Annotated in this window: 54 protein-coding genes, 1 other RNA gene and 2 pseudogenes (2 of these 57 cut by a window edge); 37 read left to right on the top strand and 20 right to left on the bottom strand. The window is 60.6% G+C overall.

Annotated features, from left to right (window positions below; translation table 11 throughout):
• The 3 genes from AC1Q6Y_RS01550 to AC1Q6Y_RS01540 all read right to left on the bottom strand — a co-directional run.
• A protein-coding gene (locus AC1Q6Y_RS01550) for a class I adenylate cyclase (protein WP_492623945.1) crosses the window boundary here: on the bottom strand, positions 1-1,085 show its 5' portion. The gene continues 1,759 nt to the left of window position 1, outside the view; 1,085 of the gene's 2,844 nt are visible here — the first part of the coding sequence; the start codon lies at positions 1,083-1,085; its stop codon lies off the left edge, out of view.
• 195 nt (positions 1,086-1,280) lie between these two features.
• On the bottom strand, positions 1,281-1,526 hold the full coding sequence (locus AC1Q6Y_RS01545; protein ID WP_090452110.1) for a TIGR02647 family protein: 246 nt from the start codon (positions 1,524-1,526) through the stop codon (positions 1,281-1,283).
• Between the two features lie 209 nt (positions 1,527-1,735).
• Positions 1,736-2,020 carry a hypothetical protein gene (locus AC1Q6Y_RS01540; RefSeq protein WP_057712786.1) on the bottom strand — a complete coding sequence of 95 codons (285 nt, stop codon included), beginning with the start codon at positions 2,018-2,020 and terminating at the stop codon, positions 1,736-1,738.
• A 124-nt stretch (positions 2,021-2,144) separates the two neighbouring features.
• Here AC1Q6Y_RS01540 and AC1Q6Y_RS01535 point away from each other — a divergent pair, with 124 nt between their 5' ends.
• Positions 2,145-2,804 carry a glutathione S-transferase family protein gene (locus tag AC1Q6Y_RS01535; RefSeq protein WP_150814549.1) on the top strand — a complete coding sequence of 220 codons (660 nt, stop codon included), beginning with the start codon at positions 2,145-2,147 and terminating at the stop codon, positions 2,802-2,804.
• 119 nt (positions 2,805-2,923) lie between these two features.
• On the opposite strand, the gene argH is transcribed toward AC1Q6Y_RS01535, so the two are convergent.
• Positions 2,924-4,318: an argininosuccinate lyase gene (gene argH / locus AC1Q6Y_RS01530; RefSeq protein ID WP_008001478.1), complete on the bottom strand. Its 1,395-nt coding sequence runs from the start codon at positions 4,316-4,318 to the stop codon at positions 2,924-2,926.
• Between the two features lie 343 nt (positions 4,319-4,661).
• On the opposite strand from argH, the pseudogene AC1Q6Y_RS01525 reads away from it, so the two are divergent.
• The 8 genes and pseudogenes from AC1Q6Y_RS01525 to AC1Q6Y_RS01490 form a co-directional block, all read left to right on the top strand.
• Positions 4,662-4,784: pseudogene (locus AC1Q6Y_RS01525) on the top strand (sensor histidine kinase); the annotation flags it as partial.
• The gene (locus tag AC1Q6Y_RS01520; RefSeq protein ID WP_057712788.1) at positions 4,781-5,527 is read left to right on the top strand and encodes a LytR/AlgR family response regulator transcription factor; all 747 of its coding nucleotides are present in this window, start codon (positions 4,781-4,783) and stop codon (positions 5,525-5,527) included. The pseudogene AC1Q6Y_RS01525 and the gene AC1Q6Y_RS01520, both read left to right, overlap by 4 nt.
• 138 nt (positions 5,528-5,665) lie before the next feature.
• Entirely contained in the window at positions 5,666-6,607 is a 942-nt protein-coding gene (gene hemC, locus AC1Q6Y_RS01515; RefSeq protein ID WP_090452109.1) for a hydroxymethylbilane synthase, read from the top strand.
• The gene (locus AC1Q6Y_RS01510; protein WP_218494643.1) at positions 6,604-7,371 is read left to right on the top strand and encodes a uroporphyrinogen-III synthase; all 768 of its coding nucleotides are present in this window, start codon (positions 6,604-6,606) and stop codon (positions 7,369-7,371) included. The genes hemC and AC1Q6Y_RS01510 overlap by 4 nt, the downstream gene beginning before the upstream one ends.
• A gap of 16 nt (positions 7,372-7,387) precedes the next feature.
• Positions 7,388-8,551 (top strand): uroporphyrinogen-III C-methyltransferase, encoded by a 1,164-nt coding sequence (locus tag AC1Q6Y_RS01505; RefSeq protein WP_492623944.1) that lies wholly within the window; start codon positions 7,388-7,390, stop codon positions 8,549-8,551.
• Positions 8,548-9,786 (top strand): heme biosynthesis protein HemY, encoded by a 1,239-nt coding sequence (locus AC1Q6Y_RS01500; RefSeq protein ID WP_057712792.1) that lies wholly within the window; start codon positions 8,548-8,550, stop codon positions 9,784-9,786. The genes AC1Q6Y_RS01505 and AC1Q6Y_RS01500 overlap by 4 nt, the downstream gene beginning before the upstream one ends.
• Before the next feature lie 263 nt (positions 9,787-10,049).
• A complete protein-coding gene (locus AC1Q6Y_RS01495) occupies positions 10,050-10,601 on the top strand; it encodes a disulfide bond formation protein B (protein WP_057712793.1) in 552 nt (183 codons plus the stop codon).
• Positions 10,602-10,778: 177 nt separating this feature from the next.
• Positions 10,779-11,237 carry an Rsd/AlgQ family anti-sigma factor gene (locus AC1Q6Y_RS01490; RefSeq protein ID WP_057712794.1) on the top strand — a complete coding sequence of 153 codons (459 nt, stop codon included), beginning with the start codon at positions 10,779-10,781 and terminating at the stop codon, positions 11,235-11,237.
• Between the two features lie 61 nt (positions 11,238-11,298).
• On the opposite strand, the gene AC1Q6Y_RS01485 is transcribed toward AC1Q6Y_RS01490, so the two are convergent.
• Positions 11,299-11,964: an FKBP-type peptidyl-prolyl cis-trans isomerase gene (locus tag AC1Q6Y_RS01485; protein WP_102669349.1), complete on the bottom strand. Its 666-nt coding sequence runs from the start codon at positions 11,962-11,964 to the stop codon at positions 11,299-11,301.
• 192 nt (positions 11,965-12,156) lie between these two features.
• Here AC1Q6Y_RS01485 and AC1Q6Y_RS01480 point away from each other — a divergent pair, with 192 nt between their 5' ends.
• Positions 12,157-13,305 carry an AlgP family protein gene (locus AC1Q6Y_RS01480; protein WP_218494647.1) on the top strand — a complete coding sequence of 383 codons (1,149 nt, stop codon included), beginning with the start codon at positions 12,157-12,159 and terminating at the stop codon, positions 13,303-13,305.
• On the opposite strand, the gene AC1Q6Y_RS01475 is transcribed toward AC1Q6Y_RS01480, so the two are convergent.
• Complete coding sequence (locus AC1Q6Y_RS01475; RefSeq protein ID WP_150814553.1) at positions 13,302-13,766, bottom strand: TIGR02444 family protein; 465 nt, start codon at positions 13,764-13,766, stop codon at positions 13,302-13,304. The two genes, AC1Q6Y_RS01480 and AC1Q6Y_RS01475, sit on opposite strands and share 4 nt — an antisense overlap.
• A 50-nt stretch (positions 13,767-13,816) precedes the next feature.
• Between AC1Q6Y_RS01475 and AC1Q6Y_RS01470 the strand changes: the two genes are divergently transcribed.
• From AC1Q6Y_RS01470 to AC1Q6Y_RS01450, 5 genes are all read left to right on the top strand, one after another.
• Positions 13,817-15,727, top strand: a complete 1,911-nt coding sequence (locus AC1Q6Y_RS01470; RefSeq protein WP_057712799.1) for an ATP-binding cassette domain-containing protein — start codon at positions 13,817-13,819, stop codon at positions 15,725-15,727.
• Complete coding sequence (locus AC1Q6Y_RS01465; protein ID WP_057712800.1) at positions 15,727-16,308, top strand: mechanosensitive ion channel family protein; 582 nt, start codon at positions 15,727-15,729, stop codon at positions 16,306-16,308. The genes AC1Q6Y_RS01470 and AC1Q6Y_RS01465 overlap by 1 nt, the downstream gene beginning before the upstream one ends.
• A gap of 225 nt (positions 16,309-16,533) precedes the next feature.
• Complete coding sequence (gene rhtB, locus AC1Q6Y_RS01460; RefSeq protein ID WP_492623943.1) at positions 16,534-17,166, top strand: homoserine/homoserine lactone efflux protein; 633 nt, start codon at positions 16,534-16,536, stop codon at positions 17,164-17,166.
• Between the two features lie 161 nt (positions 17,167-17,327).
• The gene (locus tag AC1Q6Y_RS01455; protein WP_492623942.1) at positions 17,328-19,226 is read left to right on the top strand and encodes an FTR1 family protein; all 1,899 of its coding nucleotides are present in this window, start codon (positions 17,328-17,330) and stop codon (positions 19,224-19,226) included.
• 109 nt (positions 19,227-19,335) lie between these two features.
• A complete protein-coding gene (locus AC1Q6Y_RS01450; RefSeq protein ID WP_223500611.1) occupies positions 19,336-19,791 on the top strand; it encodes a YaiI/YqxD family protein in 456 nt (151 codons plus the stop codon).
• Positions 19,792-19,891: 100 nt separating this feature from the next.
• Here the strand turns inward: AC1Q6Y_RS01450 and elbB are convergent, their stop codons facing one another.
• Entirely contained in the window at positions 19,892-20,560 is a 669-nt protein-coding gene (elbB, locus tag AC1Q6Y_RS01445) for an isoprenoid biosynthesis glyoxalase ElbB (RefSeq protein WP_057712804.1), read from the bottom strand.
• 115 nt (positions 20,561-20,675) lie between these two features.
• Here elbB and AC1Q6Y_RS01440 point away from each other — a divergent pair, with 115 nt between their 5' ends.
• Positions 20,676-21,911: a sterol desaturase family protein gene (locus AC1Q6Y_RS01440; protein WP_492623941.1), complete on the top strand. Its 1,236-nt coding sequence runs from the start codon at positions 20,676-20,678 to the stop codon at positions 21,909-21,911.
• On the opposite strand, the gene AC1Q6Y_RS01435 is transcribed toward AC1Q6Y_RS01440, so the two are convergent.
• On the bottom strand, positions 21,892-22,524 hold the full coding sequence (locus AC1Q6Y_RS01435) for a DedA family protein (RefSeq protein ID WP_057712806.1): 633 nt from the start codon (positions 22,522-22,524) through the stop codon (positions 21,892-21,894). The two genes, AC1Q6Y_RS01440 and AC1Q6Y_RS01435, sit on opposite strands and share 20 nt — an antisense overlap.
• Before the next feature lie 206 nt (positions 22,525-22,730).
• On the opposite strand from AC1Q6Y_RS01435, the gene hemB reads away from it, so the two are divergent.
• Both hemB and ppk1 read left to right on the top strand, forming a co-directional pair.
• A complete protein-coding gene (hemB, locus tag AC1Q6Y_RS01430) occupies positions 22,731-23,744 on the top strand; it encodes a porphobilinogen synthase (protein WP_160390859.1) in 1,014 nt (337 codons plus the stop codon).
• An 18-nt stretch (positions 23,745-23,762) separates the two neighbouring features.
• Positions 23,763-25,991, top strand: coding sequence for a polyphosphate kinase 1 (ppk1, locus tag AC1Q6Y_RS01425; RefSeq protein ID WP_057712808.1), 2,229 nt, complete (start codon positions 23,763-23,765; stop codon positions 25,989-25,991).
• A 178-nt stretch (positions 25,992-26,169) separates the two neighbouring features.
• Here ppk1 and ppx read toward each other — a convergent pair whose 3' ends face one another.
• The 5 genes from ppx to AC1Q6Y_RS01400 all read right to left on the bottom strand — a co-directional run bounded on the left by ppx (position 26,170) and on the right by AC1Q6Y_RS01400 (position 30,754).
• Positions 26,170-27,672, bottom strand: coding sequence for an exopolyphosphatase (gene ppx / locus AC1Q6Y_RS01420; RefSeq protein ID WP_492623940.1), 1,503 nt, complete (start codon positions 27,670-27,672; stop codon positions 26,170-26,172).
• Positions 27,673-27,906: 234 nt separating this feature from the next.
• Positions 27,907-28,644, bottom strand: a complete 738-nt coding sequence (locus tag AC1Q6Y_RS01415; RefSeq protein ID WP_090452085.1) for an amino acid ABC transporter ATP-binding protein — start codon at positions 28,642-28,644, stop codon at positions 27,907-27,909.
• A complete protein-coding gene (locus AC1Q6Y_RS01410) occupies positions 28,631-29,281 on the bottom strand; it encodes an amino acid ABC transporter permease (RefSeq protein WP_150701863.1) in 651 nt (216 codons plus the stop codon). Before AC1Q6Y_RS01410 ends, AC1Q6Y_RS01415 begins: the two co-directional genes overlap by 14 nt.
• Positions 29,278-29,946 (bottom strand): amino acid ABC transporter permease, encoded by a 669-nt coding sequence (locus AC1Q6Y_RS01405; RefSeq protein WP_150813731.1) that lies wholly within the window; start codon positions 29,944-29,946, stop codon positions 29,278-29,280. The genes AC1Q6Y_RS01410 and AC1Q6Y_RS01405 overlap by 4 nt, the downstream gene beginning before the upstream one ends.
• A gap of 22 nt (positions 29,947-29,968) precedes the next feature.
• Positions 29,969-30,754, bottom strand: a complete 786-nt coding sequence (locus tag AC1Q6Y_RS01400; protein WP_057712813.1) for a transporter substrate-binding domain-containing protein — start codon at positions 30,752-30,754, stop codon at positions 29,969-29,971.
• A 256-nt stretch (positions 30,755-31,010) separates the two neighbouring features.
• On the opposite strand from AC1Q6Y_RS01400, the gene AC1Q6Y_RS01395 reads away from it, so the two are divergent.
• From AC1Q6Y_RS01395 to AC1Q6Y_RS01365, 7 genes are all read left to right on the top strand, one after another.
• The gene (locus tag AC1Q6Y_RS01395; protein WP_492623939.1) at positions 31,011-31,718 is read left to right on the top strand and encodes a FadR/GntR family transcriptional regulator; all 708 of its coding nucleotides are present in this window, start codon (positions 31,011-31,013) and stop codon (positions 31,716-31,718) included.
• Between the two features lie 120 nt (positions 31,719-31,838).
• On the top strand, positions 31,839-32,168 hold the full coding sequence (gene trxA, locus AC1Q6Y_RS01390; RefSeq protein WP_003206727.1) for a thioredoxin TrxA: 330 nt from the start codon (positions 31,839-31,841) through the stop codon (positions 32,166-32,168).
• 247 nt (positions 32,169-32,415) lie between these two features.
• Positions 32,416-33,675, top strand: coding sequence for a transcription termination factor Rho (gene rho, locus AC1Q6Y_RS01385; protein WP_057712815.1), 1,260 nt, complete (start codon positions 32,416-32,418; stop codon positions 33,673-33,675).
• A gap of 182 nt (positions 33,676-33,857) precedes the next feature.
• A complete protein-coding gene (locus AC1Q6Y_RS01380) occupies positions 33,858-35,855 on the top strand; it encodes an acyltransferase family protein (RefSeq protein WP_492623938.1) in 1,998 nt (665 codons plus the stop codon).
• 69 nt (positions 35,856-35,924) lie between these two features.
• Positions 35,925-37,391, top strand: coding sequence for a 4-hydroxy-3-polyprenylbenzoate decarboxylase (gene ubiD, locus AC1Q6Y_RS01375; RefSeq protein ID WP_008048693.1), 1,467 nt, complete (start codon positions 35,925-35,927; stop codon positions 37,389-37,391).
• Entirely contained in the window at positions 37,391-38,359 is a 969-nt protein-coding gene (locus tag AC1Q6Y_RS01370) for a CDP-6-deoxy-delta-3,4-glucoseen reductase (RefSeq protein ID WP_057712817.1), read from the top strand. Before ubiD ends, AC1Q6Y_RS01370 begins: the two co-directional genes overlap by 1 nt.
• A 307-nt stretch (positions 38,360-38,666) precedes the next feature.
• Entirely contained in the window at positions 38,667-39,335 is a 669-nt protein-coding gene (locus AC1Q6Y_RS01365) for a gamma-glutamylcyclotransferase (RefSeq protein WP_090452075.1), read from the top strand.
• On the opposite strand, the gene glpT is transcribed toward AC1Q6Y_RS01365, so the two are convergent.
• The gene (gene glpT, locus AC1Q6Y_RS01360; RefSeq protein WP_008048696.1) at positions 39,311-40,660 is read right to left on the bottom strand and encodes a glycerol-3-phosphate transporter; all 1,350 of its coding nucleotides are present in this window, start codon (positions 40,658-40,660) and stop codon (positions 39,311-39,313) included. The two genes, AC1Q6Y_RS01365 and glpT, sit on opposite strands and share 25 nt — an antisense overlap.
• 326 nt (positions 40,661-40,986) lie before the next feature.
• Between glpT and AC1Q6Y_RS01355 the strand changes: the two genes are divergently transcribed.
• On the top strand, positions 40,987-41,601 hold the full coding sequence (locus AC1Q6Y_RS01355; RefSeq protein WP_090452074.1) for an energy transducer TonB: 615 nt from the start codon (positions 40,987-40,989) through the stop codon (positions 41,599-41,601).
• Between the two features lie 47 nt (positions 41,602-41,648).
• On the opposite strand, the gene AC1Q6Y_RS01350 is transcribed toward AC1Q6Y_RS01355, so the two are convergent.
• Positions 41,649-42,626 (bottom strand): NADPH:quinone oxidoreductase family protein, encoded by a 978-nt coding sequence (locus AC1Q6Y_RS01350; protein WP_056726390.1) that lies wholly within the window; start codon positions 42,624-42,626, stop codon positions 41,649-41,651.
• Positions 42,627-42,776: 150 nt separating this feature from the next.
• On the opposite strand from AC1Q6Y_RS01350, the gene AC1Q6Y_RS01345 reads away from it, so the two are divergent.
• Positions 42,777-43,184: a flagellar basal body-associated protein FliL gene (locus AC1Q6Y_RS01345; protein ID WP_032829534.1), complete on the top strand. Its 408-nt coding sequence runs from the start codon at positions 42,777-42,779 to the stop codon at positions 43,182-43,184.
• Between the two features lie 142 nt (positions 43,185-43,326).
• Here the strand turns inward: AC1Q6Y_RS01345 and AC1Q6Y_RS01340 are convergent, their stop codons facing one another.
• Positions 43,327-43,779 carry an EVE domain-containing protein gene (locus AC1Q6Y_RS01340; RefSeq protein WP_429521746.1) on the bottom strand — a complete coding sequence of 151 codons (453 nt, stop codon included), beginning with the start codon at positions 43,777-43,779 and terminating at the stop codon, positions 43,327-43,329.
• Between the two features lie 195 nt (positions 43,780-43,974).
• On the opposite strand from AC1Q6Y_RS01340, the gene AC1Q6Y_RS01335 reads away from it, so the two are divergent.
• Complete coding sequence (locus tag AC1Q6Y_RS01335; RefSeq protein WP_007982896.1) at positions 43,975-44,130, top strand: hypothetical protein; 156 nt, start codon at positions 43,975-43,977, stop codon at positions 44,128-44,130.
• A 35-nt stretch (positions 44,131-44,165) separates the two neighbouring features.
• On the opposite strand, the gene AC1Q6Y_RS01330 is transcribed toward AC1Q6Y_RS01335, so the two are convergent.
• From AC1Q6Y_RS01330 to AC1Q6Y_RS01315, 4 genes are all read right to left on the bottom strand, one after another.
• Positions 44,166-44,771: a 5-formyltetrahydrofolate cyclo-ligase gene (locus AC1Q6Y_RS01330; protein ID WP_008048703.1), complete on the bottom strand. Its 606-nt coding sequence runs from the start codon at positions 44,769-44,771 to the stop codon at positions 44,166-44,168.
• A gap of 86 nt (positions 44,772-44,857) precedes the next feature.
• Positions 44,858-45,036, bottom strand: a non-coding RNA gene (ssrS, locus tag AC1Q6Y_RS01325) — 6S RNA.
• 30 nt (positions 45,037-45,066) lie between these two features.
• Complete coding sequence (locus AC1Q6Y_RS01320; protein WP_057712821.1) at positions 45,067-45,384, bottom strand: cell division protein ZapA; 318 nt, start codon at positions 45,382-45,384, stop codon at positions 45,067-45,069.
• Positions 45,381-45,590: a TIGR02449 family protein gene (locus tag AC1Q6Y_RS01315; RefSeq protein WP_007982902.1), complete on the bottom strand. Its 210-nt coding sequence runs from the start codon at positions 45,588-45,590 to the stop codon at positions 45,381-45,383. The genes AC1Q6Y_RS01320 and AC1Q6Y_RS01315 overlap by 4 nt, the downstream gene beginning before the upstream one ends.
• Before the next feature lie 194 nt (positions 45,591-45,784).
• Here AC1Q6Y_RS01315 and AC1Q6Y_RS01310 point away from each other — a divergent pair, with 194 nt between their 5' ends.
• From AC1Q6Y_RS01310 to gcvH, 9 genes and pseudogenes are all read left to right on the top strand, one after another.
• The gene (locus tag AC1Q6Y_RS01310) at positions 45,785-46,342 is read left to right on the top strand and encodes a YecA/YgfB family protein (RefSeq protein ID WP_492623937.1); all 558 of its coding nucleotides are present in this window, start codon (positions 45,785-45,787) and stop codon (positions 46,340-46,342) included.
• A 27-nt stretch (positions 46,343-46,369) separates the two neighbouring features.
• Complete coding sequence (pepP, locus tag AC1Q6Y_RS01305) at positions 46,370-47,704, top strand: Xaa-Pro aminopeptidase (RefSeq protein ID WP_150813739.1); 1,335 nt, start codon at positions 46,370-46,372, stop codon at positions 47,702-47,704.
• Positions 47,701-48,888, top strand: a complete 1,188-nt coding sequence (gene ubiH / locus AC1Q6Y_RS01300) for a 2-octaprenyl-6-methoxyphenyl hydroxylase (RefSeq protein ID WP_150813740.1) — start codon at positions 47,701-47,703, stop codon at positions 48,886-48,888. The genes pepP and ubiH overlap by 4 nt, the downstream gene beginning before the upstream one ends.
• A gap of 37 nt (positions 48,889-48,925) precedes the next feature.
• Positions 48,926-49,033 (top strand): annotated as a pseudogene (locus tag AC1Q6Y_RS01295) (tetrameric acyl-CoA thioesterase); the annotation flags it as partial.
• Between the two features lie 9 nt (positions 49,034-49,042).
• Positions 49,043-50,260, top strand: coding sequence for a 2-octaprenyl-3-methyl-6-methoxy-1,4-benzoquinol hydroxylase (locus tag AC1Q6Y_RS01290; protein WP_492624018.1), 1,218 nt, complete (start codon positions 49,043-49,045; stop codon positions 50,258-50,260).
• Between the two features lie 248 nt (positions 50,261-50,508).
• Positions 50,509-51,513: an extracellular solute-binding protein gene (locus AC1Q6Y_RS01285; protein ID WP_057712826.1), complete on the top strand. Its 1,005-nt coding sequence runs from the start codon at positions 50,509-50,511 to the stop codon at positions 51,511-51,513.
• A gap of 205 nt (positions 51,514-51,718) precedes the next feature.
• On the top strand, positions 51,719-53,335 hold the full coding sequence (locus AC1Q6Y_RS01280; protein WP_492623936.1) for an ABC transporter permease: 1,617 nt from the start codon (positions 51,719-51,721) through the stop codon (positions 53,333-53,335).
• 156 nt (positions 53,336-53,491) lie between these two features.
• A complete protein-coding gene (gene gcvT, locus AC1Q6Y_RS01275; RefSeq protein WP_492623935.1) occupies positions 53,492-54,574 on the top strand; it encodes a glycine cleavage system aminomethyltransferase GcvT in 1,083 nt (360 codons plus the stop codon).
• A gap of 48 nt (positions 54,575-54,622) precedes the next feature.
• A protein-coding gene (gene gcvH / locus AC1Q6Y_RS01270; RefSeq protein WP_223500658.1) for a glycine cleavage system protein GcvH crosses the window boundary here: on the top strand, positions 54,623-54,849 show its 5' portion. The gene runs 157 nt beyond the window's last position; the window shows 227 of its 384 coding nt (coding positions 1-227); the start codon lies at positions 54,623-54,625; the stop codon falls past the right edge of the window.

The following is a 54,849-nucleotide window of genomic DNA, read 5'->3' as shown; positions in this document are numbered from 1 at the left end:
CAGCTCTGGGTGCGGCTGTTGCCGGTGAGTTTGCGATTGACCTTCAGGTACAGCGCGCGCCGCACCAGTTCCAGCCGTTCCGGTTCGTTGCGGGCGATCAGGTATTCCTCGATGCGCCGATACACCACGACATACGGATCCAGTTCGTCGAGGTCGAGACGGTTGGCGAACACCGCTTGCTTGAAGCGCAGGCTCAGGCAATGGACCCTGGGGTGTTCGCTGGCGTAAACCTCGGTCAGCAACAGCTTGAGCACCGACTTGTAGGGCGACTCGATGCCCTTGAACAACTGCCAGAGCCCGGCACCGATGAATTCGCCGGGCGGGATGTAGGCCAGGTTGCCGAGGTCGAGGGTTTCATCGGCACGGATGAAGCGTTTGGAGATCAAGGCATGGGTGTAGCGGTCGTAGCTCGACTCTTCGTAGACCGGCACCAGCCACCAGATCGGTGTGCGCCCGGCGAGCCAGATCGCGGTGCGGTAAAACTCGTCCAGCAACAGGTAGTGCTGGGTGGTGCCGCAATCTTCCGAGCTCAGCTGGGTATCGCGCTCACCGCGGACGAAACGGCTCGGGTCGATCAGGAAAAAATGCGCTTCGGCGCCCTGGCTGGCGGCCCAGGCTTCCAGCAACTGGCATTTCTTGCGCAGCTCGGCGAGTTCGTTTTCGGTCAGGTCCGGCCCATGGCAGACCCACACATCCATGTCGCTCTGGTCGGCCTGGGCCAGGGTGCCGAGGCTGCCCATCAGGAACAGTCCGTGAATCGGCCTCGGCGGGTTGCTGCCGTGGCGCGGCTTGTAGGAAAACGAGCGGGTCAGGCGCTGGGCTTCAGCGAGGACATTGGCATCCGGCTCGAAATTCGACAGCCCGGCCGGCGTACTGCCGGAAACGTAACCGGGCAACAGCGGATGGTTAACGTGGAAAAACAGCGGCAGCAAGGTCAGGACCCCTTGCTGGCGGGTCGACAACCCTTCCATGGCGCGAGCCATGCGTCCTTCGTTGAGTTTCAGAAAACGTGCGCGCAGCTGGCTGAGAACCTTGCGGTCGATTCCCTCGTCCAGATCGGGGCGGATTTCGTGGGTGCGCGTCATGTCAGCTCAAACCGGCTCGCAGGGCTCGGACGTGGGGCTCTTCGGATGAGGGGCAGTTTAGCGCCTTGAGGCGAGGACTTTTAAGCTGATTTTGTTTTTCTGGCGTCAGATTTCTATCGGCTGCAGACAGGAATCAGGGGGAATGTGCCCGCGGAAATCCCTGGATCGGGGTCTCCGTGGGCGATGCGGCAGAATTCAGGCTGTTACTTCGGCGTTAAGAATGGTCAGCACGGTTTGCACATTTTGCGCGGCGTCACGACCCAGGCTGGTCAGGTAACCGCCATCAGGCTGGTCGGTCAGTTCTTTTTCAAAGAGGCGTTTGGCGGCGGCAACGTGTTTCGGGGCAGCGGTCTGATGAATTTTCAGACCTTCCTGGGAACTGTCCAGGTTGAAGAGTGCGAGGACTTCCAGTTCGGCAACCAACTCAGGGGTAAGCGACATAAGGACTCCAGACTTTCTAGGAATTGGACGACAGCGCCCCTAAGGTGAACCCGCTTGTCCGGCATGTCCAGTGCTCGCGACAGGGTTTTTTTACTCTGTAGGAGCGAGCTTGCTCGCGAAGGTCGTCAACGATGACGCGTAAAACCAGATGCCCCGTGGCGCTCTCGGGTTTTTCGCGAGCGGGCTCGCTCCTACAGGGATGTGTGGGCTTACTGCTTTTCCGGCGGCAACTCGGGCAAGGCGCGCAGGGCAGCTTCGTACCATTCGGTGTTGAACGCGCGGTCTTCTTCGAGGATCGCGTCGATTTCTACCGCCAAAACGTGGGCCATCAAGTTGAGGATTTCTTCCCGCTCGTAACCCACCAGCGTCAGCTTGTTGAACGTCGCCTTGGCAGCCGGCGGGTTGTCGCTTTCGATCTGGTTTTCGATGGCCTGGATCAGGGTGGTTTCGGCGAACTCTTCTTCGTCGTTGTCGATATCGGTTGGCTCGCTCATGGCAGGCTCCTCAGGGAAAGGCGGCCAGTTTACCCGCATTCAGCGGCGTGATGCTGCTGGCAAGAATCCCGGCAGCGTTCTATAAACAGGCACTGCCCACCCCGCATGGCCTGGAGGCTTTGTGATGATCAAGCTTTATGGATTCTCCGTCAGCAACTACTACAACATGGTCAAACTGGCGCTGCTGGAAAAAGGCCTGCCCTTCGAAGAAGTACCGTTTTACGCTGGCACCAGCCCCGAGGCACTGGCCATCAGCCCTCGCGGAAAGGTCCCGGTGCTGCAGGTAGAGCAGGGCTTCATCAATGAAACCAGCGTGATCCTCGAATACATCGAGCAAAGCCAGAAAGGCACGCCGCTGCTGCCGAGCGATCCGTTCGAGCGCGCGCAGGTGCTGGCACTGGCCAGGGAAATCGAGCTGTACATCGAATTGCCAGGCCGGGCCTGCTATCCCGAAGCCTTTTTCGGCATGACCCTGCCGGATGCGATCAAGGAAAAAACCAAAGCCGAATTGTTGCTGGGGATGGCTGCGCTGGGCCGGCATGCCAAATTCAGCCCTTACGTGGCTGGCGACAGCTTGAGCGTGGCGGATCTGTATTTCCTGTTCAGCGTGCCGCTGGCGTGTGGGGTCGCCAAGAAGTTGTTTGGCATCGATCTGTTGGCCGAGATGCCAAAGGCCAAGGCGCTGCTGGAGTTTTTGGGGGGGAATCCGAATGTGCAGCGTGTGGCGGCGGACCGGGAGGCCGCGATGCCGGCGTTCATGGCGATGATTGCTGCCAAAAAGTAGTTCTGTGGCGTTCTGAAGTCAGTCATCGCGGGCAAGCCCGCTCCCACAGGTTTCTTTGTTTGCCATGGATTTTTGGCAAGTACTGGATCCTTGTGGGAGCGGGCTTGTCCGCGAAGCTTTTAGCGGCTGGCGAGGAGCGCCTGACCGCGAGCCACTGCAGCCTTCACCTGCGCTGGCGCGGTGCCGCCGATGTGGTTACGGGCATTGACCGAGCCTTCCAGGGTCAGCACGGCGAACACGTCCTGGTCGATCTGGTCGCTGAACTTGCGCAGTTCTTCCAGGCTCATTTCCGCCAGGTCCTTGCCGCTGTCCACGCCGTACTTCACGGCATGGCCGACGATTTCGTGGCAATCACGGAATGGCAGGCCGCGACGCACCAGGTAGTCGGCCAGGTCAGTGGCGGTGGAGAAACCGCGCAGGGCCGCTTCGCGCATCATCGCGTGCTTGGGCTTGATCGCCGGGACCATGTCGGCAAAGGCCCGCAGTGAGTCGCGCAGGGTGTCGGCGGCGTCGAACAACGGTTCCTTGTCTTCCTGGTTGTCCTTGTTGTAGGCCAAAGGCTGGCCTTTCATCAGGGTCAGCAGGCCCATCAGCGCGCCGAACACGCGACCGGTCTTGCCACGCACGAGCTCAGGCACGTCCGGGTTTTTCTTTTGCGGCATGATCGAGCTGCCGGTGCAGAAACGGTCGGGCAGATCGATGAACTGGAACTGCGCGCTGGTCCACAGCACCAGCTCTTCGGAGAAGCGCGACAGGTGCATCATCGCGATACTGGCCGCCGAGCAGAATTCGATGGCGAAATCACGATCGGAGACGTTGTCCAGCGAATTGCCGCCAACCGCGTCGAAACCCAGGAGTTGGGCGGTGTATTCGCGATCGATCGGGTAGGTGGTGCCAGCCAGTGCCGCGCTGCCCAGTGGCATGCGGTTGGTGCGCTTGCGGCAGTCGACCAGGCGTTCGTAGTCGCGGCTGAGCATTTCGAACCAGGCCAGCATGTGATGCCCGAACGTCACCGGTTGTGCGGTCTGCAGGTGGGTGAACCCCGGCATGATGCTGGCGGCTTCGCGCTCGGCCTGCTCCAGCAGGCCTTTTTGCAGGCGGGTGATTTCAGCCAGGATCAGGTCGATCTCGTCACGCAGCCACAGACGGATGTCGGTGGCGACCTGATCGTTACGGCTGCGGCCGGTGTGCAGTTTTTTACCGGTCACGCCGATGCGGTCGGTCAGGCGCGCCTCGATGTTCATGTGGACGTCTTCGAGGTCGATGCGCCAGTCGAACTGACCGGCCTCGATTTCGCCCTGGATGGTGTTCAGGCCATCGATGATGCTGTCGCGCTCGGCATCGGTCAGCACACCGACCTTGGCCAGCATGGTGGCGTGGGCGATCGAGCCCATGATGTCGTGGCGATACAGGCGCTGGTCGAAGGTGACGGAGGCGGTGAAGCGGGCGACGAAGGCGTCGACGGGTTCACTGAAGCGGCCGCCCCAGGACTGATTGGTCTTGTCAGTGCTCATGAATTCGCTCGTATCGGCTTGAAGTAAGAAGGCGTGGAACGCTGGCGCGGATAATAACAGGGTTGCCAATCCTGTCGCTGACACTGGTCGATACGTTTTTTTGGGGAGAGAAGGACCGGTCCGGGGCAAGAGCCGCGCATTTTTGCCGAACGATATTTTCCAATTGAGCAATATCGTCCCGGCAACCGTCTACAGTTGGACAGTAGGATCAGCGCATTTTCTCGGTGCAGCCGCTGACTATAAGAAGAGTGGGGTGTTCATATTGCGTATCAGCAAACCCTGTGGCGATGCATCGCCAACGCGGGCCTGGGCCGCCAATCGCCCGGTAGATGAAAATTTAGCCGCCGGACCAGCGGCACTTTTTGACGCTCGCGCTAGTCTTAGCGTGGATCGCGGTGACGGACGTCACTTCACCTGTCTACGCTATCCTTGTGCGAGACTCACGCAGGAATCCAGCGCAATATGAATGTCCTGATCGTTGATGACGAACCCTTGGCCCGCGAGCGCCTGAGCCGAATGGTTGGCGAACTCGAGGGGTACAGTGTCCTGGAGCCTAGTGCCACGAATGGCGAAGAGGCGTTGGCACTGATCGACAGCCACAAGCCGGATATCGTGCTGCTCGATATCCGCATGCCCGGCCTGGATGGCCTGCAAGTGGCTGCTCGGTTGTGTGAACGCGAAACTCCCCCCGCCGTGGTGTTCTGCGCCGGGCCCGATGAATTTGCCGTGGAAGCCTTACAGGCCAGCGCCGTAGGCTATCTGGTGAAACCTGTGAGAACTGAACAATTACATGACGCATTAAAGAGAGCCGAGCGCCCCAATCGTGCCCAGCTCTCCGCCCTGACCCGCCCTGCTGCCGAAAGCGGCAACGGCCCGCGCAGCCATATCAGCGCCCGAACCCGTAAAGGGATCGAGCTGATTCCGCTGGATCAGGTGGTGTATTTCATTGCCGACCACAAATACGTGACCTTGCGCCACGAAAGCGGCGAAGTGTTGCTCGATGAGCCGCTCAAGGCCCTCGAAGATGAATTCGGTGACCGTTTCGTGCGTATCCATCGCAATGCACTTGTCGCCCGTGAGCGTATCGAGCGATTGCAACGCACACCCCTGGGGCATTTTCAGCTGTTCCTCAAAGGCCTCAACGGTGATGCGCTGATCGTCAGCCGTCGTCATGTGGCTGGGGTACGCAAAATGATGCAACAGCTTTAAAAAGCTGTTCGCAGGCCAATTTCACACCCGATTGCCGGACATCCGGGGCCAGGGAGGCCGAGTAGTATCTGATACAAGTCAAAGTGGATTTGGCTGAGCTGTTATTATCCGTCATATCTATTCAGTACGGATTGATCCATGTCCTCTCGCCAGATCCGCATCGCCACCCGCAAAAGCGCTCTCGCCCTGTGGCAGGCCGAATACGTCAAGGCCCGTCTTGAAGCAGCCCATCCGGGCCTGCTGGTGACCCTCGTCCCCATGGTCAGCCGTGGTGACAAGCTGCTTGACTCTCCGCTGTCGAAAATCGGCGGCAAGGGCCTGTTCGTCAAGGAGCTCGAAACCGCGCTGCTGGAAAATGAAGCCGACATCGCCGTGCACTCCATGAAGGACGTGCCGATGGACTTCCCCGAAGGCCTCGGTCTGTTCTGTATCTGCGAGCGGGAAGACCCGCGCGATGCCTTCGTTTCCAACACTTACACCAACCTGGATGAGTTGCCCCAGGGCAGCATCGTCGGTACCTCCAGCCTGCGCCGCCAGGCTCAATTGCTGACCCGTCGCCCGGACTTGGAAATCCGCTTCCTGCGCGGCAACGTCAACACCCGCCTGGCCAAGCTCGATGCCGGCGAATACGACGCCATCATCCTCGCCGCTGCCGGCCTGATCCGTCTGGGATTCGAAGACCGCATCACCTCGGCCATCAGTGTCGACGACAGCCTTCCGGCCGGTGGCCAGGGCGCGGTGGGTATCGAATGCCGCAGCGCCGACAGTGAAATCCATGCGTTGCTGACACCCCTGCATCACCAGGACACCGCCACCCGCGTGACCGCCGAACGAGCCCTCAACAAGCACCTCAATGGCGGCTGCCAGGTGCCGATTGCCTGCTACGCCGTGCTGGAGGGTGAGCAGGTCTGGTTGCGCGGGCTGGTGGGCGATCCAGGCGGTGGCCTGCTGCTCAGCGCACAAGCCCGCGCCCCTCGCGGCGATGCCGAGGCATTGGGTGTACGAGTCGCTGAAGACCTGCTCAGCCAGGGTGCAGACGCCATCCTCAAAGCGGTCTATGGCGAGGCTGGTCACGAGTGATCGGCTGGCGCTTGCTGCTGACGCGTCCCGCCGAAGAAGCGGCGGCGCTGAGCAGTTTTTTGGCCGAGCAGGGGATATTCAGTAACAGTCTGCCGCTTTTGGACATCATGCCCATTGAGGCCACTGACACAATGCGCCAGGTGATTCTGGCGCTGGATCAGTTCTGCGCCGTCATCGTGGTCAGCAAGCCGGCCGCCCGGATCGGCGTCGAACTGCTCGAGCGGTATTGGCCAACACCGCCCGGTGTGAAGTGGTTCAGCGTCGGCGCGGCGACCGCGCAGATCCTCGGGGATCACGGGCTGGACGTGAGCTTCCCGGCAGAAGGCGATGACAGTGAAGCCTTGCTCGAACTTTCCCGACTGCGCGAGGCTATCGCACAACCCGATGCACGAGTGCTGATCCTGCGCGGGGAGGGCGGGCGCGAGTTGCTGGCTGAGCGTTTGCGTGAGCTTGGTGCTAGTGTCGAGTATCTGGAACTGTACCGCCGGGGATTGCCGATTTACCCGCCGACACTGCTGCCGCAACGGATCCAGGCGGAACGCCTGAACGGGCTGGTGGTCAGCAGTGGACAAGGTTTTGAGCACCTGCATCAACTGGCCGGCGATGCCTGGCCGCAGTTGGCGCGGTTGCCGTTGTTTGTACCGAGCCCCAGGGTTGCCGAGCTGGCGCGTGCCGCCGGGGCCAAAACAGTTGTGGATTGTCGTGGCGCCAGTGCCGCGGCCTTGCTGACGGCGTTACGGGAGCATCCCGTACCCGTTTTCTAATGCAAAGGATGGATACGTGAGCGAAACAGCCTTGCCTAAAGATGACTCGCGACCGGTGCTTGATGCACCTGTTGATGCACCTGTTGATGAAATGCCGCCGCCACCACCTGCTGCCGGGCAGCGTCGAGGCAATGGTCTGGCAATCATCGCGCTGCTGTTGGGCGCGGCCGGTGTAGCGGTGGGCGGTTGGGGTGTCTGGCAGGTGCGTCACCTGCAGGCCAATAATCAGCAGCAACTGAGCCAGGTGCAGGCGCTGAATGACCAGGCGCAAAACCTCAAGCTCAATGAGGAGCGCCTGAGCGCACGCCTGGCGCAATTGCCTCCCGCCGATGAGCTGGAAGCACGCAGTCGTCTGGTGATTCAGCTGCAAGGTGATCAGCAGCGGTTGAGCCAGCGGCTGGAAACCGTTCTCGGTGCCAGCCGCAAAGACTGGCGTCTGGCCGAGGCCGAGCACCTGCTGCGTCTGGCCAGCCTGCGACTGTCCGCCTTGCAGGACATCAGCAGTGCCCAGGCACTGGTCCAGGGTGCCGACGAGATACTGCGTGAGCAAAACGATCCGGGCTCCTTTGCCGCTCGCGAGCAGGTGGCCAAGACGCTGATCGCCTTGCGCAGCACCGAACAACCGGATCGCACCGGGCTGTTTCTGCGTCTGGGCGCGCTGCGCGATCAAGTGGCCAGCCTCACCGAGCTGGCACCGGAGTACAAGGACCGTGGCGATTCGCTGCTGGGCCTGACTGCCAATGGCGACGGTGCCAGTCGCTGGGCGCAATGGTGGGATCAGATTTCGCGCTACATCCGCATCGACTTCAATGCCGACAAGAACGTTCGCCCATTGCTGGCAGGCCAGAGTCTGAGCCAGGTACGCCTGGCCCTGAGCCTGGCGCTGGAGCAGGCACAGTGGGCCGCACTCAATGGCCAGCCGGCGGTTTACTCCCAAGTGCTGGACGAGGCGCGGGACATCCTCAAGGGCAACTTCAATCCGGACAACGCACAAAGCAAAGTCATGCTTGAACAGGTGGCCGAGTTGAGCGTGCAACCTGTCACCGTCGTCACGCCGGATATGACCGGCACCCTGAGCGCGGTGCAGGGGTACCTGGAGCGGCGCAACGTCAACGCCGAGGATTCGGTCAAGCCACTGGCCAGGCCTGCCGCGAGCGCCGCGCCGGAGGCCACGCCATGAGACGCCTCTATGTGATCGTGTTCCTCGTGATCGCCGCTGCCGCTGCGCTGGGGCTGGCGATTGCCGAGCATTCCGGCTACGTGCTGATTGCCTACAAGACCTTCCGTTATGAGTCGAGCCTGTGGGCTACTTTGGCGCTGGTGGCTGTGCTCTGGCTGGTGATCTGGGGCATCAGGTCGCTGGTCGAACTGGTGATGGCTTCCAGTGGCGTGGTCAATCCGTGGTCACGGCGTAACCGCAGCCGTCGAGTGCAGGTGGCGATCGAGCACGGTCAGCTGGACCTGGCCGAGGGTCGCTGGGCCAGCGCGCAACGTCACTTGCATCGGGCTGCCGAAGCCGAGCGTCAGCCGCTGCTTTACTACCTCGGCGCTGCCCGTGCCGCGAACGAACTCGGCAATCACGAAGAAAGCGACAACTTGCTGGAGCGCGCCCTCGAACGTCAGCCCCAGGCCGAGTTGGCGATCGCCTTGAGCCACGCCCAGTTACAGACCGATCGCGGTGATACCGCAGGCGCCCTGGCCACCCTGCAAGCCATGCGTGAACGCCATCCTCATAACGCACAGACCCTGCGTCAATTGCAGCGCCTGCTTCAGCAGCGTGGTGACTGGTCGGCAGTGATTCGCCTGCTGCCGGAGCTGCGCAAGGACAAAATCCTGCCGGCGGCGGAGCTCGCCGAGCTGGAGCGTCGGGCCTGGGGGGCGAACCTGTCTCTGGCGGCGCAACGGGAAGAAGACGGAACGGTGGGACAGCAATCGCTGGAACGTGCCTGGCAACAACTGACTTCCGCACAGCGTCAGGAGCCGCAACTGGTGCTGGCGTATGCCGAGCAGTTGCGGCAACTGGGGGCTCAGGTCGAGGCCGAAGAAGTTCTGCGCACCGCGCTCAAGCGCAGCTACGACAGTCATCTGGCCCGACTCTATGGACTGGTTCGGGGCAATGATCCGGCCCGCCAGTTGCAGGCCGCCGAAGGCTGGCTCAAGGACCATCCGGCCGATCCGGGCCTGCTGCTGACACTGGGTCGTCTATGCCTGCAAAACAGTTTGTGGGGCAAGGCCCGGGACTATCTGGAAAGCAGCCTGCGTGTACAGCGCAATCCGGAAGCTTGTGCCGAGCTGGCGCGTTTGCTGGCGCAAATGGGCGATGCCGAGCGCAGCAACCAGCTGTTTCAGGAAGGCCTGGGGTTGTTGGATGAGCGCTTGCTCGCGGCCCCTCTGCCAACGCCAGTCGGCGCTTGACCCACTCGCAGGCACCGGGCTCCGGCGCCTGCGCGATGACCTGCGACGAGGGAGCAAGCACCCTCGCCGCAGTGCGATGATTAGTTGAAATTCAGTCGCGAAATTTCATCGCAGACAAAGTCCTACAGAGGACTACATTTTATCCTCTCGCCTGCGTCGGGATTTCCCTACACCTGCGCTGAAGTCTCTGTGGGCACTTGCCTTGTAAGGCTGTCGCGCTTTCCTCTACCGTAATGGTCTGTCACTACTTTTACGGAAAAGCCATGTCTTTGGCCTGCTCACGCTCCTTGTTTTTCATGGCTTTCATTGCGGGTGCCCTGGCGATGGGTGTTTCCTACTACCTGGAATATGCAGTCGGCCTGCGGCCTTGTGGCTTGTGTCTTGTGCAGCGGTTTTGCCTGGCGCTCCTTACCGGCGTCTGCCTGATGGCTTCGGTCCATGGCCCCGGTCGCATCGGAAACGTTCTCTATTGGCTGTTCAGTCTTTGTTGCAGCCTGGCCGGCACTGTCACTGCATGGCGACAGGTCCTGCTGCAAAGCCTTCCTGCGGAACAGGTAGCGGCGTGCTCGACTCATCTGGCGGACCTGTTGGCCAACTCTCCGTGGCTTTCGGTCGTACAGCAAATGTTCAAGGGCGCTGCCGATTGTGTGGAAATTTCCTGGACGCTGTTCGATCTGAGTCTCACCGAGTGGAGCCTGCTGCTCTTCGTCGCGATGATGATTCTGGCCGTTTACCAGTCGCTGCGACTGGTCTGGACCGGCTATCAGCGACCACTCAGCGGCGAGTCGTCGCACCGGGCCTTTGCGGGTGATTAAACACTTGTATGAACTTTATCGCCTGCGTACCTTGAAGCCAGTGTCGTGCGGGCATAATCTGGCCCGCACGTGTCATTGGAATTATGTTGCTCGATGACGCTCTGCCTGACCGCCCACCGACGTTACAAGAGGCGAGCGGGCATAGAGCAGCTGACCCACAAGGGAAGAGAGATCACCATGCTCGAAAGTTGTCAGAATGCTCAGGAACGCTGGGGCGGAGTGCACCTGCTGATCGATCGCTGGTTGCAGGAACGACACGAACTGATCGGGGCCTATGACGCTCTCGGCGCAAAGCCTGAGGCGCTGGGTGAGAACCGCAAGCCCTTGCAGGAATTCTGCGGCGTGCTGGTCGATTATGTATCGGCCGGGCACTTCGAGATCTACGAGCAGCTGACGGGGGAGGCCAAGGCCTTCAACGACAAGCGTGGCCTGGAGCTCGCCGAGACCATCTACCCGCGTATCGACGTCATCACCGAAAAGCTGCTCGCCTTCAATGACCTGTGTGACGCAGGTAAGTGTGTCGCCGAAGAGTTCAAGACACTCGGCGGACTATTGCACGAGCGCTTTGAACTGGAAGACTGCCTGATCGAAGTGCTGCACACCGCCCACAAGGAAGCCGACTCGGTTCAGGCCTGAAGCACTTCTCTGCAAGATCCGGAAACGGCGTGCCAAGGCACGCCGTTTTTCGTTTGCATCGTCAGCTGGTGGCGCCGCGCAGTTCGACTTCGAACACCAGTGGTGTGAATGGTGCGATCACGTCACCGGCACCGTCGGCGCCATAGGCCTGAGCCGATGGAATCACCAGTCGCCATTTCGCCCCGACCGGCATGTTTTGCAGCGCACTGCGCCATCCGGCGATCACGCTGTCGAGACTGAACCACTGCGGCTGACTGTTCTGATCGAACACAGTGCCGTCGGGCAATCGACCGATGTACAGCACCTGCACCTTGCCGTTCGGTCCGGCCTTGGCGCCGGTACCTGGCGTCAACTCGGTCAGCAACACGCCATCAGCCAGTTCGCGCACGCCGGGCCTGGCTTTTTCTGTGGCGAGAAAACGCTGTTCTTTTTCCAGTGCCATTTCGCTTTGCGGCTCGTCGGACTGCATGGCGATGCGGGCTTCATGCTCGGTCAGTATCTGTTGGATCTGCTCGTCCTTCAGCGCCAGCGGTTTGCCCTGATAGGCTTGCTGCAATCCTTCGACCAATGCTTGGAGTTGCAGGTCGGGAACCTCCTGGCGCAAGCGTTCGCCAAGGCTTGCACCCAGGCTGTAAGCGAGATCGTGGGCTTCATTTTCCTGCGTTGTTTCGCCGGCTTGGGCCACCGAAAAAAACACGCACAGCGATAAAAAAAGGTAGCGCGACATGGGCACTCTCCGACCTGAATTGCGGGCGATTATGCCAGCGAGAATGCGCGCAACGGTGAACTGCTTTTGCGCCGAGGCAGAAGTTTTTCAATCCTTTGCAACACAGCGCTTTCGATAGTGTCAACATGCCCTAGCGGCGGTTGCAGCAGAGGTCTAGTATGAGCCGCACTCACTTCAGCCAGGAGGTAAACCATGTCGGCCACCAAGAAGCCAGTAAACACTCCGTTGCACTTGCTCCAACAACTCTCGAGCAGCCTGCTCGAGCATCTGGAAACCGCTTGTTCCGAAGCCTTGGCTGATGCTGAAAAACTGCTCGCCAAGCTGGAAAAGCAGCGCGGAAAAGCGCAAGAAAAACTGCACAAATCCCGCACCAAATTGCAGGACGCTGCGGCGGCCGGAAAAGCCAAGGCACAAGCCAAGGCCAAGGGCGCAGTGGCCGATCTTGAGGAACTGCTCGATGCCCTCAAGGATCGTCAATCGGAAACCCGCGGCTACATTCTGCAACTCAAGCGCGATGCTCAGGAAAGCCTGAAACTGGCCCAGGGCGTCGGTCGTGTGCAAGAGGCTGTCGGCAAGGTGTTGTCCTTGCGTGCGGCCAAGCCTGCTGCGGCACCTGCGAAGAAAGCCGCTGCCAAACCGGCTGCTGCAAAAGCACCGGCCAAACCTGCCGCAAAACCTGCAGCTGCCAAGCCAGCAGCTAAAACTGCCGCAGCCAAACCTGCAGCCAAACCGGCTGCGAGAAAACCGGCTGCTGCCAGCGCTGCAAAACCTGCGGCTAAAACCACGGCTGCCAAACCAGCCGCCGCACGACCTACCGCTGCAAGAGCCGCTGCTGCCAAGCCAGCCGTGGCTAAAACCGCAGCCGCTAAACCGGCTGCAAAACCAGCCGCTAAACCCGCAGCAAAACCAGCAGCCAAAACTGCAGCAGCGAAACCTGCTGCGAAGCCGGCCGCCAAATCTGTCGCGGCTAAAACCGCTGCAAAACCAGCTGCGAAAACTGCGGCCAAACCCGCTGTAAAAGCAGCGGCCAAGCCGGCCGCTAAACCAGCCGCTAAACCGGCAGCCAAACCTGCTGCGGCTAAACCTGCTGCGGCTAAACCTGCCGCTGCTGCCAAGCCGGCCACCGCCAAACCCGCTGCCAAGCCAGCGGCGGCGAAGCCAGCTGCAAAACCAGCAGTGAAACCTGTTGCCGCCAAGCCGGCCGCCGCGCCAGTTGCCAAGCCAGCCAATCCGGCTCCGGGTGCACCGTCTGCTTTAGCAGCAGCCACCTCGACAGGTACGCCAGCGCCAACGCCGGCCGCCGCATCGATCGCAGCAACCACCCCAACCAGCGCTTCCTAAGTGCCGGTTACCGCGACGCGCAGCTGATGCAGCGCGTCGCGGTCCAGGTGGGCGGCGCCTGCCGCCACACCATTGAGCCAGGCCGATAGATCGGTCGCCTCACCTTGCGGCCAACTCAACGCCGTTCGTTCCAGTCGTACCAACAGATGTCGCTCGGCTTCCAGTTCGAGTGCTTTCACTTGCTCGCGCAAAGCATTCAGTTCGCCATCGTCGGCGGCAACGACTTTCCAATTCACCCGCAAGGCTCGCAACGGTCGCACCACGTCTGCGTCCCACGGCTCGGCCACGCTACGCAGTTGCTGCAATCGGTGTTCGTTAAAGGCGACGCCACGTTCTCCCAGCCACAGTCCGCAGAGGAGCAAGCACACATTGATGCCCGCCGACTGCAATTGCAGGCATGCGGGTTCAACGCCGGGCTGTGCATAAGTACTTAGGGAAAAGCTCCACAGGTCAGAGGACATAGTGCTACTCGCGCCAGTTGCGAGCGAAGCTGGTAGACTCCGCCGCCATTATGATTCGACTTCAGAACCTGACTTTACAGCGTGGCCCGCAACGTCTGCTAGAAGACGCCGAGCTGACTCTGCACGCCGGCCAGAAAGCCGGCCTCATCGGTGCCAACGGCGCTGGCAAATCGAGCCTGTTCGCCTTGCTTCGGGGTGAGCTGCACCCGGACTCGGGTGATTGCTTCCTGCCGGCCGACTGGCGTATCGCCCACATGCGCCAGGAGGTCGACACCCTCGAACGCCTGGCGGTCGACTACGTGCTCGATGGCGACCTGCGCCTGCGCCAGGTGCAACGCGACCTGGCGGCAGCCGAAGCGGCCCATGACGGTGCCGCTCAGGCCCGACTGCACTCGGAACTCGACAGCGCCGACGGTTACACCGCCGATGCCCGGGCGCGCAAGCTGCTGGCCGGGCTTGGATTCACCAACGAGCAGATGGATCGCCAGGTCGGGGATTTCTCCGGTGGCTGGCGGATGCGCCTGAACCTGGCGCAGGCCTTGATGTGCCCATCGGACCTGCTGCTGCTCGACGAACCGACCAACCACCTGGACCTCGACGCCATCATCTGGCTCGAAGAGTGGCTCAAGAGTTATCCCGGCACCTTGATGCTGATTTCCCACGACCGGGACTTCCTCGATGCCGTGGTCGACCACGTGGCCCACGTCGATCAGCGCAAGATCACCCTGTACCGCGGTGGCTACAGCGCTTTCGAGCGTGCCCGTGCCGAACGCCTGGCCCAGCAACAGCAGGCGTACGAGAAGCAGCAGGTGCAACGTGCGCACATGGAAAGCTACATCGCCCGCTTCAAGGCCCAGGCTACCAAGGCCCGCCAGGCCCAGAGCCGGATCAAGGCACTGGAGCGGATGGAAGAGCTGACCGCTGCCCACGTCGACTCGCCATTCGACTTTGTCTTCCGTGAATCGCAGAAGATTTCCAGCCCGCTGATCGACCTGTCCGATGCCCGCCTGGGTTACGGCGACAAGGCCGTGCTGGAGAAGGTCAAGCTGCAACTGACCCCGGGTGCGCGAATCGGTCTGCTCGGCCCGAATGGCGCCGGTAAATCGACCCTGATCAAAAACCTTGCCGGTGAGCTCTCGCCATTGGCCGGCCGCTTGACCCGTGGCGAGAACACCGTTGTCGGTTACTTCGCCCAGCATCAGCTGGATTCGCTGGACTCCAAGGCCAGCCCGTTGCTGCACCTGCAACGCCTGGCACCGACCGAGCGTGAGCAGGCCCTGCGCGACTTCCTCGGCGGTTTCGACTTCCGTGGTGCGCGAATCGACGAGCCGGTACTGAATTTCTCCGGTGGCGAAAAGGCGCGCCTGGCGTTGGCCTTGATCGCCTGGGACCGACCGAACCTGTTGCTGCTCGACGAACCGACCAACCACCTGGACTTGGAAATGCGTCTGGCGCTGACCATGGCCCTGCAGGAATTCAGTGGTGCGGTATTGGTGGTCTCTCACGATCGCCACTTGCTCAAAAGCACCACCGACAATTTCTATCTGGTGGCGGACGGCAAGGTCGAGGAATTCGACGGCGACCTGGAGGACTACACCCGCTGGCTGGTGGAGTATCGCCAGCGCAACGCCCCGGTCAGCAACACGCCGGTCAACCCGGACAAGACCGACAAGAAAGCCCAGCGTCAGGCCGCTGCTGCGTTGCGTCAGCAACTGGCGCCGCACAAACGCGAAGCTGACAAGCTTGAAGCCGAACTCGGCAAGCTCCACGAAAAGCTGGCGAAGATCGACGCCAGCCTCGGCGACAGCGACATCTACGAGCCGGCGCGCAAGAACGAATTGCGGGATCTGCTGGCCGAACAGGCCAAGCTGAAGGTGCGTGAGGCGGAGCTGGAAGAAGCCTGGATGGAAGCCCTGGAGTTGCTGGAAAACATGCAGGCGGAGCTGGAGGAGCTGTCCTGATGGACGCCTTCAAGCTGCCGCTGCCGGCGGTGTGGGTCGAGCCGATCTGGCTCGGCGTGCAAATCCTGCTGATCCTGCTGGCCGGATACATCGCCCAGCGTTTCGTCGCCAAATGCCTGACCCGTCTCGGCGAGCGCTATCCGTTTCCGCCGCAGTTGCTGATGCCGCTGCGCGGTGGCCTGCGCTGGCTCATCATGGGCAGTGCATTGATTTTCGTGCTGGAGCGCCTCGGTGTTTCGGCCACGGTGCTCTGGACCGCGTTGTCCGGATTCGTCGCAGTCGCGGCGGTGGCGTTTTTCGCCATGTGGAGCGTGCTCTCGAACCTGCTGTGCGCGATCCTGATCTTTACCGTCGGCCCGTTTCGCATAGGTGACGTGGTCGAGTTGGTGGACACCACCGACAAGCCCGGCGTCAAAGGCCGGGTAGTGGCGATCAATCTTCTTTACACCACGCTGATCGAGGCCGAAGAAGTCGGCACTGGCAGCGCCATGGTGCAGGTGCCCAACAGTTTGTTCTTCCAGCGTTCGGTACGGCGCTGGCGCGGGACGGATGTGTTTCCTTCCAGCGGGTTTGAAAAGTAAGTTTTTTGTCGCCTGACATATCGCCATCGCGAGCAAGCTCGCTCCCACAGTCGATCTTCAGTGAGCACAAATCTTGTGAGCACCAGAGACTTCTCTGTGGGAGCGAGCTTGCTCGCGATGGGGGCCTCAAGTCAGCAGTCGTCATGTCCTACAAAAAATCGGTAGTCATCCAATCAAAGCCGCATTAGCTTAGACATCTGTCACGAGTCTGAGTCGAGGTGTGCAATGGAGCTTCAAACATGGCTGACGTTTTTTGCCGCCTGCTGGGTGATCAGCTTGTCCCCCGGTGCCGGCGCCATTGCGTCGATGTCCAGCGGCTTGCAATACGGTTTCTGGCGCGGCTACTGGAACGCCCTGGGCCTGCAACTGGGCCTGGCTTTGCAGATCGCCATCGTCGGCGCCGGTGTCGGCGCCATTCTCACGGCGTCGGCCACGGCCTTCTACGCCATCAAATGGTTTGGCGTGGCGTATCTGGTTTACCTCGCGATCAAGCAATGGCGTGCGCTGCCCAGCGATATGAGCGATGACGCGGCGCTGCGCCAGATCGGCAAGCCGATGGCCCTGGTGTTCCGTGGTTTTCTGGTGAACATCAGCAACCCCAAGGCGCTGGTGTTCATGCTGGCGGTGTTGCCGCAGTTCATCGACCCCCATGCGCCACTGCTGATTCAGTATCTGATAATCGGTGTGACCATGGTTTGCGTCGACCTGATCGTCATGGCCGGCTACACCGGTCTGGCGTCCAAAGTGCTGCGTCTGTTGCGCACACCGAAACAGCAAAAGCGCATGAACCGGACCTTTGCCGGGCTGTTCATTGGGGCGGCGGCGTTCATGGCGACGTTGCGCAAAGCTGCTGTGTAAATCGGCGATATACAAAAAAGGCGACCCTGGAGGTCGCCTTTTTTGTTTGGAGGAGCCGCTCTCGAAACTGATGCAATTACGAAGAGATATCAACAAAGCTTGAGCGAAACCCGTCTGGCGTTAACAATATGTAACTTCGTATTTCCAATTGAGATTCATTCATGATTGCCCCCTCCCGTTTCCTGGCCTGGCTGTTGCTGCCGCTGTTGGCTGCGTGCAGTTTTCAGCTACTGGCCGCTCCCGCCGAAGGTGCGCCGCAGGCGCTGCACTTGCTCGATTACATCGGCGCGGATTACCCGGACACGGTGCAGGCGGGCAGCATCACGGACCAGGCCGGATTTCGCGCGCAGCAAGACTCGGTCAAGACGCTGGGAAATCTGATTGCAGCCATGCCGGCCAAGCCGGAAAAAGCCGCTCTGGAGCAAAGCCTGGCCGCGCTGGGAAATTCCATTGACGCCCATCAGGACGGTGCCGACGTCGCGCGCCAGGCCCGGCAACTGGGTGCGAAGCTGGCCGTGGCCTATGAAGTCAGCCAGGCCCCGGTCATTACGCCGGACCCGGTGCGTGGTGCGCCGCTGTACGCTCAGCATTGCTCGGTCTGCCATGGCGATACAGGGGCCGGCGACGGCCCGGCAGGTGTCGGCATGACGCCGCCGCCATCCAATCTGCGTGATACTACACGACTGGACCGACTGAGCCTCTACGCGGTCTACAGCACCCTGGGCCTGGGGGTCGAAGGGACTGACATGCCGGCCTTTGCCGATCAACTGGATGATCGTCAGCGTTGGGACCTGGCCACCTATATCGCCAGCTTCAGTGTCGACCCGGCGACGGCCAAGGCTGAAAAGACCTACAACATCGCCGACCTCGCTCGTCAGACCCCGGCCGAAGTACAGGCTGTCGAAGGCCTGCAAGCCGCCGCGACCTTCCGTGCCCAGCGAGCGCAACCGCCGCAGGTCAAGCGTGGTCCGGCGCAACTGCTCGACTACACCGCGGCCACTTTGGACAAGAGCATCGCGGCGTATCGTGCCGGTGAGCATGACCAGGCCTATGACTTATCGGTAGCGGCGTATCTGGAAGGCTTCGAGTTGGTTGAGAGCTCGCTGGATAACATTGACGCCAACGTGCGTAAAGACACTGAAAAATCCCTGATGGCCTACCGTCAGTCGTTGCAGGACGGCTTGCTGGTGAGCGAGGTCGAGCAGCGCCTGGACGTGGCCAAGGACAAGTTGAAGGCATCGGCCGGCCTGTTGGGCAACGAGGGTTTGAGCTGGTCGCTGAGTTACATTTCCGGCCTGCTGATTCTGCTGCGCGAAGGTCTGGAAGCGATTCTGGTGCTGGCGGCGATCCTTGCTTTCCTGCGTAACACGGATCAACAGGCGGCGGTGCGCAGCGTTAACGTCGGCTGGGGCCTGGCGTTTGTGGCGGGGCTGGGCACCTGGGCGCTGGCAGCCTATGTGATTGATGTCAGTGGTTCACAACGCGAATTGCTGGAAGGTGCGACGGCGCTGTTTGCCAGCGTCATGGTGCTGTGGCTGGGCGTGTGGATGCATGACCGTCGTCACGCCGCGGCCTGGCAGGATTACATCAAGACCAGCCTGGTGGGCGGTGGCGGGCGCTTCGGTTTTGCGACCCTGGCGTTTTTCTCGGTGTATCGCGAACTGTTCGAAGTGATCCTGTTCTACGAAACCCTGTGGTTGCAGGCAGGTCCCGCGGGGCACAACGCGGTGCTGGCCGGTGGTGCCACGGCGGTGGTGCTGCTGGTCGGCCTGGCCTGGGTGATTTTGCGCGGTTCGGCGAAGTTGCCGCTGGCGTTGTTCTTCAGCATCAACGCCGGTCTTTTGTGCGCCTTGTCGGTGGTGTTTGCCGGGCATGGCGTGAAAGCGCTGCAGGAAGCCGGGATCTTCGGTACGCGGCCGGTGCCGTTCTTTGACTTTGAATGGCTGGGGATCCATGCCGATGCCTATTCGTTGAGCGCCCAGGCTGTGGCGATCATTTCGATTGTCGTGTTGTACGGTCGTAGCCGGGTGGTTGAGAGGCAGCGGGTGCAGGTTTCTTAAACGGCATTCGCTTCGCTCACTTTCGCGGGCAAGCCACGCTCCCACAGGTTTCGCGTTAACCTGTGGGAGCGTGGCTTGCCCGCGATGCTTTTCAACAGAGGAAAATTCAATGCGTGTGTGGATCGATGCCGACGCCTGTCCTCGGGCAGCCAAGGATCTGGTGGTGAAGTTCGCTCTCAAGCGCCAGTTCGAAGTGGTGCTGGTGGCCGGGCAGCCGCAGACCAAACCGGGGCTGGCACTGGTCAAGCTGATCGTGGTGCCGAGCGGCCCGGATGCGGCCGATGACTACCTGGTGGAACACGCGGTGCCTGGTGAGCTGGTGATCTGCAGCGATGTGCCACTGGCCGATCGTCTGGTGAAGAAGGGCGTGGCAGCGCTCGACCCACGGGGCAAGGAGTTTGATGCGCAGAACATGGGCGAGCGGCTGGCGGTTCGCAACCTGTTCACCGATTTGCGCGAACAAGGGCAAATGGGCGGTGGCCCGGCACCCTTTGGCGACCGTGAGAAGCAGGCGTTTGCCAATGCGCTGGACCGGATTCTCACTCGTCTGACGCGCAAACTGTAGGAGCGAGCTTGCTCGCGATGGACGTCAACGATGACGAGTGCTGACTGGATGAACGCGGCGCTCTCACATCCATCGCGAGCAAGCTCTCTCCTATAGTGTGTCAGGCGTCGTTTTCGTGGGTCAGTTCCAGTACCCGGTCTACCAGTTTGTTGATGCCTGAAGCCGCTTCACTGATCGATTGCGCCAGCATGTAAGCCGGTGTGCTCACCAGTTTGCGCGCCTTGTCTTCGACGATGTCACTGACCGCGCAATCGGTATGGGTCGCGCCCATCTTGTTCATCGCAGCTGCCGTGTCGGTGTCGTTGCCTATGGTGCAGGTGACGCCAGGGCCGTAGATCTTTGCCGCCAGGGCAGGGGAGATGCACATCAACCCCACCGGTTTGCCGGCCTCGGCAAAGGCTTCGGTCAGTGCCAGCACATCCGGTTGAACGGTGCAGGCGGCGCCTTCGATGGCGAAGCTGGACAGGTTCTTGGCCGAGCCGAAGCCGCCGGGCACGATCAGCGCATCGAACTCATCGACGTTCGCGTCTCGGATATCCTTGATGTTGCCCCGGGCAATCCGCGCCGACTCCACCAGCACGTTGCGCGATTCGGGCATTTCTTCGCCGGTCAGGTGGTTGATCACATGCAACTGCGCGATGTCAGGTGCGAAACACTGCACCTGGGCCCCGCGCTGGTCCAGGCGCAGCAGGGTGATGACGCTCTCGTGGAGCTCGGCGCCGTCGTACACGCCACAACCGGAAAGGATCACTGCAACTTTTTTGCTCATGGGCTTTTCTCCAGATTCATGGCGTTAAATGTCCACTAATTTGTCCCGCGTTGCCATAGGGTTAATTCACGGCTGCACATAGCATCTGTCCTCAAGATTCCGATCAGGGCGCGTCATGGACTTCATTCTGTATGCGGTGCCGTTTTTCTTTGTGCTGATCGCCGCCGAGCTGCTGGCCGACCGTTGGCGCGGGGTGAGCAATTATCGGGTGGCAGACGCGATCAACAGCATCAGCACCGGCGTGCTGTCGACCACCACGGGTCTGTTGACCAAGGGTGTGGGGCTGGTGACCTACGCCTTTGCCCTCAAGCACTTGGCGTTGTTCGAGTTGTCGGCCGACAGCATCTGGACCTGGGTGTTTGCCTTTGTCTTCTACGATTTCTGCTACTACTGGCTGCATCGCATGGGTCACGAGCGCAACATCCTCTGGGCCGCCCATTCGGTGCATCACCAGAGCGAGGACTACAACCTGTCCACGGCCTTGCGCCAGACCAGTACCGGCTTCCTGCTGGGCTGGATCTTCTATCTGCCGATGGCGGTGTCCGGCGTGCCGCTGCTGGTGTTCGTCAGCGTCGCGGCGCTGAACCTGCTGTACCAGTTCTGGGTGCACACGCGGCACATTCCCAAGCTTGGCTGGTTCGAATGGTTCTTTGTCACGCCGTCCAATCATCGGGCTCACCATGCACAGAACGCTCTCTACATGGATCGCAACTACGGCGGCGTGTTCATTATTTGGGACCGTCTGTTCGGCTCGTTCCAGGAAGAAGACGACAACGAGCCGGTGATCTTCGGCGTGACCACGCCACTGGCGAGCTGGAACCCCGTGTGGGCGAACCTGCAGTTCTACGCGCAGTTGTGGGCAGATGCGCGTCGTGCCGAAAGCACCTGGGACAAGCTGCGGATCTGGTTCATGCGCACCGGCTGGCGCCCGGCGGAGGTGGCTGCCAGATACCCGATGAACAAGCCGGACCTGAGCCAGTTTCGCAAATTCGAGGTGGCGCTGGACGGGCGTCAGCAGCTCTACGTCCTCCTGCAGTTCTGCGTCTATATCGCGCTGGGCAGTTACTTGATGAATCTTGAACCGAAGCTGCCCGTCGTCGCCCTGGTGTTGGGCTGGGGAGCGGTGGCGTTCGGTCTGTTTGTGCTGGGCGTGGCTCTGGAGAATCGCCCGTGGGCGTTGAAGCTGGAGCTGCTGCGGCTGGCGTCGAATCTGCCATTGGTATGGCTGGCCCCGATGGTGGGGCTGTGGCCGGCCAGCGCCGTGGGCTGGGTCGGCCTGTTCAGTTACAGTCTGTTGAGCGGCATCGGTCTTTACTGTTGCAGAAACCGCATCACTCGGCTGGCGTCGTAGGGCCTTCGGCTTTGGTTCGTTCGGCCTTCAAGGCTTGTTCGTCGGCGTAGACCTGCTTGGCCAGGCGGGCATTCTTGAAGCGCCGACGCAGCCACAGCACGAAGCCCAGGACCAGCAGCGCACCGAGCACCCAGAGTTCATACTTCTTCACACTGCCGAGCATGCCTTCGAGCACCGCGCCGAAATGGTACGCGGCGGCCGCCAGGGCTGTGGCCCAGATCGCTGCGCCAATGCCGTTGAGCAGCAGGTAACGGCCCGGCGGATAGCCCGACAGCCCGATGGCCACCGGCATGACCGTGCGCAAACCGTAGACGAAGCGGAAGCTCAATACCCAGATGTCCGGATGTTTGCGAATGTGTTCCAGCGCCCGGTCACCCATCATCTGCCAGCGGGGTTTGCGCGCCAGCAGTTTGCGGCCGTGTTTGCGTCCCAGGAAATACCACAGTTGGTCGCCGGCATAGCTGCCGAAGAAGGCCACGACCACCACCAGGTTGATGTCCATGTATCCACGGAACGCGAGGAAGCCCGCGAGTACCAGGATGGTTTCGCCTTCGAAGAACGTGCCTAGAAAAAGGGCAAAATAGCCGAAGTCATGCAGAAATTGTTGGAGCATTGTCTGGGTGCTGGCGAAATGAACGCGCAGCCTAACCCTTCGGACACATTCAGGAAAGTGTCCAAATGTGTCTCGACGTGAACATTTCCTACAACGACAATGGAATGCGGCTACCTGTCACAGGGGTGCACACAACTGTAATACGTTCGTCATAATGGCCGCTTATAACTGTCACGCTCGCACGCCTGCGGGCTCAGGAGTCTGCCGTGAGCTTTACCCCCGCCAACCGTTTGTTCCCAGCAACCCGCCTGCGCCGCAATCGTCGTGACGACTTCTCGCGTCGTCTGGTCCGTGAAAACGTCCTGACCGTCGATGACCTGATCCTGCCGGTGTTCGTTCTGGACGGTGAAAACCGTCGCGAAGCGGTGGCTTCGATGCCGGGCGTCGAACGCCTGACCATCGACCTGTTGCTGGAAGAAGCGGCCAAGTGGGTCGAGTTGGGGATTCCGGCGCTGGCGCTGTTCCCGGTGACACCAGCGCAACTCAAGTCGCTGGACGCCGCCGAGGCGTGGAACCCCGAAGGCATCGCCCAACGCGCGACCCGTGCGCTGCGTGCGCAATTCCCGGAGCTGGGCGTGATCACCGACGTTGCCCTGGACCCATTCACTACCCATGGTCAGGACGGCATTCTTGATGAAGAAGGCTACGTGCAGAACGACATCACCGTCGACGCACTGGTCAGGCAAGCCCTGTCCCACGCTGAAGCCGGCGCTCAGGTCGTGGCCCCATCGGACATGATGGACGGTCGCATCCAGGCGATCCGCGAAGCTCTCGAAGTGGCCGGTCACGTCAACGTGCGGATCATGGCCTACTCGGCCAAGTACGCCAGTGCCTATTACGGCCCGTTCCGTGATGCGGTCGGTTCGGCGCTGAATCTGGGCAAGGCCAACAAGGCCTCCTATCAGATGGACCCGGCCAACAGCAACGAAGCCCTGCACGAAGTGGCGGCGGACTTGTCAGAAGGTGCAGACATGGTCATGGTCAAGCCAGGCATGCCGTACCTGGACATCCTGTGCCGGGTAAAAGAAGAATTCAAAGTGCCGACTTTTGTTTATCAAGTCAGCGGCGAATACGCCATGCACATGGCGGCGATCCAGAATGGCTGGTTGAGCGAAGGGGTTATCCTCGAGTCCCTGACCGCTTTCAAACGTGCAGGGGCTGATGGCATCCTGACGTATTTCGCCGTTCGTGCCGCTCAATTGTTACGAGAGCAAAAATAGCCCTCCCAGGAACATTCGATGAATACCGAAGTGCTCACTGAAGTTGCCGTAAAAGACGCTCAACCTGTGGTGGAGCAAGTCGACGAGACCCCGCCGGAGCTGGAGCCAGCTCCGCCCGCGGCGGTCGTCGAAACCGCCGTGACAGCGCCGGCGCCAGTGCTGGCCATTCCCGGCCTGGATGACAGCAGCCTGTACATCCACCGCGAGCTCTCGCAACTGCAGTTCAACATCCGCGTGCTGGAGCAGGCGCTGGACGAGTCCTATCCATTGCTGGAGCGGCTGAAGTTTCTGTTGATCTTCTCCAGCAACCTGGACGAGTTCTTCGAAATTCGTGTCGCCGGCCTCAAGAAGCAGATCACCTTCGCCCGTGAACAGGCCGGCGCCGATGGTCTGCAACCGCATCAGGCCCTGGCCCGCATCAGCGAGCTGGTCCATGGTCACGTCGATCGCCAGTACGCGATCCTCAACGACATCCTGTTGCCGGAACTGGAAAAGCATCAGGTCCGCTTCATCCGTCGCCGTAACTGGACGGCCAAGCTCAAGACCTGGGTCCGTCGCTATTTCCGTGACGAGATCGCGCCGATCATCACTCCGATCGGCCTAGACCCGACGCACCCGTTCCCGTTGCTGGTGAACAAAAGCCTGAACTTCATCGTCGAGCTCGAAGGCATCGACGCCTTTGGCCGCGATTCCGGTCTGGCGATCATCCCGGCGCCACGCCTGTTGCCGCGCATCATCAAGGTGCCGGAAGAAGTCGGCGGCGCCGGCGACAACTATGTCTTCCTGTCGTCGATGATCCACGCCCACGCCGATGACCTGTTCCAGGGGATGAAGGTCAAGGGCTGCTACCAGTTCCGCCTGACCCGTAACGCCGACCTGGCGCTGGACTCCGAAGACGTCGAAGACCTGGCCCGTGCCTTGCGCGGCGAACTGTTCTCCCGTCGCTATGGCGATGCGGTGCGTCTGGAAGTGGCCGACACCTGCCCGAAACACCTGTCCGACTACCTGCTCAAGCAATTCAACCTGAGCGAGACGGAGTTGTATCAGGTCAACGGTCCGGTGAACCTGACGCGGCTGTTCAGCATTACCGGCCTGGACAGCCAGCGCGAGCTGCAATACCTGCCGTTCACCCCGCAGATTCCAAAACTGCTGCAGAACAGCGAGAACATTTTCAGCGTGATCAGCAAGCAGGACATCCTGTTGCTGCACCCGTTTGAGTCGTTCACTCCGGTGGTCGACCTGCTGCGCCAGGCCGCCAAGGACCCGCACGTGCTGGCTGTGCGCCAGACCCTGTACCGCTCCGGCGCGAACTCGGAAATCGTCGATGCGCTGGTGGATGCGGCGCGTAACGGCAAAGAGGTCACCGCGGTGATCGAACTGCGCGCACGGTTCGACGAAGAGTCCAACCTGCAACTGGCCAGCCGTCTGCAAGCGGCCGGTGCGGTGGTGATCTATGGTGTGGTCGGCTTCAAGACCCACGCCAAGATGATGCTGATTTTGCGGCGCGAAGCGGGTGAAATCGTGCGTTATGCGCACCTCGGTACGGGTAACTACCACGCCGGCAACGCCCGCCTGTATACCGACTACAGCCTGCTGACCTCCGACGACGCCTTGTGCGAAGACGTCGGCAAACTGTTCAGTCAGTTGATCGGCATGGGTAAGACGCTGCGCATGAAAAAACTGCTGCACGCGCCGTTTACCCTGAAAAAGGGCATGCTCGACATGATTGCCCGCGAAACCCAGTTCGCCCTCGACGGCAAGCCGGCGCACATCATTGCCAAGTTCAACTCGCTGACCGATCCGAAGATCATCCGCGCACTGTACAAGGCCAGCCAGTCGGGCGTGCGTATCGATCTGGTGGTGCGTGGCATGTGCTGCCTGCGACCGGGCATCGCCGGGGTTTCCCACAACATCCACGTGCGTTCGATCATCGGTCGCTTCCTGGAACACACCCGGGTCTTCTATTTCCTCAACGGTGGCGACGAGCAGATGTTCCTGTCCAGTGCCGACTGGATGGAGCGCAACCTCGACAAGCGCGTCGAGACTTGCTTCCCGGTGGAGGGCAAGAAGCTGATCATGCGGGTCAAGAAAGAGCTGGAGTTGTATCTGACCGATAACACCCACAGTTGGAGCCTGCAGTCGGACGGCCGTTACATCCGTAACACTCCGACCGGCAACCAGAACCCGCGCAGCGCCCAGGCGACATTGCTGGAGCGTTTGGGCAGTCCGATCCTGGCCGTCCGGTAACGCAGGCGAGGTATAAAAAATGGCGATCCCTGCGGATCGCCATTTTTGTTTACACCGCCGATCCCTGTAGGAGCGAGCTCGCTCGCGATGGACGCGAACGATGACGCGTGCTGCCTGGAAAAAAGCGTCGCCTGCCAGTTTTTCGCGAGCGAGCTCGCTCCTACAGGGGGACGGTGCTTTAGCGAGCGTTCAGCACGATATCTACGCGAGTCAGCCATTCCGCCTCGATGGCGAAGTCGGCCTGGGTCAGCTGGTTTTCGTCCAGCCAGTTCTCCGGGAACACCACTTCCAGGCTATTGCCATTGGCATTCAGTTCCACCTGGGGCATTTGCTGGGTGCCACGGATGTGGTGGAACAGGATCGCAAAGCGCAGCAGTACGCACAGGCGAATCAGCTTGATGCCGTCATCGCCGAAATCGGCGAACTTGTCCTTGGGAATGTTGCGTCGGTGGCCGCGTACCAACAGCGCGAGCATCAACTGGTCTTCGCGGGAGAACCCGGCGAGGTCCGAGTGCTCGATCAGGTAGGCGCCGTGCTTGTGGTACTGGTAGTGAGCGATGTCCAGGCCCACCTCATGGACCTTGGCCGCCCAGCCGAGCAGTTCGCGCCAGACGCCGTCTTCCAGATCCCAGTCCTCGGCCACCTGATCGAACGCATGCAGCGCCTTGCGCTCGACCCGTACCGCCTGTTCCTGGTCGACGTGGTAGCGCTCCATCAGCGAAGTGAGGGTGCGTTCGCGCACGTCTTCGTGATGATGGCGGCCCAGCAGGTCATAGAGCACGCCTTCGCGAAGGGCGCCTTCGCAGTGATCCATGCGTTGCAGTTCCAGGGAGTCGAAGATCGCTTCGAGGATCGCCAGGCCGGCCGGGAAAATCGCCCGGCGATCCGGCTTGATACCTTCGAAATCGATTTTTTCGACGTCGCCCAGCTTGATCAGTTTGCGCTTGAGCCAGGCCAGGCCCTCGGCGTTGACCTCGCCGGTGCCGTAGCCGCCAGCCTTCAGCGCCAGGCCGATGGCGCGGATGGTGCCCGAGGAGCCGATGGCTTCATCCCAGGTCAGGCGATGCAGGGCATGCTCGATGCTCATGATCTCCAGCCGTGCTGCCGTGTACGCCTGGGCGTAACGGGCCGGGGTGATCTTGCCGTCCTTGAAATAGCGCTGGGTGTAGCTGACGCAACCCATCTGCAGGCTTTCGCGCAGCAGCGGTTCGAAGCGCTGGCCAATGATGAACTCGGTACTGCCGCCACCGATGTCGGCCACCAGGCGCTTACCCGGGGTGTCGGCGAGGGTGTGGGACACGCCGAGATAGATCAGGCGCGCTTCTTCACGACCGGAAATGACTTCCACCGGGTGGCCGAGAATTTCTTCGGCGCGACGGATGAATTCGGCACGGTTGCGGGCTTCACGCAAGGCGTTGGTGCCCACGATTCGCACGGCGCCGGTGGGCATACCGCTGATCAGTTGGGCGAAACGCTTGAGGCAATCGAGCCCGCGTTGCATCGATTCTTCATTGAGGTGGCGCTCTTCGTCGATGCCGGCGGCCAGCTGAACCTTCTCCCCGAGACGCTCGAGAATACGGATCTCGCCGTTCTGGGCCTTGGCCACGACCATGTGAAAACTGTTGGAGCCCAGGTCGATTGCGGCGATCAGGGACAGATTCTTGGCTTTGGATTGCGGCATGGTCAGAGGTCTCGGTCGATAACCTCGACATCGTGCCACGATCAAAGGCTGGCGCCAACGCGCAGTGTTCAAAGCCTTGATCCAGTGCATGAAAACCGGTGACCGCTTCGCGGTCAATCGCGAGCAAGCTCGCTCCCACAGGGTTCCAGGGTGTCTCTAATCCCGCGACCGACGCAGGCCCTCTGTGGGAGCGAGCTTGCTCGCGATGACGGTCTCGCTGGTGCTGAAGCTCTGTCAGCCCACAGCCTCAACCGTCCCGATGAAATTCGCCAGCTCCGCCGTCTGCGGATTCGCGAACAGAATCTTCGGATCCCCAACCTCATGTACCTTGCCCTGGTGCATGAACACCAACTTATCCCCAACCTCCCGGGCGAAGCGCATTTCGTGGGTGACCATGATCAGCGTCATGCCTTCCCTGGCCAGTTGCCGGACCACGCTCAACACTTCGTTGACCAGTTCCGGGTCCAGTGCCGAGGTGATTTCGTCACATAGCAAAACCTTCGGCGACATCGCCAGTGCCCGGGCAATCGCTACCCGCTGTTGCTGCCCGCCCGACAGCCGATCAGGGAAGGCATCGAACTTTTCCCCCAGTCCGACCCTTTCCAGCATCTGCCGCGCCAGTTCGGCGGCCTTGGCTTTCGGCACTTTTTGCACCACTTGCGGCGCGAGCATGACGTTTTCGCCCACGGTCAGGTGCGGGAACAGATTGAACTGTTGGAACACCATGCCGACTTTCTGCCGCAGGCTGCGCAGGTCGGCGCGGGCGGCGTCGAGGTACTCGCCGTCGACTTCGATCACACCGTCATTGATTGACTCCAGGCCGTTGAGGGTGCGCAGCAAAGTGGACTTGCCCGAGCCACTACGGCCGATGATCGCCACCACCTGGCCTTCCTCGATGCTCAGGTCGATGCCTTTGAGCACATGGTGATCGCCATAGTATTTATGCAGGGCGGAAATTCTAAGCAGAGGCATGCAGTCTCCTTTCCAGGTATCGCGCACTGAGCGACAAGGGGTAGCAGAGCAGGAAGTAGCCGAGGGCGACGAGGCCGTAGACCATGAACGGTTCGAAGGTGGCGTTGGCGAGCATGCCGCCGGTCTTGGTCAGCTCGGTGAAGCCGATGATCGAGGTGACGGCGGTGCCTTTGACCACTTGCACCGAAAACCCCACTGTCGGCGCCACGGCGATGCGCAGGGCCTGGGGCAGGATCACATAGCGCAATTGTTCCAGCGGGTTCAGCGCCAGGCTCGATGAGGCTTCCCACTGACCGTTGGGAATCGAATCGACGCAACCGCGCCAGATCTCCGCCAGATAAGCACTGGTGAACAACGTCAGTGCAATCGCCGCGGCCATCCACGGCGAAATCTCGATCCCGGCCAACGCCACGCCGAAAAACACCAGGAACAGCTGCATCAATAGCGGTGTGCCCTGAAACAGTTCGATGTAAGTGCGGGCGAAACTGCGCGGCAAGGATTTTTTCGAGATGCGCATGACCATGATCAGTAAGCCAATCAGTCCGCCGCCAATGAACGCCACCAGCGACAGCGCCAGCGTCCATTGCAGGCCCGTGAGCAGGTTGCGCACGATGTCCCAGAAAGTGAAGTCGCTCATCGGCTGCTCCTTGCGATGAAGCGGTGGCCAAGCCAGTTCAGCAACTGACGGATCAGCAGCGCCATGCACAGGTACAGCAGTGTGGTCAGGGCGTAGGTTTCAAAGGCGCGGAAGTTGCGCGACTGAATGAAGTTGGCGGCGAAGCTCAGCTCCTCCGTCGCGATTTGCGAGCACACCGCCGAGCCGAGCATCACGATGATGATCTGGCTGCTCAGGGCCGGCCAGACTTTGCCCAGTGCCGGCAGCAGCACCACATGACGGAACGCTTCGAAGCGCGTCATCGCCAGTGCCGCTGCGGCTTCCAGCTGACCCCGGTGGATCGACTGGATGCCGGCGCGGATGATCTCGGTGGAATAGGCGCCGAGGTTGATGACCATCGCCAGCACCGCCGCCTGCCATTCGGAAATCTGCACGCCCAGGGACGGCAAGCCGAAGAAGATGAAAAACAACTGCACCAGAAATGGCGTGTTGCGGATCAACTCGACGTAGACCGCGAAAATCCCCGCGAAAGGCCGGATGTTCCACGCCCGCACCAGCGCCCCGACGATGCCCAGCCCCACGCCGAGCACAGCGCCGATGGCGGTCAGCTCAAGGGTGAACAACGCACCGCGCAGCAACAGATCGGTGTTGTTCACCACCGGCAGGAAATCGAACTGATAAGCCATAAAACGTCTCCAGCGCGCCGAATCAGAGATCGGCCGGCAGCGGTTCTTTCAGCCAGGTCAGGGCGTTCTTTTCCAGCGCGCCGTCGCTCTTGGCGGTCACAAGAATCTGGTTGACCTTGTCCAGCAGCGCCGACTCGTTCTTGTTCACGCCGACGTAGACCGGTGAGTCCTTGAGCTTCACTTTCAGCGCCGGCACGCGTTTCGGGCTCTTCTCGCTGATGGCGACCATCACCACGTTGCCGCTGGCGATCAGGTCGACTTGCCCGGCCAGGTACGCGGCAATGGTCGAGTTGTTGTCTTCGAAACGCTTGATGGTCACGCCTTCGGGGGCGACCTTGGTCAGCTCGATATCTTCGATGGCACCACGGGTGACGCTGATGGTCTTGCCCTTGAGATCGTCCAGGCCCTTGATGTCGGCGTCTGGCGGACCGAACACGGCAAGGTAGAACGGCGCGTAGGCGCGGGAGAAGTCGATGACTTTTTCGCGCTCCGGGTTCTTGCCGAGGCTGGAGATCACCAGGTCGACCTTGCCGGTGGTGAGGAACGGGATGCGGTTGGTGCTGTTGACCGGCGTCAGTTCGAGTTTGACCTTGAGCTGGTCGGCCAGCAGTTTCGCGGTGTCGATATCGAGGCCGCGGGGTTTCATGTCCGGGCCGACCGAGCCGAATGGCGGGAAGTCCTGGGGCACGGCCACCTTGAGGACGCCGCGCTTGACCACATCCTCCAGACCATCGGCGTGGGCGGGTGCCTGGCTCAGCATCAGGCTGGCGAACAAGGCTGCGAGGAGGGCGCTGTAACGCTGGGTCATGGCAAATCTCCGGATCGGCAAGAAGTGATTTCTGCGGATCGACAGAGCATGGGCCATGCCAACATGGGGTTTTGAGGGCGCCAGGGCACGGTTTTACTGGCGTCGCACGGTCTTACTGGTCTGAACAGTCAGGTTGCTTTTCGCACCCCGATGGCGCAGCCGTGAAAATCTCCGAACCCCCATGGGGCACGACTTGCCGGACGTCGCGAATAGCTTTACAACTGAGCGCACATTGGCCTGGTTCGTCTGGAAAACCATGAACTCGATCTCCCGCGCCGTACCTGAAGTGGCGCTGCAAGCCATCCGCAAACTGATTACCGAACAGGGCTTCGGGCCGGGGGATGCCTTGCCCTCGCAACGGGACCTGGCGGTGCAATTGGGAGTCAGTCGGGCGTCGTTGCGCGAGGCGTTGTCATCGCTGAGTGCGCTGGGGGTCATCAGTATCCAGCCGGGCAAAGGCGTATTCGTGCAATCGCCCATGGAGCTACCGCGGGGCGATGCGGCGCCAGGCTGGCCGTTCGCGACGCAGGCTTCGCCGTTGGATATCTTTCAGTTGCGCTATGCGCTGGAAGGTTTTGCTGCGGGGTTGGCGGCCGTAACCTTGAGCACCGACGAACTCGATGCGCTGGAAGACAATGTCGCCGCCATGCGCAATGAGCTGAAGTCCGGCGACTTCGAAGCCGCGGCCCGCCTGGATTTCGAATTCCACCGCCGCATCCTGCTGGCCAGCGGCAATCAGGCGATGCTGAGCATCCTGACCGCCAGCGCCGACATCTTCCTGGAAAGCCAGAAGCTACCGTTCATCCGGGTCGAGCGGGCCATGGAAACCTGGCAGGAACACCGCAAAATCCTTCGTGCGCTGGCTCGCCGAGCGTCTGGCGCCGCGCAAAAGGCCATGCAAGAGCACGTACGTAACGCCGCGTTGCGCACCGGAATCGTGTTCATCGCTCCCGCCACTTCATGACCTGAGCTATACCCAAACTCATGGATCACCATAGCGAGACTCAATCATCTGCACCTTCCTGAACGAGGGAAGGACCGCTATGATGGGCCACGTTTTTTTGCTTACAACCTGGAGAATTCCATGAGCAGCGATCTTATCAAACACGTTAGCGACGCTAGCTTCGAGGCCGACGTACTCAAGGCCGAAGGCGCTGTACTGGTCGACTACTGGGCTGAATGGTGCGGCCCTTGCAAAATGATCGCTCCGGTTCTGGACGAAATTGCCGAGACTTACAAAGGCAAGCTGACCGTTGCCAAGCTGAACATCGACGAAAACCAGGAAACCCCGGCCAAGCATGGCGTGCGCGGTATCCCGACCCTGATGCTGTTCAAGAACGGCAACGTTGAAGCGACCAAGGTCGGCGCACTGTCGAAGTCGCAACTGGCTGCCTTCCTCGACGCCAACATCTAAGCGTCGTTGCAAAGTGTCCTGAAAAAGCCCCGCAAATAGCGGGGCTTTTTGCGTATTCAGGGCTAGACGCTCCTAAACTCAGGTGGTACATTCGGCCCCGCACTGGTTTCTCCATTGCCCCCTGCTAGCCGTCGCCGACGCACTCCTTTTCGAATAAGTACGCGATCCTGTCGCCTTCTCTGCGGCGCGGCCTCATTAAGCCAAAAGCTTAATTTCCCCCCTCCATAAATGATTACGTCATTCCTATATGAATCTGACTGAACTCAAGCAAAAGCCGATTACCGAACTGCTCGAATTGGCCGAACAGATGGGCATAGAAAATATGGCCCGTTCGCGCAAGCAGGACGTGATTTTCTCCCTGCTCAAGAAGCACGCGAAAAGCGGTGAGGAAATCTCCGGTGATGGCGTGCTGGAGATTCTCCAGGACGGCTTCGGCTTCCTGCGCTCCGCTGACGCTTCCTATCTCGCAGGTCCGGACGATATCTACGTCTCGCCGAGCCAGATCCGTCGTTTCAACTTGCGCACCGGTGACACCATCGTTGGCAAGATCCGCCCTCCAAAGGAAGGCGAGCGTTATTTCGCGCTGCTCAAGGTCGACACGATCAACTTCGACCGTCCGGAAAACGCGAAGAACAAGATTCTCTTCGAGAACCTGACCCCGCTGTTCCCGACCGTGCGCATGAAGATGGAAGCCGGTAACGGTTCCACCGAAGACTTGACCGGTCGTGTCATCGACCTGTGCGCCCCGATCGGTAAAGGCCAGCGCGGTCTGATCGTTGCACCGCCGAAAGCCGGCAAGACGATCATGCTGCAGAACATTGCCGCGAACATCGCGCGTAACAACCCTGAAGTTCACCTGATCGTGCTGCTGATCGACGAACGTCCGGAAGAAGTAACCGAAATGCAGCGCACCGTGCGCGGTGAAGTGGTTGCCTCGACGTTCGACGAGCCGCCAACCCGTCACGTGCAGGTTGCCGAAATGGTGATCGAGAAGGCCAAGCGCCTGGTCGAGCACAAGAAAGACGTGGTGATCCTGCTCGACTCCATCACTCGTCTGGCGCGCGCCTACAACACCGTGATCCCGAGCTCCGGCAAGGTACTGACCGGTGGTGTCGATGCCCACGCCCTGGAGAAACCGAAGCGTTTCTTCGGTGCCGCGCGGAACATCGAAGAAGGCGGCTCGCTGACCATCATCGCCACCGCGCTGGTTGAAACCGGTTCGAAGATGGACGAAGTGATCTACGAGGAATTCAAAGGCACCGGCAACATGGAGCTGCCTCTGGATCGCCGCATCGCTGAAAAACGCGTGTTCCCGGCCATCAACATCAACCGTTCCGGCACCCGCCGCGAAGAGTTGCTGACCGCCGACGACGAGCTGCAGCGCATGTGGATTCTGCGCAAACTGCTGCACCCGATGGATGAAATTGCTGCCATCGAGTTCCTGGTCGACAAGCTGAAAACGACCAAGACCAACGACGAATTCTTCCTGTCGATGAAGCGCAAGTAACATCGCCCGTTGAGTTCAAGAGAATGGCGCCCCGGTGGGGCGCCTTTTTTTTGCCTGGGCCATGGGAGGTTTTTGATTGGCCAAGGTCAGTTGGTTAGCACTTCAACCAGCCGCGTTTGCAGTCATCTCCGGGGGCGATGCTCAAGCGCGCTGAAAATAACGATCTGACCGGTTTAATGTTTATGAGCTCACTGGCTTATCGAAGGGATATCGACGGCTTGCGCGCAGTGGCGGTGATCGCCGTCGTGCTGTTTCACTTTGGCGTTCCTGGGTTTACCGGCGGCTTTGTCGGCGTGGACGTGTTTTTCGTGATTTCCGGTTACCTGATCACGTCGATCATCTGGAATCAGCGCCAGGCCGGGCAATTCAGCTTCGTCGATTTCTGGGCCCGACGTGCGCGGCGGATTTTGCCGGCGTTGTTCGCGATGATCATTGCGGTGCTGGCGGTCGGCTGGTTTTTGCTGGCCCCGAAGGATTACGAAGAGCTGGGACGATCGGTGCGTTACCAGGTGATGTTCGTCTCCAACATCCTGTTCATGCGCCAGGACGGCTATTTCGATGTCGCCTCCGATCTCAAGCCCCTGCTGCACACCTGGTCGCTGGCGGTGGAGGAGCAGTTTTACATCGTCTTCCCGTTGCTGCTGACACTGCTGTCGAGCCGTCTCAAGCATTGGCGACTGGCGCTGTTCTGCGTATTGCTGCTGTCCTTTGGTTTGAGCGTGTGGGCTGTCACCCATCATCCGGAAAAAGCTTTCTTCCTGTTGCCTATGCGTGCGTGGGAGCTATTGGCCGGTGCGATGCTGGCGGTAGCGCCCAAGTCTGCATGGCGTCTCAAGCCGATGGCGGCGCAGTGGCTGAGCCTGCTCGGTATGTTGCTGATCCTGTTGGCGGTGTTCGGTTATGACAAGGCCACGCCATTCCCGGGTGTCGCGGCGTTGGTGCCGGTGTCAGGTGTGGTGTTGCTGATTCTGGCCAACGGTCATCGTGAAGCCTGGGTTGGTCAATTTTTGAGCAGTCGGATAATGGTCGGCCTCGGTCTGATTTCATATTCCTGGTACCTGTGGCACTGGCCGGTGTTCGTATTCTCCAGCTATGCCAGCGTCGGTGAAACGAGTGTTTTCGACAGTGCCGGGTTGATTTTACTGACGCTGTTGCTGGGTTATCTGTCGTGGAAATTCGTCGAAACCCCGTTTCGTGAGCGTCGCCTGCTCGCAGGGCGCCGGCAGATTCTGCTCGCTGGTGCCTGCGGCGTCCTGGTGCTCGGCCTGGCCGGACAAGCCTTGCGATGGACCGACGGCTTGCCATGGCGTCTGTCTGACCAGGCCCTGCAATACGCCAAGGGTCGCGAATGGCGGCCAGAGCTGATGGCCTGCCTGGCCGATGACAAGACGCCGGATGACAAGTTGTTCTGCCGTTATGGCGCGCAAAACCGCCTGCCCCCAGCGCTTGTCTGGGGCGATAGCCATGCCACGGCGTTGATTCCGGTTTTCGACGAGGGTGCCAAGGCCCATGGCGTCAATGTGATGCTCGCCAGTTCTGCTGGCTGTTTGCCTGTCGAAGGCCTGGAGCACGATGCGCGTTGTGCGCGGTTCAATCGACGTGTTGAACAGGCCCTGAAGCCGCAAGCTGTCAGCGATGTGGTGCTGGTCGCGCACTGGAGCCTATACCTCTACGGCGATGCCAAAGGTGATCTGGGCCACGTTCTGAAAAACGCTGACGGGCATTACGACCGTGCAATTGCCGAACAACGTCTGGCCGATGGCTTGCGTACCCGGGTCGCGCAATTGCGTGCCGGCGGGCATCGGGTCTGGCTGGTAAAAGAGGCGCCGTTGCAGGCCTTCAGCCCACCGTATCGCCTCACCCGTCTGGCAATGCTGGCCCGTCCGGTCGACGATGTCGGGCTGGCGCTCGCAGAGCATCACAAGCGCCAGGCATTCATCAGTCAATTGTTCGCACAATTGGCGCAGGACCCGGCGGTACAGGTGGTGGACCCGGCGCCAAGACTGTGTGATGCCAGCGGCCTGTGCCGCGCCGAACGCGGCGGCTACTCGTTGTACACCGATGACAATCACCTCTCGGAAGTCGGTGCGCGGTTCGTGGCGCCGATCCTCGAACCGCTGTTTGTCAGTCTGCAAGCCAGGGCAAACCCGGGGAAACCGCAGGTGAATGCATCCAGATAAGCAGCGATAAGCTGCCAGCGGCCGGCAGAGCAGGTAGGATGTACGCCTATTTTTCGGGTGCCATCATCAATGAAATTCAAGGATCTTCGGGATTTCGTGCAGCAGCTTGAGCAGCGCGGAGAGTTGAAACGCATCCAGATCCCCGTCTCTCCAGTGCTGGAGATGACCGAGGTGTGTGATCGCACGCTGCGTGCCAAAGGCCCGGCGCTGTTGTTCGAAAAGCCGACAGGCTATGACATCCCGGTGCTCGGCAACCTGTTTGGTACCCCCGAGCGGGTCGCCATGGGCATGGGTGCCGAGTCGGTCAGCGAGCTGCGCGAGATCGGCAAGCTGCTGGCGTTCCTAAAGGAACCCGAGCCACCCAAAGGCTTGAAGGATGCCTGGTCCAAGCTGCCGATCTTCCGCAAGATCATTTCGATGGCGCCGAAAGTCGTCAAGGACGCGGTGTGCCAGGAAGTGGTCATCGAAGGCGACGACGTCGACCTGGCCATGCTGCCGGTGCAAACCTGCTGGCCGGGCGACGTCGGTCCGCTGATCACCTGGGGTCTGACCGTCACCAAAGGCCCGAACAAGGATCGCCAGAACCTCGGTATCTACCGTCAGCAAGTGATCGGTCGCAACAAGGTCATCATGCGCTGGCTGAGCCACCGTGGCGGCGCGCTGGATTACCGCGAGTGGTGCGAAAAGCATCCGGGCCAGCCGTTCCCGGTTTCCGTGGCCCTGGGCGCTGACCCGGCGACCATCCTCGGTGCCGTGACCCCGGTGCCCGACAGCCTTTCCGAATACGCCTTCGCAGGCCTCTTGCGCGGTAACCGCACTGAGTTGGTGAAGTGTCGCGGCAACGACCTGCAAGTGCCGGCCACCGCCGAAATCATCCTCGAAGGCGTGATCCATCCGGGCGAGATGGCCGATGAAGGCCCATACGGCGACCACACCGGTTACTACAACGAAGTCGACAGCTTCCCGGTGTTCACCGTCGAGCGCATTACCCATCGGATCAAGCCGATCTACCACAGTACCTACACCGGCCGTCCGCCGGATGAGCCGGCGATCCTCGGCGTGGCATTGAACGAAGTGTTCGTGCCGATCCTGCAGAAGCAGTTCCCGGAGATCACCGATTTCTACCTGCCGCCCGAAGGTTGCTCGTACCGCATGGCCATCGTGACCATGAAAAAGTCGTATCCGGGCCACGCCAAGCGGGTAATGCTGGGTGTTTGGTCGTTTTTGCGACAGTTCATGTACACCAAGTTCGTTATCGTCACCGACGACGATATCAACGCCCGGGACTGGAACGACGTGATCTGGGCCATCACCACGCGCATGGACCCCAAGCGGGACACCGTGATGATCGACAACACGCCGATCGACTACCTCGACTTCGCCTCGCCGGTTTCCGGCCTGGGGTCGAAAATGGGCCTCGATGCCACGCATAAATGGCCGGGCGAAACTACTCGCGAATGGGGCCGGGTCATCGTCAAGGATGATGCCGTGACCCAGCGGATCGATGCCATCTGGAATCAGTTAGGAATAGATTGATGCGTGTAACCTTGCAGCCCTCCGGAGCAGTACTTGAGATATTGCCCGGCGAGCGGATTCTCGATGGCGCACGACGTCTGGGCTACGAATGCCCGCAAAGCTGCCGCAACGGCAATTGCCACGTGTGCGCGGCGCTGCTGGTGGAAGGCCGGGTCGAGCAGGCTGGCAATGTGCGTGACCATGGCGAGTTCTACACTTGCATAGCGGAGCCGCTGGAAGACTGCATCGTGCTGTGGGATGGCGTGCTCGCGCTGGGAGAACTGCCGGTGCGCAGCGTGTCGTGTCAGGTCATTGAGTGCAAGGAGGTGGGCGGCGACACCTGGCGCGTGCGTCTGCGGGCTCCGGCTGGCAAACCGCCGCGCTACCACGCTGGCCAGTACCTGATGATCGAACGGGAGAACGGCGAAAAGTCCGCATTCTCCCTCGCCTCGGCACCGCATGCGGGACGCGACCTGGAAATCCACGTACTGGCGCGCGAATCCAGTGCGCTGAGCCTGATCGAACAGCTCCAGCGCAACAGCATGGTGCGGATCGAATTGCCGTTCGGCGATACCCACCTGGAGGAGTTGCCGTACGGTCCTCTCGTGCTGATCGCCGCGGGTACCGGCATGGGCCAGATCCATAGTCTGATCGAGCATTGCCGGGCCTCGGGTTTCAAGCACCCGGTGCATCTGTATTGGGGCGTGCGTCGTCCTGAAGATTTTTATCAGATCGAGCATTGGGACGAATGGCTGAAGTTGCCCAACCTGTTCCTGCACAAGGTCGTCAGCGATCAATGCGGTTGGGAAGGGCGGTGCGGCATGTTGCATGAAGCGGTCTGTGAAGACTTCCCTGACCTCAAGCCGCTACACGTGTACGCCAGTGGCTCTCCGGCCATGGTCTACGGCACGCTGGATGCGCTGGTGGAAGCGGGAATGGATGCCCACCAGATGCGTGCCGACGTATTTGCCTACGCACCAAGATCCTGATGCTGCACACCCTGTAGGAGCGAGCTTGCTCGCGATGGTCGTTAACGATTACGCGGGAAGTCAGGCTGCCCGCAGCGTTCTTGACTCCATCGCGAGCAAGCTCGCTCCTACAGGTATATAACTCCACATATAGCCAATCGGCATTTATAAATTTTTATAAATATCGGTAGGTTATATGTTGTCCAGGCAATTCATTAAGAACTGTGCCATGGCATTTAAATTGCCTTAAAACTTATGTGCCTTATTGTTACAGCCGTGCGTTCTATTAAGTAATTCTTCACCCGCGGGGAGCTGAACGCTATTCGCCATGAGCGCCATTGAATCTGCTTTTTTGAATCTGGCTTACCCTCCGCGGCTCGATCTGGGGCCGCAGCTCACTCACGAACAACTGCTCAGCTCGATGCAATCGACCATGGCGCGCCACAAGGGCGGGCCGGTGTGGCTGTTTGCGTATGGCTCGCTGATCTGGCGCCCTGAATGCACGGCGGTTGAGCGGGTTCGCGGCCGGGTGCATGGCTACCATCGCGGGTTGTACCTGTGGTCCCACGAACATCGCGGCACACCGGAAATGCCCGGCCTGGTGTTTGGCCTGGATCGCGGCGGTTCTTGCAGCGGTTTCGCCTATCGCTTGCCCGAAGAGCAACTCGAAGCCTCGCTCTACGCACTTTGGCAGCGCGAGATGCCTTTCCCTTCCTACCGCCCGCACTGGCTCAACTGCCGCCTCGACGATGGCAGCCAGGTTCAGGCATTGGGTTTTGTGCTGGAACGACACCTGCCCAGCTATGCCGGCAACTTGCCGGACCATGTGCTGAGCCATGTGTTTGAAAACGCCTGCGGGCGCTACGGCACCACTCGCGATTATGTCGAGCAGACCGCGCACGCCCTGCGCAGCCACGCCATGCCAGACCGGAATCTGGAGGCGCGGCTCAAGCGCTGTAAATCAAAGGCCGATCAAGCGAGTGCTTCGCGGCCCTGACTGGCGATTTGTTTGTGCCGTAGTGTCGGGGCCAGGAAGGCCATCGCCAACAGGCAGGCACCGACCAGCAGCACGAAACCGCCGTCCCAACCGAAATGGTCCACGGTGTAGCCCATCGCTGCACTGGCCGCGACCGACCCGCCCAAGTAACCGAACAGACCGGTAAAGCCCGCCGCCGTACCGGCAGCTTTCTTCGGTGCCAGTTCCAGCGCCTGCAGGCCGATCAGCATCACCGGGCCGTAGATCAGGAAGCCAATGGAAAGCAGCGCGATCATGTCGACCATCGGATTGCCGGCCGGGTTGAGCCAGTAAACCAGCGTCGCGACCGTCACCAGCGCCATGAACACCATGCCGGTCAGGCCACGGTTGCCACGGAAGATCTTGTCCGACATCCAGCCGCACAGCAGCGTGCCCGGGATACCTGCCCACTCGTAGAAGAAGTACGCCCACGAGGTTTTATCCACAGTGAAGCCCTTGGCTTCCTTCAGGTAGGTCGGTGCCCAGTCCAGCACGCCGTAACGCAGCAGATAGACAAAGACGTTGGCCAAGGCGATGTACCAGAGCATTTTGTTGCGCAGCACGTATTTGACGAAGATTTCCTTGGCGCTGAATTCCTCTTCGTGGCTGGCGTCGTAGCCTTCCGGGTAGTCGTTCTTGTATTGCTCGATCGGCGGCAGGCCAACCGATTGCGGGGTGTCGCGCATGGTCACAAAGGCAAACACCGCTACTGCCAGCGCCACGGCTGCCGGCACGTAGAACGCGGCGTGCCAGTCATTGAACAGCCCCATGCCGATCAGGAACAACGGGCCGATCAGGCCACCGCCGACGTTGTGCGCCACGTTCCAGACGGACACCACGCCGCCACGTTCCTTCTGCGACCACCAGTGCACCATGGTCCGGCCACTCGGCGGCCAACCCATGCCCTGTGCCCAGCCGTTGATGAACAGCAAAATGAACATCATGGTCACGCTGGACGTCGCCCAGGGCGCGAAACCGAAAATGAACATCACCCCAGCTGACACCAGAAGACCGAATGGCAGGAAGAAGCGCGGGTTGGAACGGTCGGACACCAGGCCCATGAGAAACTTCGACAGACCGTAGGCAATCGCGATGGCGGACATCGCCAGACCCAGCTGGCCACGGGAGTAGCCCTCATCGATCAGATACGGCATGGCCAGGGAGAAGTTCTTGCGCAGCAGGTAGTAACCGGCATAGCCAATGAAAATGCCGGCGAAAATCTGCCAGCGAAGGCGTCGGTAGGTGCTGTCTATTTTTTCTTCAGGCAATGGAGCCTGATGTGCGGCAGGACGAAAGAAAGCAAACATTCAAGAGCTCCAGATTTCTTGTTTTGACTGCGGATACGAATGTTACAGTTTCGTTACCGAAAATAGCACCGGTTCTCATCGACAAAACAGCGGAAATGTTGGAAGTCGCGCGTTCCTTTATGAACATGTCGCTCAGATGTAAGTGAAGGGCGGTGTAGGAAGCGTTACCTGTTTTCGTTTGGGGCATTTGATCTGCCCGGAATGGGGCAGGACTTTAGGAAAGATCCTTCGTTTAAAGCAGAAGTCATGGCGTTATGTCGAATGGCCCGGCGCTTTAACCTTTGTGCTGTTGCCAAGTCTGGCGTTGCAGACGAAGGGAGAGGGACATGCGGTGGTGGTTGGTTGGAATTTTGTTGCTGGTCTCTGCGGATATCAGGGCCGGGGAGGTATTTCTGATACCCGAGAACAACCCAAAGCCGATTTATCCGAAGGCGCTGCATCGGGCGGGTGTCACCGGCATGGTGCGTGTCAGCATGACTGTGAAGGCCGATGGATCAGTCAGTAATGCCGTGATTGCGCAAAGTGCACATCCCGAACTCGAAGAGGCGTCATTGGCCGCAGTCAACCAATGGCGATTCAAGCCGTGGACAATTACCAAGGATCAACCTGCGCAAATCCTCGTGGTCGCACCCATGGAATACAGGCTGGACAGCGAACATCCCTTCCACGTCAACAAGGAGCTGGAGCGGCTGAAATGCAGTGCTATCGCACGGGCATCGTTGAACATCGCCACTTCCTCGTGGGTGGACCTGCCGGTTTTCAGCTGGACCCGCAGTTACCTGACCCACTCGCTTTCACCGACTCAATTGCCGGAAGAGAAGCGTCTGGCTCTGATTGCCAAGCTCAATGCCAGCGTCCGTTCGATTGTGCAGCGGTGTAGCGCACATCCGGCGAGTCGGTATGTGCGGTTTTTGCCGGAGGAGATTCGGGTGTTGCTTTGACGGCAATAAAAGCGCGGCTACATGGCCGCGCTTTTTTGCAGAGAGATTCAGCGAACCTGCACCACCACTTTCCCCACCGCTTTACGCTGGCCAAGGTCATTGATCGCCTGCGCCGCATTGCTCAGCGGATACACCTGGGACACCAGAGGCTTGAGCTTGCCTTCGGCAAACCAGCCAAACAACTGCTGGAAGTTCGCCGCGTTGTCCTGCGGCTGGCGTTGGGCGAACGAGCCCCAGAACACGCCGAGCACTGCCGCACCTTTAAGCAAGGCCAGGTTGACCGGCAATTCGGGAATGCGACCGCTGGCGAAGCCGACCACCAGCAAGCGGCCGTTCCAGGCGATGGCACGGATGGCCTGGTCGAACAGGTCGCCGCCGACCGGGTCGTAGATCACGTCGGCACCCTGGCCGTCGGTCAGACGCTTGATTTCGTCCTTCAGGCTGGTTTCGCTGTAGTTGATCAGTTCGTCGGCGCCGGCGGCCTTGGCCACGGCGAGTTTCTCTGCGCTGCTGGCCGCCGCGATCACCCGGGCGCCCATGGCTTTGCCGATTTCCACCGCCGCGAGGCCGACGCCGCCGGAAGCACCCAGTACCAGCAGGGTTTCGCCCGGTTGCAGGTTGCCGCGCTGCTTGAGGGCATGCATCGAGGTGCCGTAGGTCATGCTGAAGGCGGCGGCGGTGTTGAAGTCCATCGATGGCGGGATCGGCAGTGCGTTGTAGCCCGGCACGGCGACCTGCTCGGCAAAGCTGCCCCAGCCGGTCAGGGCCATGACCCGGTCACCGACTTTCAAGTGGCTGACTTTTTCACCCACTGCGCTGACCACGCCGGCCGCTTCACCACCCGGCGAAAACGGGAAGGGCGGCTTGAACTGGTATTTGCCCTCGATGATCAACGTGTCGGGGAAGTTCACCCCGGCGGCGTGCACGTCCAGCAGGATTTCATTCTTCTTCGCGACAGGACTGGCGACGTCTTCCAGCACCAGCGATTCGGCAGGGCCGAAGGCTTTGCACAGCACGGCTTTCATCAGGGCTATTCCTTTGGGAGTGATGGCCGATAAGTGTAGGTGTGTGGGTCGATGGGTCAACGAGCATGCCCGGCCCTGATAGTCAGCCATAAGCTTGTGCTTGCGCGGCGGGTCGTTATGCTAGGCCGCAAACCGGATAAGGAGCGAATTTTGAAAGCGTGGATCATGTTGATGCTGGCCCTGTCTCTGCCTGTGGCAGCGGTGGCCGAAGAAGCCAAAGAAGATGCAGCTCCGAAGGTCAGTTACATCACCCTGAGCCCGCCGTTCGTGGGTAACTACGGGCTGGACGGCACGCCGAAACTCAAGGTCTACAAGGCCGATGTGGCGTTGCGGGTGACCGGTGACGAGGCCGCCAAGGCGGTGAAGGCCAATGAACCCTTGATCCGCAATCAATTGGTCGCACTGTTCGCCCAGCAGACCACCGAGACGATGAACAACGTCGAGGCCAAGGAAAAGCTGCGTCAGGAGGCCCTGAAACAGACCCAACAGGTGATGAACGACGAAACCGGTAAGCCGGTGGTTGAGGATTTGTTGTTCAACAACCTGATCATTCAGTAAGACTTCTATTGCTTGAACTGGCGTCATCGCGAGCAAGCTCGCTCCCACAGTGGATTTGTGTTGAAGCACAATCACATGTCCACCACAGCCCCCTGTGGGAGCGAGCTTGCTCGCGATGAGGCCAGTCCAGGCGACAAATGACTCAAGACTTTAAGGCAATCACCGCTGCCCATTGCTCCGCCGTCACCGGCATCACCGATAACCGCGAGCCTTTCTGCACCAGTGGCAACTCGGCCAGCGCCGTCTGCTGTTTCAGATAATCCAGTTTCAGCACCCGGGCAAACGTCTCGACATGCGCGACATCGATCGCACTCCAGGCGTTTTTCTCCGGAGTGGCCTTCGGGTCAAAATAATGGCTCTCTGGCTCCAGCGCCGTCGGGTCCGGATACGCGGCTTCGACAATCTTGCCGATTCCGGCAATCCCCGGCTCGGGGCAGCTGGAATGATAGAAAAAGAACTCATCCCCCACCGCCATGGCACGCAAAAAATTACGCGCCTGATAGTTGCGAACCCCGTCCCAGCGCGCTTTGCCGAGCTTTTCCAGCCCTTTGATCGAGAGTTCGTCGGGCTCGGATTTCATCAGCCAATAGGCCATGTCTTTTGCTCCTTGCGTGGTGATTGAGCAGCTTGTTGGCGATTTTATGACAAACCGACAGTCGGTTGACGTCAGCATTTGCGCAGCGGTTCACGTTGTCGCAAAATGCCGGCCTTTAAAGCTTGACGCTGCTGCACGGCCTACAAACGGAAACCGCTGCTGTCATCGTGTTGATGTGCCTTTGGGGGGCAATCGATGAAACGCAAACCGGATTTACTATGGATTTTGGTCATTTTGTTTGGCCTTGGCGTCGTGACCACTGGCTATGCCCAAAGCCTATGGGCCAACAAGACCGATGCGCCGGTCGAACTCGCCCAGTTGCAGCAACAGTCGACAGCCTTCAAGCGCTGATCCTGTTGCCTCGGCGCCACTGATCGAAGTGGCGCCTAGCCTGCGTAATACCAGGCCTTGTCCGTCACCGTTCCTTGCAGCGGCACATCCCAGCTCGCCTGAGCCAATCGCGCCACTTTCTGACATTCATGGGCCAGCCCCAACAGCGTGGGCTTGCGCCAGTCATTTCGTCGCGCCAGGTAGGCCAGGCTCCGGTCGTAGAAACCACCGCCCATTCCCAGGCGTCCGCCGACATCGTCAAAACCCACCAATGGCAACAGCACCAGATCCAGCGCCCAGATCTTGCGCTGCCGGGCGAGGTTGGCCCGTGGTTCGAGAATACGGAAGCGGTTGGGTTTGAGTTTTTCCCCGGGACGGATGCGCTGGAACACCATTTTGGTTCGCGGCCAGGCGCTCAGCACCGGTAGATAGGTGGCTTTGCCCCGGCGTTGCGCGGCGCGCAGCAACAGACGCGGATCGATTTCACCATCGGTCGGCAGATAGAGCGAGATGTGCCGGGCGCGGCGGAACAGCGGTTGCTGGGCCAATTGCTTGTACAGCCCGCGAGCGGCCTGGCGTTGCTGACTGGGTGTCAGTGCGCGGCGGGCCTTGCGCAGCATGCGTCGAAGTTGCGGGCGGGGGAGCAGCGCAGGTTCGGTCATGTATTCGGGCTTCAACAATGCGGATACGTGAAGCGTACCCGTAAAAACGCCAATGCCGGTATCAAAACCGGCATTGGACTGAAATCAGGCTCCCCGAATGTGCCGCTGTCGACTTAGCCCTTGAACCCGAAAGTTCAAGGTGGAAGATGCAGTAGGCTTTAAGGCTTTCCGTCTAGCGGACATGCACACCAGCCCAACGTGCAACCTCCAGGGTATAGCAAATCGGCTCAGGGACATCGCCAACTGGCAAGCACCCCAGGGAGTGAGGGGATTATACCGCAAGCGGCGGCGCGAATCAGCCTTTGGTGACATCCGGATCGGTGGCGAGCGCCAGATCGACGCGATCGAGCAGGTCACGCACTTGTTCGCGGGTCGAGCCGCTGGCCTGGATATCCGGCCGTTCTTCCTTGTGCAACAGGTCGTGGGTGATGTTCAGCGCGGCCATCACGGCGATACGGTCGGCGCCGATGACTTTGCCGCTGCTGCGGATCTCGCGCATCTTGCCGTCCAGATAACGGGCGGCGCTGATCAGATTACTGCGCTCTTCCTGAGGGCAGATGATCGAATACTCTTTGTCGAGGATCTGCACGGTGACGCTATTGCTTGAACTCATGAGTCTTGCTCCAGGGCCTTGAGGCGCGAAATCATCGATTCGACCTTACGCCGGGCGATTTCGTTTTTTTCAATGAGGTGTGCGCGTTCCTCGCGCCAGGTCTTTTCCTGAGCTAGTAAGAGTCCGTTTTGACTCTTAAGTTGCTCGACTCGGGTAATCAGCAGTTCGAGTCTGGCCATCAGCGCTTGCAGGTCGGTGTCTTCCATTGTCTTCACTGTCTGATGGGTGACGGACTGTAGGAGCGAGCTTGCTCGCGATGAAGCCGAGAACGCCGCAGGGTGTCAGGTACCCAGCGTTATCATTGACGACCATCGCGAGCAAGCTCGCTCCTACAGGGGTAGTCGATGTAGGATACAAGGCCTTCATTCTAGACATAGCGCCGTCTGGCGCCTAGCTGCCCATGACCATTCAGAATTCCCCGTACCAAGCCTTCGCCACCCTGCTGACTTCCAGCGGTCATAACGTCTCGCCTGCCGAACTGCATGGCCTGCTGCTCGGCCGCAGCTGTGCCGGCGCCGGTTTCAATGCCGAAGAGTGGTTGATCGACGCCGCCGAACTGCTCGAAAGCGAGCCGCAGGACAACGTTCGCAACGCCTTGATCGGCTTGCAAGAGATGGTCAAGGGCGAGCTAACGGGCGACGACGTGACCGTCGTTCTGCTGTTGCCGACCGATGACGCCCCTCTCACCGAACGTGCCGTCGCACTGGGCCAGTGGTGCCAGGGTTTCCTCAGTGGCTTCGGCCTGAACTGCCGTGACAGCAGCGCCCTGAGTTCCGAGGCCACCGAGGTGCTGCAGGATCTGGCGGCCATTTCCCAGGTGCAGGATGCCCTGGAAGAGTCCGACGACGGCGAAAACGACTACATGGAAGTCATGGAGTACCTGCGCGTCGCACCGCTGCTGTTGTTCTCCGAGACCAAAAAAGACGTACCGGCCGCCGCCAAACCGTCGCTGCACTAATCGTTTGCCAGGGAACGCCATCTGCCCATGATCCATATCCCGAAATCGGAATACAGCCGTCGCCGCAAGGCCCTGATGGCGCAGATGGAACCCAACAGCATCGCCATCCTGCCCGCCGCCGCGGTGGCCATTCGTAACCGCGACGTCGAGCACGTCTACCGCCAGGACAGTGACTTTCAGTACCTCAGCGGCTTTCCCGAGCCCCAGGCCGTATTGGTGTTGATGCCGGGGCGCGTGCATGGCGAATACATCCTGTTCTGCCGCGAACGCAATGCCGAGCGCGAGCTGTGGGATGGCCTGCGTGCCGGGCAGGAAGGCGCGATTCGCGACTTCGGCGCCGACGATGCCTTTCCGATCACTGATATCGACGACATCCTGCCGGGCCTGATCGAAGGCCGTGACCGGGTGTATTCGGCCATGGGCAGCAACCCCGAATTCGATCGCCACCTGATGGAGTGGATCAACGTGATCCGCTCCAAGGCCAACCTCGGTGCCCAGCCGCCGAACGAATTCGTTGCCCTGGATCATCTGCTGCACGACATGCGCCTGTATAAATCGGCGGCAGAAGTGAAAGTGATGCGCGAGGCAGCGCGGATTTCCGCCCAGGCGCACGTACGGGCAATGCAGGCCTGTCGCGCCGGATTGCACGAATTCAGCCTGGAAGCCGAGCTCGATTACGAATTCCGCAAGGGCGGGGCGAAGATGCCGGCATACGGCTCGATCGTCGCGGCGGGGCGCAACAGCTGCATCCTGCATTACCAGCAGAATGACGCGCTGCTCAAGGACGGGGATCTGGTGCTGATCGATGCCGGTTGCGAGATCGACTGCTACGCCAGCGACATCACCCGGACCTTTCCGGTCAGCGGCAAATATTCAGCGGAACAGAAAGCGATCTACGAATTGGTGCTGGCCTCCCAGGAAGCCGCCTTTGCCGAAATCGCCCCGAACAAGCACTGGAATCAGGCGCACGAGGCCACGGTCCGGGTCATCACGGCCGGGCTGGTCAAGCTGGGTCTGCTGCGTGGTGACGTTGACGAACTGATCGCCAGCGAAGCCTACAAGGCGTTTTACATGCACCGCGCCGGCCATTGGCTGGGCATGGATGTGCATGACGTCGGCGAATACAAGGTCGGCGGCGAGTGGCGCGTGCTGGAAGTCGGCATGGCGCTGACCGTGGAACCGGGGATCTATATCGCCCCGGACAACCAGAATGTTGCGAAGAAATGGCGCGGCATCGGCGTGCGCATCGAGGACGACGTAGTGGTCACTAAAACCGGCTGTGAAATATTGACGAGCGGCGTGCCGAAAACCGTCGCCGAGATAGAGGCCCTGATGGCCGCCGCGCGGACACAGGCAGCATGAGTCGAGTCAATCTGGCAATCATTGGTGGCGGGCTGGTCGGTGCAAGCCTGGCACTGGCGCTTCAGGCCGGGGCCAAAGCCCGAGGCTGGAAGATCGTGTTGATCGAGCCGTTTGCTCCTGGCGACACCTGGCAACCGAGTTACGATGCCCGTTCCTCGGCGTTGTCCTTCGGCTCGCGGCAAATCTATCAACGGTTGGGTGTCTGGCAGGAAGTCTCGCGCCGAGCCGAGCCGATCAAGCAGATTCATGTTTCCGACCGTGGTCGATTCTCGACGGCGCGGTTGTCGGCGATGGAAGAGGGTGTTCCAGCGCTGGGTTATGTCGTTGAAAACGCCTGGCTCGGCCAATGCCTGTGGCAAGGCCTGGACAAGGACGTGATCAGATGGCACTGCCCGGCAGAAGTCACCCGCATGGAGCCGCTGACCGACGGCTACCGCCTGACCCTCAATGATGAAACCACCCTGGAATGCGACCTCGCGGTGCTCGCCGATGGTGGCCGCTCCGGCCTGCGCGAGCAACTTGGGATCGGCATCCGCAAGCGTCCATACAACCAGAGCGCGCTGATCGCCAACATCACCCCGAGCGAAGCCCACAACGGCATGGCTTTCGAGCGCTTCACCGACGAAGGCCCGATGGCGTTGCTGCCGCTTCCGGATAATCGCTGCGCATTGGTCTGGACCCGCCTGGGCATGGACGCGCAACGCCTGGCAGCCCTCGACGAGCGCAGCTTCCTCAGCGAGTTGCAGGGTGTGTTCGGTTATCGCCTTGGCACATTGAAGCAGGTGGGTGCGCGGCATCTGTATCCGCTGACACTGGTCGAGGCCGAAGAACAGGTGCGCCCGCATCTGGCGGTGCTCGGCAACGCGGCGCACAGCCTGCATCCGATTGCCGGCCAGGGATTCAACCTGTCCCTGCGCGACGCTCAGGCCCTGGCCAATGCCTTGCTCGCCAGTGAAAAACCATTGGGCGACTTCGCCACGTTGCAGGCCTATCGCGAACACCAGCGTCTCGATCAGGACCTCACCGTGGGCTTCTCCGATCAGGTTACGCGCCTGTTCGGCAGTACCCAGCCGCTGGTGTCCCTGGGGCGCAACATCGGCTTGCTCGGCCTCGATCTGCTGCCACCGGCCAAACGCTGGTTTGCCCGGCAGGCGATGGGGCTGGGTACGCGTCCAGATGCGTAACTGGCTGATCCGCCGATTCGGCAAGGCGCGATTGATAAAATACCTGCCTTGCAGGTTCGACATTCATGACAGCGCCGGCCACTGGGTGGCGCGGGTCGGGAAAACCCTTTACGTGCGGCTCGAGCCGCAAGAGAGACAGGCTTAAAGCATGGAAATGCGCGCAGATCTGCTGATTGTCGGGGCCGGAATGGTCGGCAGCGCCCTGGCGCTGGCGTTGCAGGACAGCGGGCTGGAAGTCCTGCTGCTGGACGGCAGCCCCATGAGCGTCAAACCGTTCAACGCTCAGGCAGCGTTTGAGCCGCGGGTGAGCGCCTTGTCGGCCGCCAGCCAGCGGATTCTCGAGCGCCTGGGCGTGTGGGACGGCATCGCCGGGCGGCGCAGCAGCCCCTACACCGACATGCAGGTCTGGGATGGCAGCGGCACCGGGCAAATCCACTTCTCGGCGCCCAGCGTGCATGCCGAGGTGCTGGGGCATATCGTCGAGAACCGCGTGGTCCAGGATGCCTTGCTCGAGCGCCTGCACGATTGCGACCTGGGGTTGCTGGCCAATGCTCGCCTGGAGCAGATGCGCCGCTCCGGCGATGACTGGCTGCTGACCCTGGCCGATGGCCGCACCCTGCGCGCGCCGCTGGTGATCGCGGCAGATGGCGCCAACTCGGCGGTGCGACGTCTGGCCGGAGTGGCGACCCGCGAATGGGATTATATGCACCATGCCATCGTCACCAGCGTGCGTTGCGCCAAACCGCATCAAATGACGGCCTGGCAGCGTTTCACCGACACCGGCCCGTTGGCGTTTCTGCCCCTTGAGCGGGACGGCCAACAGAATTGGTGTTCGATCGTCTGGTCGACCACACCCGGCGAAGCCGAACGTCTGATGGCGATGGATGATCAAGGTTTCTGCAAGGCATTGGAGCGGGCCTTTGAAGGTCGGCTCGGCGAAGTACTGAGCGCCGATCCGCGCCTGTGTGTGCCCCTGCGTCAGCGGCATGCCAAGCGGTATGTGGCTGAAGGCCTGGCATTGATCGGCGACGCGGCCCACACCATTCACCCGTTGGCCGGGCAGGGGGTGAATCTCGGATTCCTCGATGCCGCCGTGCTGGCCGAAGTGTTGCTGCAAGCGGCAACACGTGGCGAACGCCTGGCGGATGTGAAAGTCCTCAGCCGTTACGAGCGTCGACGCATGCCCCACAACCTGGCGCTGATGGCGGCGATGGAAGGCTTCGAGCGGTTGTTCCAGGCCGATCCGTTGCCGGTGCGCTGGTTGCGTAATACCGGGTTGAAAATGGTGGAGAAAATGCCGGAAGCCAAGGCGTTGTTCGTGCGTGAAGCGCTGGGGTTGACCGGGGATTTGCCGGCACTCGCCAAGGCCTGAGATTTCTGTTGAGGTTAAGGGCCCCTTCGCGAGCAAGCTCGCTCCCACAGGAATTCAGGTGTTAATGCAATTTGTGTGAACGCTGGAGAACCCTGTGGGAGCGAGCTTGCTCGCGATGTCGGCAGTTCGGCCACCCAATATTCCAGCTTGTGCAACATCTGGTAACTCCTCCGCAAGCGGGTTCGATTGAGAAGCTAAATGTGAGTCCTTATCATTTGTCCTCATTTTTCAATCGAGAGACCGCTCCCATGTTGGCACCGAAGCGTCTACTGACTGCACTGGCCTTGACCCTGATCGGCAGCACCGCCGCCCAGGCCGCTGACGAAGTGGTGGTCTACTCCTCGCGAATCGACGAGCTGATCAAGCCAGTATTCGATGCCTACACCGCCAAGACCGGCGTGAAGGTGAAGTTCATCACCGACAAGGAAGCGCCGCTGATGCAGCGGCTCAAGGCCGAGGGCGCGAATACGCCGGCCGACCTGCTGCTCACCGTCGATGCCGGCAACCTCTGGCAAGCCGAGCAGATGGGCATCCTCCAGCCGTTCACCTCGAAAACCATCGACACCAATATTCCGCTGCAATACCGGGCAGCCTCCCACGCCTGGACCGGCCTGAGCCTGCGGGCGCGGACCATTGCCTACTCCACAGATCGGGTGAAGCCGGGTGAACTGACCACCTACGAAGCGCTGGCCGACAAACAATGGGAAGGCCGCCTGTGCCTGCGCACGGCGAAGAAGGTCTACAACCAGTCCCTGACCGCGACCATGATCGAAGTGCACGGCGCCGGGAAGACCGAGGAGATCCTCAAGGGCTGGGTCAGGAACCTGTCCACCGACGTGTTCTCCGACGACACCGCCGTACTGGAAGCGATCAACGCCGGCCAGTGTGACGTCGGTATCGTCAACACCTACTACTACGGCCGCCTGCACAAGCAGAAGCCAGACCTGCCGGTGAAACTGTTCTGGCCGAACCAGGCTGACCGTGGCGTACACATCAACCTGTCGGGTATCGGCCTGACACAACACGCGCCACACCCGGAAGCGGCCAAGGCTCTGGTGGAGTGGATGACCACCCCTGAAGCGCAGAAAATCTTTGCCGACGTGAACCAGGAGTTCCCGGCGAATCCGGCCGTGCAGCCATCGGCTGAAGTCGCCGCATGGGGCAAGTTCATTGCTGATACCTTGCCTGTGGAAATCGCCGGCAAGCGCCAGGCTGAGGCGATTCGCATGATGGACAAGGCTGGCTGGAACTGAGCCAGCTGTTATGCTGCGCCCCGCCTAGGCGGGGCGTTTGTTTTTGCGTTACGCACCCCTGACGCTGTAGGAGCGAGCTTGCTCGCGATGAACGTCAGGGCGCCGCGGACCGTCAGGCTTCCCGCATTATCGTTGACGTTTTTCGCAAGCGAGCTCGCTCCTGCCAGTGTCGATCTCATCCATTAGATAGTAGAGAACCAAGCCTGTGGCCCATCCCGCCCAACGCCGCTGGTATCCAGTCGTCTTCGCCATTGCTGCGCTGGTCCTGTTGCCCCTGAGCGTGCTGCTGCTGTCCTGGCAAACCATCGATCAACAGATCTGGTCTCATCTCTGGGACACGCAGATGCCGCGTTTGCTGGGCAATACCCTGACCCTGGTGCTAGGCGTCGGTGTCGGCGTGACAGTCCTGGGTGTCAGCCTGGCCTGGCTTACCAGCCTTTGCGAATTCCCCGGTCGGCGCTGGCTGGACTGGGCATTGATGCTGCCCTTCGCGATCCCTGCCTATGTGCTGGCCTTCGTCTTCGTCGGCCTGCTGGATTTTGCCGGGCCCGTGCAAACCCTGCTGCGCGAGTGGTTTGGCAGTGGCCTGCGGCTGCCGCGCGTGCGCTCCACGGGTGGCGTGATCGTCGTGCTCGTGCTGGTCTTTTATCCCTATGTTTACCTGCTGGCGCGCACCGCCTTCCTCGCCCAGGGCAAAGGCCTGATGGAAGCCGCGCGGGTCCTTGGTCAATCGCCCTGGCAAGCGTTCTGGCGGGTGGCATTGCCCATGGCGCGGCCAGCCATCGGTGCGGGCGTGGCATTGGCACTGATGGAAACCCTGGCGGACTTCGGCGCAGTGTCGGTATTCAACTTCGATACCTTCACCACGGCCATCTACAAGACCTGGTACGGTTTTTTCAGCCTGTCGTCCGCCGCGCAACTGGCCAGCCTGTTATTGCTGGTGGTGATGCTCGTGCTCTACGGCGAACGGCGTGCCCGTGGGGCGAACCGGGCGAGTAACGAGCGACCACGGGTCAAGGCGCTGTATCACCTGCGAGGCGTCAAGGCACTGGCGGCCACGATGTGGTGCTGCCTGGTGTTCGCCTGTGCTTTCGTTATCCCGATGCTGCAATTGGTGGTGTGGTTCTGGCTGCGTGGGCGCTTCGATCTCGACGAGCGCTACACCGGGTTGATCGTCCATACCTTGTACCTGGGGGGTATGGCGGCGTTGATCACCGTCAGCGCCGCCTTGTTACTGGCGTTTGCCCGACGACTGGCGCCCACCCGGGTCATTCGTTCCGGGGTCAGTCTGGCCAACCTGGGCTACGCCTTGCCCGGTTCGGTGCTGGCGGTGTCGATCATGCTCGCGTTCAGTTACCTGGACCGCGAACTGGTGATCCCGCTCTCGAGCTGGCTCGGTGGTGCGGGCAAGCCGCTGCTGCTGGGCAGCCTGTCGGCATTGTTGCTGGCCTATCTGGTGCGATTCATTGCGGTGGCTTACGGACCGCTGGAAAGCAGCCTGGCGCGTATACGGCCATCTTTGCCCGAAGCGGCACGTAGCCTTGGCGTCAGTGGGCCACGACTGTTTTTCAAAGTGTATCTGCCATTATTGCTACCCGGCACGTTGAGCGCCGCGCTGCTGGTGTTCGTCGATGTGCTCAAGGAAATGCCCGCAACCTTGCTGATGCGCCCGTTTGGCTGGGACACGCTGGCGGTGCGAATCTTCGAAATGACCAGCGAAGGCGAATGGGCGCGGGCGTCTTTGCCGGCATTGACCCTGGTACTGGTCGGGCTGTTACCGGTCATCGGATTGATCCGACGCTCAGCACATCGAAACAGCTAGGTGTCAGTCCTACACCTTGCGGCTACAATGCGCGGCATTCGGTGCGGTCCGTCTGACAGACCAGGTAGCTGAAATCGGCTGAAGGCCCTTTGTTTCAAGGCATTCAGTCCGTGCAGCACCTGCCCGCATCTTCGCCACGCCCGGAAGGAGAAACCCATGGGACAGCGTACGCCTCTGTATGACCTTCATCTCGCACTCGGCGCGAAGATGGTCGATTTTGGCGGTTGGGACATGCCTCTGCATTATGGATCGCAGGTCGAGGAACACCATCAGGTGCGCCGCGATTGCGGTGTCTTCGATGTATCCCACATGACCGTAATCGATGTCGGTGGCGCCCAGGCCAAAGCCTGGCTCCGGCATTTACTGGCCAATGATGTCGAACGCCTGCACAGCCCAGGCCGTGCGTTGTACAGCACCATGCTCAACGAGCAGGGCGGGATTGTCGACGACATGATCGTCTACCGTCTCGATGAGGGTTATCGCCTGGTGGTCAACGCCTCCACCCGCGATCAGGACATGGCTTGGATGCAAGCGCATCTCGACGGTTTCGATGTGCAACTTCGCGAGCGTACCGAGTTGGCGATGCTGGCCATCCAGGGCCCCCACGCCCGGCAGAAAATTGCCGAATTGGTCAGTCAGTCCCGCGGCAACCTGATCCAGCTCCTCAAGCCTTTCGAAGGCCTGTCCGATGGTGACTGGTTCATCGCACGCACCGGTTATACCGGCGAAGACGGCCTGGAAATCATTCTGCCGGCCGATCAGGCGCCAGGCTTTTTCAACGATCTGGTCGGCGCCGGGATTTCTCCCATCGGCCTCGGCGCGCGGGATACCTTGCGGGTCGAAGCCGGCATGAACCTTTACGGTCAGGACATCCAGCAGGATATTTCACCCTTGGCCTCCAATATGGCCTGGAGTATCGCCTGGGAACCTGCCACCCGGCAGTTCATCGGGCGCAAGGCGCTGGAAACCGAGCAGGCCGCCGGTGTACAGCACAAACTGGTCGGTCTGGTCCTTGAGGAGCGTGGTGTTTTGCGTGCTCATCAGGTGGTCCGCATCGCCGATGTTGGCGAAGGGGAGATCACCAGTGGTAGTTTCTCTCCTACGCTAAGCAAGTCGATTGCACTGGCGCGCGTGCCGATGGCAACAGCCGACCGCGCTGAAGTGGAAATCCGTGGCAAGTGGTACCCGGTCCGGGTGGTCAAACCGACCTTCGTACGCCACGGCAAAACCTTGATCTAATCTTTTCTGGCGGACATGACCGCCGACCATTTCCTGAGGACACAGAACATGAGCGATATCCCTGCCGACCTGCGTTTTGCCGAAAGTCACGAATGGGCACGTCTGGAAGCCGATGGCACCGTCACCGTGGGCATCAGCGATCACGCGCAGGAAGCGCTGGGTGATGTGGTGTTCGTCGAGCTGACTGAAGTCGGCAACGTGTTTGCTGCCGGTGATCAGTCGGGTGTCGTTGAATCGGTCAAAGCCGCTTCCGACATCTACTCCCCGATTGCCGG

The sequence above is a fragment of the Pseudomonas sp. GW823-FHT06E10 genome (assembly GCF_058794995.1).
Note: the sequence above shows the minus strand (reverse complement) of the source record. Positions and strands in the feature narration are given on the sequence as shown.

What these genes read in the sequence shown, in the direction of transcription:
- AC1Q6Y_RS01545 (WP_090452110.1), bottom strand. Translation starts at nt 1,526, where the DNA reads ATGTCGCTTACCCCTGAGTTGGTTGCCGAACTGGAAGTCCTCGCACTC.
- AC1Q6Y_RS01540 (WP_057712786.1), bottom strand. Translation starts at nt 2,020, where the DNA reads ATGAGCGAGCCAACCGATATCGACAACGACGAAGAAGAGTTCGCCGAA.
- AC1Q6Y_RS01535 (WP_150814549.1), top strand. Translation starts at nt 2,145, where the DNA reads ATGATCAAGCTTTATGGATTCTCCGTCAGCAACTACTACAACATGGTC.
- argH (WP_008001478.1), bottom strand. Translation starts at nt 4,318, where the DNA reads ATGAGCACTGACAAGACCAATCAGTCCTGGGGCGGCCGCTTCAGTGAA.
- AC1Q6Y_RS01520 (WP_057712788.1), top strand. Translation starts at nt 4,781, where the DNA reads ATGAATGTCCTGATCGTTGATGACGAACCCTTGGCCCGCGAGCGCCTG.
- hemC (WP_090452109.1), top strand. Translation starts at nt 5,666, where the DNA reads ATGTCCTCTCGCCAGATCCGCATCGCCACCCGCAAAAGCGCTCTCGCC.
- AC1Q6Y_RS01500 (WP_057712792.1), top strand. Translation starts at nt 8,548, where the DNA reads ATGAGACGCCTCTATGTGATCGTGTTCCTCGTGATCGCCGCTGCCGCT.
- AC1Q6Y_RS01495 (WP_057712793.1), top strand. Translation starts at nt 10,050, where the DNA reads ATGTCTTTGGCCTGCTCACGCTCCTTGTTTTTCATGGCTTTCATTGCG.
- AC1Q6Y_RS01490 (WP_057712794.1), top strand. Translation starts at nt 10,779, where the DNA reads ATGCTCGAAAGTTGTCAGAATGCTCAGGAACGCTGGGGCGGAGTGCAC.
- AC1Q6Y_RS01485 (WP_102669349.1), bottom strand. Translation starts at nt 11,964, where the DNA reads ATGTCGCGCTACCTTTTTTTATCGCTGTGCGTGTTTTTTTCGGTGGCC.
- AC1Q6Y_RS01480 (WP_218494647.1), top strand. Translation starts at nt 12,157, where the DNA reads ATGTCGGCCACCAAGAAGCCAGTAAACACTCCGTTGCACTTGCTCCAA.
- AC1Q6Y_RS01475 (WP_150814553.1), bottom strand. Translation starts at nt 13,766, where the DNA reads ATGTCCTCTGACCTGTGGAGCTTTTCCCTAAGTACTTATGCACAGCCC.
- AC1Q6Y_RS01470 (WP_057712799.1), top strand. Translation starts at nt 13,817, where the DNA reads ATGATTCGACTTCAGAACCTGACTTTACAGCGTGGCCCGCAACGTCTG.
- AC1Q6Y_RS01465 (WP_057712800.1), top strand. Translation starts at nt 15,727, where the DNA reads ATGGACGCCTTCAAGCTGCCGCTGCCGGCGGTGTGGGTCGAGCCGATC.
- rhtB (WP_492623943.1), top strand. Translation starts at nt 16,534, where the DNA reads ATGGAGCTTCAAACATGGCTGACGTTTTTTGCCGCCTGCTGGGTGATC.
- AC1Q6Y_RS01455 (WP_492623942.1), top strand. Translation starts at nt 17,328, where the DNA reads ATGATTGCCCCCTCCCGTTTCCTGGCCTGGCTGTTGCTGCCGCTGTTG.
- AC1Q6Y_RS01450 (WP_223500611.1), top strand. Translation starts at nt 19,336, where the DNA reads ATGCGTGTGTGGATCGATGCCGACGCCTGTCCTCGGGCAGCCAAGGAT.
- elbB (WP_057712804.1), bottom strand. Translation starts at nt 20,560, where the DNA reads ATGAGCAAAAAAGTTGCAGTGATCCTTTCCGGTTGTGGCGTGTACGAC.
- AC1Q6Y_RS01440 (WP_492623941.1), top strand. Translation starts at nt 20,676, where the DNA reads ATGGACTTCATTCTGTATGCGGTGCCGTTTTTCTTTGTGCTGATCGCC.
- AC1Q6Y_RS01435 (WP_057712806.1), bottom strand. Translation starts at nt 22,524, where the DNA reads ATGCTCCAACAATTTCTGCATGACTTCGGCTATTTTGCCCTTTTTCTA.
- ppk1 (WP_057712808.1), top strand. Translation starts at nt 23,763, where the DNA reads ATGAATACCGAAGTGCTCACTGAAGTTGCCGTAAAAGACGCTCAACCT.
- ppx (WP_492623940.1), bottom strand. Translation starts at nt 27,672, where the DNA reads ATGCCGCAATCCAAAGCCAAGAATCTGTCCCTGATCGCCGCAATCGAC.
- AC1Q6Y_RS01415 (WP_090452085.1), bottom strand. Translation starts at nt 28,644, where the DNA reads ATGCCTCTGCTTAGAATTTCCGCCCTGCATAAATACTATGGCGATCAC.
- AC1Q6Y_RS01410 (WP_150701863.1), bottom strand. Translation starts at nt 29,281, where the DNA reads ATGAGCGACTTCACTTTCTGGGACATCGTGCGCAACCTGCTCACGGGC.
- AC1Q6Y_RS01405 (WP_150813731.1), bottom strand. Translation starts at nt 29,946, where the DNA reads ATGGCTTATCAGTTCGATTTCCTGCCGGTGGTGAACAACACCGATCTG.
- AC1Q6Y_RS01400 (WP_057712813.1), bottom strand. Translation starts at nt 30,754, where the DNA reads ATGACCCAGCGTTACAGCGCCCTCCTCGCAGCCTTGTTCGCCAGCCTG.
- AC1Q6Y_RS01395 (WP_492623939.1), top strand. Translation starts at nt 31,011, where the DNA reads ATGAACTCGATCTCCCGCGCCGTACCTGAAGTGGCGCTGCAAGCCATC.
- trxA (WP_003206727.1), top strand. Translation starts at nt 31,839, where the DNA reads ATGAGCAGCGATCTTATCAAACACGTTAGCGACGCTAGCTTCGAGGCC.
- rho (WP_057712815.1), top strand. Translation starts at nt 32,416, where the DNA reads ATGAATCTGACTGAACTCAAGCAAAAGCCGATTACCGAACTGCTCGAA.
- AC1Q6Y_RS01380 (WP_492623938.1), top strand. Translation starts at nt 33,858, where the DNA reads ATGAGCTCACTGGCTTATCGAAGGGATATCGACGGCTTGCGCGCAGTG.
- ubiD (WP_008048693.1), top strand. Translation starts at nt 35,925, where the DNA reads ATGAAATTCAAGGATCTTCGGGATTTCGTGCAGCAGCTTGAGCAGCGC.
- AC1Q6Y_RS01370 (WP_057712817.1), top strand. Translation starts at nt 37,391, where the DNA reads ATGCGTGTAACCTTGCAGCCCTCCGGAGCAGTACTTGAGATATTGCCC.
- AC1Q6Y_RS01365 (WP_090452075.1), top strand. Translation starts at nt 38,667, where the DNA reads ATGAGCGCCATTGAATCTGCTTTTTTGAATCTGGCTTACCCTCCGCGG.
- glpT (WP_008048696.1), bottom strand. Translation starts at nt 40,660, where the DNA reads ATGTTTGCTTTCTTTCGTCCTGCCGCACATCAGGCTCCATTGCCTGAA.
- AC1Q6Y_RS01355 (WP_090452074.1), top strand. Translation starts at nt 40,987, where the DNA reads ATGCGGTGGTGGTTGGTTGGAATTTTGTTGCTGGTCTCTGCGGATATC.
- AC1Q6Y_RS01350 (WP_056726390.1), bottom strand. Translation starts at nt 42,626, where the DNA reads ATGAAAGCCGTGCTGTGCAAAGCCTTCGGCCCTGCCGAATCGCTGGTG.
- AC1Q6Y_RS01340 (WP_429521746.1), bottom strand. Translation starts at nt 43,779, where the DNA reads ATGGCCTATTGGCTGATGAAATCCGAGCCCGACGAACTCTCGATCAAA.
- AC1Q6Y_RS01335 (WP_007982896.1), top strand. Translation starts at nt 43,975, where the DNA reads ATGAAACGCAAACCGGATTTACTATGGATTTTGGTCATTTTGTTTGGC.
- AC1Q6Y_RS01330 (WP_008048703.1), bottom strand. Translation starts at nt 44,771, where the DNA reads ATGACCGAACCTGCGCTGCTCCCCCGCCCGCAACTTCGACGCATGCTG.
- AC1Q6Y_RS01320 (WP_057712821.1), bottom strand. Translation starts at nt 45,384, where the DNA reads ATGAGTTCAAGCAATAGCGTCACCGTGCAGATCCTCGACAAAGAGTAT.
- AC1Q6Y_RS01315 (WP_007982902.1), bottom strand. Translation starts at nt 45,590, where the DNA reads ATGGAAGACACCGACCTGCAAGCGCTGATGGCCAGACTCGAACTGCTG.
- AC1Q6Y_RS01310 (WP_492623937.1), top strand. Translation starts at nt 45,785, where the DNA reads ATGACCATTCAGAATTCCCCGTACCAAGCCTTCGCCACCCTGCTGACT.
- pepP (WP_150813739.1), top strand. Translation starts at nt 46,370, where the DNA reads ATGATCCATATCCCGAAATCGGAATACAGCCGTCGCCGCAAGGCCCTG.
- ubiH (WP_150813740.1), top strand. Translation starts at nt 47,701, where the DNA reads ATGAGTCGAGTCAATCTGGCAATCATTGGTGGCGGGCTGGTCGGTGCA.
- AC1Q6Y_RS01290 (WP_492624018.1), top strand. Translation starts at nt 49,043, where the DNA reads ATGCGCGCAGATCTGCTGATTGTCGGGGCCGGAATGGTCGGCAGCGCC.
- AC1Q6Y_RS01285 (WP_057712826.1), top strand. Translation starts at nt 50,509, where the DNA reads ATGTTGGCACCGAAGCGTCTACTGACTGCACTGGCCTTGACCCTGATC.
- gcvT (WP_492623935.1), top strand. Translation starts at nt 53,492, where the DNA reads ATGGGACAGCGTACGCCTCTGTATGACCTTCATCTCGCACTCGGCGCG.